47 protein-coding genes (2 of these 47 running past the window's edge) are annotated in these 57,460 nt (G+C 68.2%); 20 read left to right on the top strand and 27 right to left on the bottom strand.

Features of this window, described 5'->3' with window-relative positions; all coding sequences use genetic code 11:
- The 6 genes from KW835_RS14905 to htpG all read left to right on the top strand — a co-directional run.
- Nucleotides 1–522, top strand: partial view of a methylamine utilization protein gene (locus KW835_RS14905; protein WP_218383671.1) — the 3' portion only. It extends 120 nt beyond the left edge of the window; 522 of the gene's 642 nt are visible here — the last part of the coding sequence; its start codon lies off the left edge, out of view; it ends in the stop codon at nt 520–522.
- Nucleotides 519–2,861 carry a bifunctional diguanylate cyclase/phosphodiesterase gene (locus tag KW835_RS14900; protein WP_218383669.1) on the top strand — a complete coding sequence of 781 codons (2,343 nt, stop codon included), beginning with the start codon at nt 519–521 and terminating at the stop codon, nt 2,859–2,861. Before KW835_RS14905 ends, KW835_RS14900 begins: the two co-directional genes overlap by 4 nt.
- A 106-nt stretch (nt 2,862–2,967) precedes the next feature.
- Entirely contained in the window at nt 2,968–3,990 is a 1,023-nt protein-coding gene (locus tag KW835_RS14895) for a pseudouridine synthase (RefSeq protein ID WP_255593545.1), read from the top strand.
- Nucleotides 3,991–4,097: 107 nt separating this feature from the next.
- The gene (locus tag KW835_RS14890; protein ID WP_218383667.1) at nt 4,098–5,390 is read left to right on the top strand and encodes a triacylglycerol lipase; all 1,293 of its coding nucleotides are present in this window, start codon (nt 4,098–4,100) and stop codon (nt 5,388–5,390) included.
- A 96-nt stretch (nt 5,391–5,486) separates the two neighbouring features.
- Entirely contained in the window at nt 5,487–6,422 is a 936-nt protein-coding gene (locus KW835_RS14885) for an exopolyphosphatase (RefSeq protein ID WP_218383665.1), read from the top strand.
- A 231-nt stretch (nt 6,423–6,653) separates the two neighbouring features.
- Nucleotides 6,654–8,627 (top strand): molecular chaperone HtpG, encoded by a 1,974-nt coding sequence (gene htpG / locus KW835_RS14880; protein WP_218383663.1) that lies wholly within the window; start codon nt 6,654–6,656, stop codon nt 8,625–8,627.
- A 126-nt stretch (nt 8,628–8,753) separates the two neighbouring features.
- Here htpG and KW835_RS14875 read toward each other — a convergent pair whose 3' ends face one another.
- The 10 genes from KW835_RS14875 to KW835_RS14830 form a co-directional block, all read right to left on the bottom strand.
- Complete coding sequence (locus KW835_RS14875) at nt 8,754–9,062, bottom strand: hypothetical protein (RefSeq protein ID WP_218383661.1); 309 nt, start codon at nt 9,060–9,062, stop codon at nt 8,754–8,756.
- Between the two features lie 102 nt (nt 9,063–9,164).
- On the bottom strand, nt 9,165–10,238 hold the full coding sequence (locus tag KW835_RS14870; protein ID WP_218383659.1) for a serine/threonine protein kinase: 1,074 nt from the start codon (nt 10,236–10,238) through the stop codon (nt 9,165–9,167).
- A 34-nt stretch (nt 10,239–10,272) separates the two neighbouring features.
- The gene (locus KW835_RS14865) at nt 10,273–11,373 is read right to left on the bottom strand and encodes a DUF2855 family protein (RefSeq protein ID WP_218383655.1); all 1,101 of its coding nucleotides are present in this window, start codon (nt 11,371–11,373) and stop codon (nt 10,273–10,275) included.
- A 99-nt stretch (nt 11,374–11,472) separates the two neighbouring features.
- Nucleotides 11,473–12,915 carry a bifunctional serine/threonine-protein kinase/universal stress protein gene (locus KW835_RS14860; protein ID WP_218383652.1) on the bottom strand — a complete coding sequence of 481 codons (1,443 nt, stop codon included), beginning with the start codon at nt 12,913–12,915 and terminating at the stop codon, nt 11,473–11,475.
- 1 nt (nt 12,916) lies between these two features.
- Nucleotides 12,917–13,675, bottom strand: coding sequence for a metallophosphoesterase (locus KW835_RS14855; protein ID WP_218383651.1), 759 nt, complete (start codon nt 13,673–13,675; stop codon nt 12,917–12,919).
- Nucleotides 13,676–13,828: 153 nt separating this feature from the next.
- On the bottom strand, nt 13,829–14,212 hold the full coding sequence (locus KW835_RS14850) for a DUF1304 domain-containing protein (protein ID WP_218383650.1): 384 nt from the start codon (nt 14,210–14,212) through the stop codon (nt 13,829–13,831).
- A gap of 4 nt (nt 14,213–14,216) precedes the next feature.
- The gene (locus tag KW835_RS14845) at nt 14,217–14,633 is read right to left on the bottom strand and encodes an organic hydroperoxide resistance protein (RefSeq protein ID WP_218383649.1); all 417 of its coding nucleotides are present in this window, start codon (nt 14,631–14,633) and stop codon (nt 14,217–14,219) included.
- A gap of 76 nt (nt 14,634–14,709) precedes the next feature.
- The gene (locus KW835_RS14840) at nt 14,710–15,180 is read right to left on the bottom strand and encodes a MarR family winged helix-turn-helix transcriptional regulator (RefSeq protein WP_218383648.1); all 471 of its coding nucleotides are present in this window, start codon (nt 15,178–15,180) and stop codon (nt 14,710–14,712) included.
- A 159-nt stretch (nt 15,181–15,339) separates the two neighbouring features.
- Nucleotides 15,340–16,179 (bottom strand): crotonase/enoyl-CoA hydratase family protein, encoded by an 840-nt coding sequence (locus tag KW835_RS14835; protein ID WP_218383646.1) that lies wholly within the window; start codon nt 16,177–16,179, stop codon nt 15,340–15,342.
- A gap of 59 nt (nt 16,180–16,238) precedes the next feature.
- Nucleotides 16,239–17,087, bottom strand: a complete 849-nt coding sequence (locus KW835_RS14830; RefSeq protein ID WP_218383645.1) for a 3-hydroxybutyryl-CoA dehydrogenase — start codon at nt 17,085–17,087, stop codon at nt 16,239–16,241.
- A 129-nt stretch (nt 17,088–17,216) separates the two neighbouring features.
- Here KW835_RS14830 and KW835_RS14825 point away from each other — a divergent pair, with 129 nt between their 5' ends.
- On the top strand, nt 17,217–18,806 hold the full coding sequence (locus KW835_RS14825; protein ID WP_218383644.1) for a GMC family oxidoreductase: 1,590 nt from the start codon (nt 17,217–17,219) through the stop codon (nt 18,804–18,806).
- 154 nt (nt 18,807–18,960) lie between these two features.
- Entirely contained in the window at nt 18,961–19,698 is a 738-nt protein-coding gene (locus KW835_RS14820; RefSeq protein ID WP_218383643.1) for a hypothetical protein, read from the top strand.
- A 26-nt stretch (nt 19,699–19,724) separates the two neighbouring features.
- Here the strand turns inward: KW835_RS14820 and KW835_RS14815 are convergent, their stop codons facing one another.
- From KW835_RS14815 to KW835_RS14805, 3 genes are read right to left on the bottom strand one after another with little or no spacing between them, the layout of a single operon-like run.
- Nucleotides 19,725–21,086, bottom strand: a complete 1,362-nt coding sequence (locus KW835_RS14815; RefSeq protein ID WP_218383642.1) for a GAF domain-containing protein — start codon at nt 21,084–21,086, stop codon at nt 19,725–19,727.
- Nucleotides 21,083–21,574 carry a hypothetical protein gene (locus KW835_RS14810; protein ID WP_218383641.1) on the bottom strand — a complete coding sequence of 164 codons (492 nt, stop codon included), beginning with the start codon at nt 21,572–21,574 and terminating at the stop codon, nt 21,083–21,085. Before KW835_RS14810 ends, KW835_RS14815 begins: the two co-directional genes overlap by 4 nt.
- Before the next feature lie 22 nt (nt 21,575–21,596).
- Nucleotides 21,597–22,457 carry an ABC transporter permease gene (locus tag KW835_RS14805; protein ID WP_218383639.1) on the bottom strand — a complete coding sequence of 287 codons (861 nt, stop codon included), beginning with the start codon at nt 22,455–22,457 and terminating at the stop codon, nt 21,597–21,599.
- A gap of 132 nt (nt 22,458–22,589) precedes the next feature.
- On the opposite strand from KW835_RS14805, the gene cynS reads away from it, so the two are divergent.
- Nucleotides 22,590–23,033, top strand: coding sequence for a cyanase (gene cynS, locus KW835_RS14800; RefSeq protein WP_218383637.1), 444 nt, complete (start codon nt 22,590–22,592; stop codon nt 23,031–23,033).
- Between the two features lie 164 nt (nt 23,034–23,197).
- Here cynS and KW835_RS14795 read toward each other — a convergent pair whose 3' ends face one another.
- The 3 genes from KW835_RS14795 to KW835_RS14785 form a co-directional block, all read right to left on the bottom strand.
- On the bottom strand, nt 23,198–23,971 hold the full coding sequence (locus KW835_RS14795; protein WP_218383635.1) for an anti-sigma factor domain-containing protein: 774 nt from the start codon (nt 23,969–23,971) through the stop codon (nt 23,198–23,200).
- Nucleotides 23,968–24,537, bottom strand: a complete 570-nt coding sequence (locus KW835_RS14790) for a sigma-70 family RNA polymerase sigma factor (RefSeq protein ID WP_218383633.1) — start codon at nt 24,535–24,537, stop codon at nt 23,968–23,970. Before KW835_RS14790 ends, KW835_RS14795 begins: the two co-directional genes overlap by 4 nt.
- Before the next feature lie 155 nt (nt 24,538–24,692).
- On the bottom strand, nt 24,693–25,280 hold the full coding sequence (locus tag KW835_RS14785) for a DUF3455 domain-containing protein (protein ID WP_218383632.1): 588 nt from the start codon (nt 25,278–25,280) through the stop codon (nt 24,693–24,695).
- A 324-nt stretch (nt 25,281–25,604) separates the two neighbouring features.
- On the opposite strand from KW835_RS14785, the gene purT reads away from it, so the two are divergent.
- Nucleotides 25,605–26,807: a formate-dependent phosphoribosylglycinamide formyltransferase gene (purT, locus tag KW835_RS14780; protein ID WP_218383631.1), complete on the top strand. Its 1,203-nt coding sequence runs from the start codon at nt 25,605–25,607 to the stop codon at nt 26,805–26,807.
- A gap of 114 nt (nt 26,808–26,921) precedes the next feature.
- Here purT and KW835_RS14775 read toward each other — a convergent pair whose 3' ends face one another.
- Nucleotides 26,922–27,860, bottom strand: a complete 939-nt coding sequence (locus KW835_RS14775; RefSeq protein ID WP_218383630.1) for an ATP-binding cassette domain-containing protein — start codon at nt 27,858–27,860, stop codon at nt 26,922–26,924.
- A 133-nt stretch (nt 27,861–27,993) separates the two neighbouring features.
- On the opposite strand from KW835_RS14775, the gene KW835_RS14770 reads away from it, so the two are divergent.
- Both KW835_RS14770 and KW835_RS14765 read left to right on the top strand, forming a co-directional pair.
- Entirely contained in the window at nt 27,994–28,911 is a 918-nt protein-coding gene (locus KW835_RS14770; protein ID WP_218383626.1) for a helix-turn-helix domain-containing protein, read from the top strand.
- 49 nt (nt 28,912–28,960) lie between these two features.
- The gene (locus tag KW835_RS14765) at nt 28,961–29,599 is read left to right on the top strand and encodes an FMN-binding negative transcriptional regulator (RefSeq protein ID WP_218383624.1); all 639 of its coding nucleotides are present in this window, start codon (nt 28,961–28,963) and stop codon (nt 29,597–29,599) included.
- A gap of 114 nt (nt 29,600–29,713) precedes the next feature.
- On the opposite strand, the gene KW835_RS14760 is transcribed toward KW835_RS14765, so the two are convergent.
- The 3 genes from KW835_RS14760 to KW835_RS14750 all read right to left on the bottom strand — a co-directional run bounded on the left by KW835_RS14760 (nt 29,714) and on the right by KW835_RS14750 (nt 34,532).
- Nucleotides 29,714–30,850 (bottom strand): GGDEF domain-containing protein, encoded by a 1,137-nt coding sequence (locus KW835_RS14760; RefSeq protein ID WP_218383622.1) that lies wholly within the window; start codon nt 30,848–30,850, stop codon nt 29,714–29,716.
- A 32-nt stretch (nt 30,851–30,882) separates the two neighbouring features.
- Nucleotides 30,883–32,364, bottom strand: coding sequence for an AMP nucleosidase (locus KW835_RS14755; RefSeq protein WP_218383620.1), 1,482 nt, complete (start codon nt 32,362–32,364; stop codon nt 30,883–30,885).
- Nucleotides 32,365–32,456: 92 nt separating this feature from the next.
- Nucleotides 32,457–34,532 carry a bifunctional diguanylate cyclase/phosphodiesterase gene (locus tag KW835_RS14750; RefSeq protein ID WP_218383618.1) on the bottom strand — a complete coding sequence of 692 codons (2,076 nt, stop codon included), beginning with the start codon at nt 34,530–34,532 and terminating at the stop codon, nt 32,457–32,459.
- Between the two features lie 144 nt (nt 34,533–34,676).
- On the opposite strand from KW835_RS14750, the gene dbpA reads away from it, so the two are divergent.
- Nucleotides 34,677–36,095, top strand: coding sequence for an ATP-dependent RNA helicase DbpA (gene dbpA / locus KW835_RS14745; protein ID WP_218383616.1), 1,419 nt, complete (start codon nt 34,677–34,679; stop codon nt 36,093–36,095).
- A gap of 80 nt (nt 36,096–36,175) precedes the next feature.
- On the opposite strand, the gene KW835_RS14740 is transcribed toward dbpA, so the two are convergent.
- The 6 genes from KW835_RS14740 to purU form a co-directional block, all read right to left on the bottom strand.
- Entirely contained in the window at nt 36,176–36,886 is a 711-nt protein-coding gene (locus KW835_RS14740; protein WP_218383615.1) for an ankyrin repeat domain-containing protein, read from the bottom strand.
- 114 nt (nt 36,887–37,000) lie between these two features.
- Complete coding sequence (locus tag KW835_RS14735; RefSeq protein ID WP_218383614.1) at nt 37,001–37,498, bottom strand: heme-binding protein; 498 nt, start codon at nt 37,496–37,498, stop codon at nt 37,001–37,003.
- A gap of 2,304 nt (nt 37,499–39,802) precedes the next feature.
- Nucleotides 39,803–41,332: an FAD-linked oxidase C-terminal domain-containing protein gene (locus KW835_RS14730; protein ID WP_218383613.1), complete on the bottom strand. Its 1,530-nt coding sequence runs from the start codon at nt 41,330–41,332 to the stop codon at nt 39,803–39,805.
- A gap of 135 nt (nt 41,333–41,467) precedes the next feature.
- Nucleotides 41,468–42,013 carry a GNAT family N-acetyltransferase gene (locus tag KW835_RS14725; protein WP_218383612.1) on the bottom strand — a complete coding sequence of 182 codons (546 nt, stop codon included), beginning with the start codon at nt 42,011–42,013 and terminating at the stop codon, nt 41,468–41,470.
- Between the two features lie 99 nt (nt 42,014–42,112).
- Nucleotides 42,113–43,018, bottom strand: coding sequence for a LysR substrate-binding domain-containing protein (locus KW835_RS14720; RefSeq protein WP_218383609.1), 906 nt, complete (start codon nt 43,016–43,018; stop codon nt 42,113–42,115).
- Nucleotides 43,019–43,036: 18 nt separating this feature from the next.
- Nucleotides 43,037–43,888, bottom strand: a complete 852-nt coding sequence (gene purU, locus KW835_RS14715) for a formyltetrahydrofolate deformylase (protein ID WP_218383607.1) — start codon at nt 43,886–43,888, stop codon at nt 43,037–43,039.
- Between the two features lie 51 nt (nt 43,889–43,939).
- On the opposite strand from purU, the gene KW835_RS14710 reads away from it, so the two are divergent.
- Complete coding sequence (locus KW835_RS14710) at nt 43,940–46,246, top strand: bifunctional diguanylate cyclase/phosphodiesterase (protein WP_218383605.1); 2,307 nt, start codon at nt 43,940–43,942, stop codon at nt 46,244–46,246.
- Nucleotides 46,247–46,287: 41 nt separating this feature from the next.
- Here KW835_RS14710 and KW835_RS14705 read toward each other — a convergent pair whose 3' ends face one another.
- On the bottom strand, nt 46,288–47,193 hold the full coding sequence (locus tag KW835_RS14705) for a ChaN family lipoprotein (protein WP_218383603.1): 906 nt from the start codon (nt 47,191–47,193) through the stop codon (nt 46,288–46,290).
- A gap of 72 nt (nt 47,194–47,265) precedes the next feature.
- Between KW835_RS14705 and KW835_RS14700 the strand changes: the two genes are divergently transcribed.
- From KW835_RS14700 to narH, 6 genes are all read left to right on the top strand, one after another.
- Entirely contained in the window at nt 47,266–49,257 is a 1,992-nt protein-coding gene (locus tag KW835_RS14700) for a type IV pili methyl-accepting chemotaxis transducer N-terminal domain-containing protein (RefSeq protein WP_255593542.1), read from the top strand.
- A gap of 19 nt (nt 49,258–49,276) precedes the next feature.
- Entirely contained in the window at nt 49,277–50,023 is a 747-nt protein-coding gene (locus tag KW835_RS14695; protein ID WP_218383601.1) for a response regulator, read from the top strand.
- A gap of 344 nt (nt 50,024–50,367) precedes the next feature.
- On the top strand, nt 50,368–51,660 hold the full coding sequence (locus KW835_RS14690; RefSeq protein WP_218383599.1) for a nitrate/nitrite transporter: 1,293 nt from the start codon (nt 50,368–50,370) through the stop codon (nt 51,658–51,660).
- A gap of 21 nt (nt 51,661–51,681) precedes the next feature.
- On the top strand, nt 51,682–53,100 hold the full coding sequence (locus tag KW835_RS14685; protein ID WP_218383597.1) for an MFS transporter: 1,419 nt from the start codon (nt 51,682–51,684) through the stop codon (nt 53,098–53,100).
- 37 nt (nt 53,101–53,137) lie between these two features.
- Nucleotides 53,138–56,935, top strand: coding sequence for a nitrate reductase subunit alpha (locus KW835_RS14680; RefSeq protein ID WP_218383595.1), 3,798 nt, complete (start codon nt 53,138–53,140; stop codon nt 56,933–56,935).
- 23 nt (nt 56,936–56,958) lie between these two features.
- Nucleotides 56,959–57,460: the beginning of a nitrate reductase subunit beta gene (gene narH, locus KW835_RS14675; RefSeq protein WP_218383593.1), read on the top strand. It continues 1,022 nt past the right edge of the window; only the first 502 of its 1,524 coding nucleotides appear in the window; the start codon lies at nt 56,959–56,961; the stop codon falls past the right edge of the window.

Raw genomic sequence — 57,460 nt, 5'->3', positions numbered from 1 at the left:
GCCACGGGCAAGCCCGTGGCCGATGCGGTGGTGTTCCTGGATTCGACCGAGGCTAAGAAGCTGGCCAAGCCGCTGGCCAGCGCGGAGATGGCGCAGGAAAAGCGCCAGTTCGTTCCCGGGGTGCTGGTGGTGCCGGTGGGCTCGGAGGTGCGCTTCCCGAACAACGACTCAGTGCGGCACCACGTGTATTCGTTCTCTCCAACCAAGAAGTTCGAGCTCAAGCTCTATGCCGGCACGCCCGCCAACCCTGTGCTGTTCGACCGCCCGGGCGTGGCGGTGCTCGGCTGCAACATCCATGACCAGATGGTGGGCTGGATCCTGGTGGTGGAGACGCCTTTCTATACCCGCAGCCAGGTGACCAGCGGCCGGGCGCAGATCGACAACGTGCCGCCCGGCAGCTACACGCTGCGCACCTGGCACAGCCGCCTGCCCGTGGGGACACCCGCGCTGGAGCAGGCGATCACCGTGCCCGCCACGGGCACCGGCGCCGCATCGGTGCGCATGACGGGGTTGTTGCCTTGACGCTGCGCTGGCCCCGGCGCAGCCTCATCCTGCGGCTGGTGGGGCTGTCGTTGCTGTTGCTGCTCATCGTGCAGGCCGCAGGCTTCGCGGTCGTGCGCGCCAGCATCGAGCGCAACGCCCGCACCCAGATCGCGCAGGCGCTCGACCTGGACGAGAACGTCTGGCGGCGCCTGCTTGACCAGAACGCCGACAAACTGCGCCAGGGCTCGGCGCTGCTCGCGGCGGACTACGGCTTCCGGTCGGCGGTGAATTCTGGGGACGAGCAGACCATCCAGTCGGTGCTCGAGAACCACGGCAGCCGCATCGGCGCTGCGGTGACCGCGCTGCTGGGCACCGACCTCACGCTGCGCGCGGCCAGCCTGTCGGACAGCATGGAGGAGCTCCCCGCCACGCTGCGCCAGATCGTGCCGCCGCTGGCAGCTCAGCCGCAGGGCAGCCAGATCGCGGTGATGGGCGGCGTGCCCTACCAGTTCGTGATGGTGCCGCTGCGAGCGCCCGTGGTCATCGGCTGGGTGCTCATGGGCTTTCCGATCGACCAGTCTCTGGCGGACGAGATGCGGCGGCTGTTGTCGGTGCACGTGGTGCTGGTGATCAAGGACCAGGCCGGCGCGGTGACCATGCCGGTCGCCACCTTGCCCGCAGAGCCTCTGGCCCAGCTCAAGCGCCAGGGCGCGGGGGCCGGCGAGCTGACCACGGCGGACGGCAGCTTGCTCGCACGGGCCGTCCGCATGGACAGCGTGGGGGGCGGCGTCGAGGCGCTGCTGCTGCGCTCGGTGGACGACGTGCTGGCGCCGTACCGCCAGTTGCAGGTGCTGCTGGCCATCATCACCGTGGCGGGTGTGCTGCTGTTTGCGGTCGGCACGGGCCTGGTGGCCCAGCGCCTGGCCACGCCGCTTCGCTCGCTGCTGGGGGCCACTCAACGGCTGTCGCGCGGCGAGTACGACGTGCCGATGGAGCATACGCGGCGCACCGACGAGATCGGCAACCTGGCGCGCTCGTTCGACCGCATGCGCGTGGACATCGGCACGCAGCAGACGGAGATCCGCCGCCTGGCTTACTGGGACCGCCTGACGGGGCTGCCCAACCGGGAGCGTTTTCGCGACGCCGTCGTGCAGGCCATCGCGAACAGCTCCGGCCAAGGTGCCTCGCCGCGCCCGCTGGCTGTGCTCACGCTCGACCTGGACCGCTTCAAGCACGTGAACGATGTGCTCGGATATGCCTTTGGCGACCGCCTGCTGCAGGGCGTGGCCGAGCGGCTGCGACAGCAGGTGCGCTCACCCGATGACATGGTGGCGCGGCTGGGCGGCAATGAGTTCGCCGTGCTGCTGCCCGACGCCGACGCCGCTGCGGCGCACGACATGGCGCAGCGCATCGCCCGCTCGTTCGAGGAGCCGCTGGCCTTCGAAGACCAGACGGTGGACCTGAGCGCGGGCATGGGCATTGCGTGCTGGCCGGGCGATGCGGACGATGCCGATACGCTGCTCAGCCGCTCCGAGATCGCCATGTACGCCGCCAAGCGCAGGCTCAGCGGGGCGCAGCAGTACGACGCGACATTCGATTCGGCCAGCACGCTCACCTTGTCGCTCCTGAGCGAGCTGCGCCGTGCCGTGGAGAAGGACGAACTGCGCCTGTACCTGCAGCCCAAGGTGGCGCTGCACGGGCAGGGGGGCCTGGCGGCCGAGGCGCTGGTGCGCTGGGCGCACCCGCAGCGGGGCCTGGTGCCGCCCGCCGAGTTCATCCCGTTCGCCGAGCAGACTGGCTTCGTGCGGCAGCTCACGCTGTGGATGTTCGAGGCCGTGGCCCGGCTGCTGGCCGAACCCCGCACGCGGGGCCTGTCCCTGCGGGTGTCGGTGAACCTGTCCACGCGCGACCTGCTCGACCCCGAACTCAGCCAGCGCCTGGCGGCCATCCTGGCACGCTACGGCGTGCAGGCTGCATCGTTCTGCCTGGAGATCACCGAGAGCGCGATCATGGATGACCCGCTGCGCGCCGAGGCCATGCTCAACAAGCTGTCGGAGCAGGGGTTCAAGCTGTCCATCGATGACTTTGGCACGGGCTACTCGTCGCTGGCGTACTTGAAGCGCCTGCCGGTGGACGAGCTCAAGATCGACAAGTCCTTCGTGATGGGCATGGAGGTGGGCGAAGACGACGCCACCATCGTGCGCTCCACCATCGACCTGGCCCACAACCTGGGGCTCACGGTGGTGGCCGAAGGGGTGGAGACGGCCGGCATCCTGGAGCGGCTGCGCGTGCTGGCCTGCGACGAGGCGCAGGGTTACCACATCACCCGCCCGCTGCCGGTGGAGGATTTCCTGGCCTGGCAGGCGCGCCAGGGGTAAGCTTTGCGGTTTTTCACCGGTGGCGGGTGCCGCAGCGGCACCGTTTCCGGTCTTTTTGGCGCCGGGCGCGCAAGGCCCGACCGGCCCACAGGCGAAAATACGCGCAATGTCCTCTTCCAGCTCCCGCCCGCCCGCCGGCCCCACCGCGGCCCCCGTCCCGGATGCCGGCGGCCCGTCCGCACCGCGTCCGGTGCTTCGCCGTCCCGTGATCGCGGGCAAGGCCGCCAAGGCCGCCCCTGCACGGCCCGCGCCGGCGCCCCGGCCCTCCCGTGCGCCTGCACCGTCCGGCTACCGCACCGCGTCCGGCACGGGGTTTGTCGCCCCGGTGCGCCAGCCCCCCGCGCCGGCCGCGCGCACCGTGGCCCCCAACGGCCTGGTCAGCTCGCGCCTGAACAAGCGCATGGCTGAATTGGGCATGTGTTCGCGCCGCGAGGCAGACGAATGGGTGGCGCAGGGCTGGGTCAAGGTCAATGGCCAGGTGGCGGAGATGGGCCAGCAGGTGCTGCCCACCGACCGCATCGAGGTCGACAAGGTCGCCCAGGGCTTCCAGGAACAGCGCGTCACCATCCTGCTGCACAAACCCATGGGCTACGTGAGCGGCCAGGCCGAGGACGGCCACACGCCCGCCGTGGCGCTGATCAACCCCCGTACCCACTGGCGCGACGACCCGAGCCGCAACCGCTTCTCGCCGCCGCAGTTGCGGGGCCTGGCGCCCTGCGGGCGGCTCGACATCGACTCGGTGGGCCTGCTGGTGCTGACCCAGGACGGCCGCGTGGCGCGCCACCTGATCGGCGAGGACTCCACGGTGGACAAGGAGTACCTGGTGCGCGTGCAGTACGGCGACATCGCCACCGACGTGCAGGCAGCCTTCCCGCGCGAGCAGCTCGCGCGGCTGTGCCATGGTCTGTCGCTGGACGGCCAGGCGCTCAAGCCGGCCAAGGTCGAATGGCAGAACCCAGAGCAGTTGCGCTTCGTGCTCACCGAGGGAAAGAAACGCCAGATCCGCCGCATGTGCGAGCAGGTGGGCCTGAAAGTGGTGGGGCTCAAGCGCATCCGCATAGGCCGGGTGACCCTGGGCAACCTGCCGGTGGGGCAGTGGCGCTACCTCTCGCCGCATGAGCAGTTCTGACGCCGCATGAGCGCATGGTCCCGCCTGCCGGGTGGGGGTACGGCAGACCGGGTGCGGGCCGCGGGGTCGGCCATGGCGTCCTTTTGAGCCCGATTGAACACATTGCCATGTCCTCCACGCCTCGCCCCCGTTCACGCCCTCTGTCACGCCCGCCAGCGGCCCCGTCGGCGGCACCGCGCCCGTTGCAGCAACTGCGGGCGTCGGACCTGCGCGGCGTGGCCCGGCTGGCCACCCAGGCCACCACGGGCATCACCCGCGTGGTCGAGGGCGTGCACCAATCGGTGCTCTGCACGCTGGGCCTGCCGGGCGGCGCACAGCCGGGCCAGGCGCGCGGGTTTACCGGGCTGGTCTACCAGAGCATCCGCGGCGTGACCCGCCTGGTGGACGCCGGCCTGCAGGCGGGCCTGCAGCGGCTGGAGCCCCTGGTGCAGGGCCCGGCGGAGGCCGGCGTGCAGTGGGAGCGCCAGGCCGTGCTGGCGGCGCTGAACGGCGTGATGGGCGACCGGCTGCAGGCCGACGGCAACCCGCTGTGTACGCCCATGGGCTTCCATCAGGACGGCCTTCCCCTGGATCCGGTGGCGCTGGGGGCTGCAGGCCGCGCCAGCGGCAAGCTGCTGGTGCTGGTGCATGGCCTGTGCATGAACGACCTGCAGTGGCAGCGCGGCGGCCACGACCACGGCGCCTACCTGGGAGAGGCGCTGGGATACACACCGGTCTACCTGCGCTACAACACGGGCCTGCACACTTCCGCCAACGGCGCTGAACTGTCCCGGATGCTCGACGCACTGGTGGGAGTCTGGCCCGTGCCGGTCACGGACCTGGCAATCCTCGCCCACAGCATGGGCGGTCTGGTGGCCCGCAGCGCCTGCCAGTACGCGGCGGCCGGCGACCAGGCCTCTGCCGCGCGCTGGCGGGGCCTGCTGCGCCACCTGGTGTGCCTGGGCACGCCGCACCACGGTGCGCCGCTGGAGCGGGCGGGCAGCTGGGTGGACGTGCTGCTGGGCAGCTCTGCCTATTCGCGCCCCTTTGCGCGGCTGGCGCAGCTGCGCAGTGCCGGCATCACCGACCTGCGCTACGGCCACGTGTGCGACGCCGACTGGGCCGGGCGCGACCGCTTTCGCAAGAGCCCCGACCAGCGCACCCCCGTGCCGCTGCCACCCGGGGTGGCATGCTGCGCCGTGGCGGCCACGTTGGCGCCGCGGCGCAGCCCGGTAGCCGAGCGCCTGTTGGGAGACGGCCTGGTGCCATTGCGCAGCGCCCTGGGCATCCACGATGATGCGCGGCGTTGCCTGCAGTTCGCGCAAGACCGGCAGGCGGTGTTCCACAACATGGGGCATCTGGCGATGTTGGACGACGTGCGCGTGGCCCGTCAGGTCGAACAATGGCTGAAGACCGCGTGAAAACGACCGGAGGGTGCCTTTTTGATGCCAACGGTGCGGACGGACGTGGAGACGCCGCTACCATGCGGCTGTGAGAACCGAAACAAGGAGAAGCTAGTGAGCGACGTGAAATACCGCCTGGTTACCCGCAGCGACTTTGACGGCCTGGTGTGCGCCGTGCTGCTCAATGAGCTCGACCTCATCGACGACATCACCTTCGTGCACCCCAAGGACATGCAGGACGGCAAGATCGCCATCACCAGCCGCGACATCACCACCAACCTGCCCTACGTGCCCGGCGCCCACCTGGTGTTCGACCACCACGAGTCCGAGACCGTGCGCAACTCCGGCCGCCGCGACGAGAACCACATCATCGAGGCGCACGCCCCCTCGGCCGCGCGCGTGGTCTACAACTACTACGGGGGCAAGGCCGCGTTCCCGCGCGTCACCGAGGAGATGATGGCCGCCGTGGACCAGGCCGACTCCGCCCAGTATTCGCGCGAGGACATCCTGGACCCGCAAGGCTGGGTGCTGCTGAACTACATGATGGACTCGCGCACGGGGCTCGGGCGCTTTCGCGACTTCCGCATCAGCAACTACGCGCTGATGATGGACCTGATCCAGTACTGCCGCGACCACACCATCGACGAAATCCTGGCCCTGCCCGACGTTCAGGAGCGCGTGCAGCTGTACCGCGAGCACGCGCCCAAGGCGAAGGAGCAGCTGCTGCGCTGCGGCATCGACATCGGCAAGCTGGTGGTGCTGGACTTGCGCAGCGAAGACACCATCTGGGCGACCAACCGGTTCATGATCTATGCGCTGTTCCCCGACAGCAACATCTCCATCCACGTGATGTGGGGGCTGCAAAAGCAGAACACCGTGTTCGCCACCGGCAAGTCCATCCTGGACCGCAGCAGCCAGGTGCACGTGGGCAATCTGATGCTGGAGTTCGGCGGCGGCGGCCACGCGGCCGCTGGCACCTGCCAGGTTTCCAACGACCGGGCCGACAAGATCCTGCAGTCGCTGGTGCAGCGCATCACGCTCGAAGGCTGAGGCTTTCGGGCGAGGCCCTCGCCGCGTGCGCGCGGGCCTCTACCCCTTCAGGCCGCATGCCGCTGCGAACGTGCGGCAGCGAGCGCCCTGCCTCGCGGGGGGGGACAGGCGGGCCTTTGCCCTTGAAAAAGCGCCAGTCGGTCCCCATGTCATCGCCTGCCTGGCCCGAGCAGCCCTGACCGGACGCGCCCGGCGCCGCTTTTTTTCACCTTGATCCAGAGCATTCATCCCATGAGCAAGCAAACCCTGTCCTTCCAGGCCGAAGTGGCCCAGCTGCTGCACCTGGTCACGCACTCGCTGTATTCCAACCAGGAAATCTTCCTGCGCGAGCTGATCTCCAACGCCTCGGACGCGTGCGACAAGCTGCGCTTCGAGGCGCTGAACAACAACGCCCTGTACGAGGACGCGCCCAACCTCGAGGTGCGCGTCGCGTTCGACCAGGCCGCCAAGACGCTGACCATCACTGACAACGGCATCGGCATGAGCCAGCAGGAGGCCATCGACCACCTGGGCACCATTGCCAAGAGCGGTACCAAGGACTTCATGGGCAAGCTCTCGGGCGACCAGAAGCAGGACGCACAACTCATCGGCCAGTTCGGCGTGGGCTTCTACTCGGGCTTCATCGTCGCCGACAAGATCACCGTCGAATCGCGCCGCGCCGGCCTGCCGGCCGACCAGGGCGTGCGGTGGGTGAGCGGTGGGACGGGCGACTTCGAGGTGGAAGCCATCAACCGTGCAGCACGCGGCACCAGCATCATCCTGCACCTGCGCGACGACGCCGAGGAATACCTCAACGCCTGGAAGCTCAAGTCCGTCATCGCCAAGTACTCCGACCACATCAGCCTGCCCATCCTGATGGAAAAGGAAGAGTGGAAGGACGGCGAGTTGATCAACCCATCGGACGAGAATGGCGGCCGCCAGCCTGGCGGCATGGTCAAGACCGGTGAGTGGGAGACCATCAACAAGGCCAGCGCCCTGTGGACCCGCCCGAAGAAGGACATCACCGAAGAGCAATACGCCGAGTTCTACAAGGCCATCAGCCACGACCACGAAGCCCCGCTGACCTGGGCGCACAACCGCGTGGAAGGCAACACCGAGTACACCCAGCTGCTGTACATCCCCGCCAAGGCACCGTTCGATTTGTGGAACCGCGACAAGAAGGCGGGCGTGAAGCTGTACGTCAAGCGCGTGTTCATCATGGATGACGCCGAGGCGCTGATGCCCACCTATCTGCGCTTCGTCAAGGGCGTGATCGACTCGGCCGACCTGCCGCTGAACGTGAGCCGTGAGCTGCTGCAGGAAAGCCGCGACGTGCGCGCCATCCGCGAAGGTTCGACCAAGCGCGTGCTCTCCATGCTCGAAGACCTGGCCAAACACGACAAGCACGACACCGCTGCGAATGCCGAGGGCGTGACCGATGTGGTCGATGCCGACGACAAGGCCAAGGAAGGCAAGTACACAGCGTTCTACAGCGAGTTCGGCTCCGTGCTCAAGGAAGGCCTGGGCGAAGACTTCGGCAACCGCGAGCGCCTGGCCAAGCTGCTGCGCTTTGCCAGCACCGCCAGCGACGCCGTGACGGTGGGCTTTGCCGACTACAAGGCGCGCATGAAGGAAGGTCAGGAGGCCATCTACTACATCACCGCCGACACGCTTGCCGCCGCCAAGAACAGCCCACAGCTCGAAGTCTTCAAGAAGAAGGGCATCGAAGTGCTGCTCATGACCGACCGCGTGGACGAGTGGGCGCTGAACTACCTGCAGGATTTCGACGGCACGCCGCTGCAAAGCGTGGCCAAGGGCGCGGTGGACCTGGGCAAGCTGCAGGACGAGGCCGAGAAAAAGGCCGCCGAGGAAGCCGCCGAAGCCTTCAAGCCCGTGCTCGCCAAGCTCAAGGAAGCCCTGAAGGACAAGGCCGAAGACGTGCGCGTGACCACCCGCCTGGTGGATTCGCCCGCCTGCCTGGTGGTGCAGGACGACGGCATGAGCAACCAGCTCGCACGCCTGCTCAAGCAGGCCGGCCAGCAGGCGCCGCAATCCAAGCCCGTGCTGGAGGTGAACGCCGAGCATGCGCTGGTCAAGAAGCTCGACGGCAGCGTGCACTTCCACGACCTGGCGCACATCCTGTTCGACCAGGCCCTGCTGGCCGAAGGCGGCCTGCCCGAGGACCCCGCGGCCTACGTCAAGCGTGTGAACGCGCTGCTGGCCTGAGGCCCCGAACGGCCCCCACCGCTCGACGGTGGGATGCCGTCAGCCATTCAAGATGCAGCAAGCCCGGCGCCCGCGAGGACCCGGGCTTTTTTTGCGTCTGGCACGCGCCACACGCAAGGACGGCCATCACTCCTCGGCCTGCGCCTGCTCCAGGATGCGGCTGTGCGCACGGTTGCGCTCCTGGGGGTCGGCGTCGATCAGTTCCTTGAGCGCGCCCTGTGCAGCGAGCATGCCTTTGCGGCGGTCGTTCTTCACGGGCATGTTGCGCCAGCCCGAGAGCACCAGCCAGTCCCACACCTCGGGAGGCACTTCGTGCGTGATGGCCATCTTGATGGGGCCCCGAATGATGGTGGAGCCCACGGGCGGCAGCGAGCCGACGGGCGCGGCGCGGCGTTTCTGGCGAATCGAAAGGGTGTTGCGGATCCAGTCCTTCATGTTGCGTTGTGCCCTTGGGTGCAATGGTCGGACGCCCAGCATAGTCGAGAGGACCCGAACCACGCCGTGGCAATTGGCAATGGCGATGGCGATGGCGGTCGGCTAGGCTGCCAGCGGGTCTTCCTGCATCGCCTCGCACTGTTCGATGAGCATGTCCACTTGCCCGCGCCAGTAGTCGCTGCTGCCGAACCAGGGGAAGTTGGCCGGGAAGATCGGGTCCTGCCAGCGGCGGGCCAGCCAGGCGCTGTAGTGGATCAGGCGCAGCGTGCGCAGCGGCTCGATGAGCGCCAGCTCGCGCCGGTCAAAGCTGCGGAACTGCTCGTAGCCGTCCAGCAGGGCGCTCAACTGGTGGGTGCGCTGGCGCCGGTCGCCGGACAGCAGCATCCACAGGTCCTGCACCGCGGGGCCCATGCGGGCGTCGTCCAGATCCACGAAGTGCGGGCCGCCCCGACCGTATTCATCCAGCGGGGTCCAGAGGATGTTGCCGGGGTGGCAGTCGCCGTGCAGGCGGATGGCGGTGCCGTCTTTCAGGCCAAAACGGCCGTTGGCGCCCGATGACCAAGCGCTGGTAGCTATCAATTCAATAGCATTGTCGCACTGTGACCGCCACGCGGCCTGCACGTCCAGCGGGATGGTCTCGCTCTGCAGCAGCCAGTCGCGGGATGCGATGGCGAAGGTTTCCAGGTCCAGTGCGGGGCGGTGCACGAAGGGCTTTGCGGCGCCCACGGTATGGATGCGGGCCAGGAAGCGGCCGATCCATTCGAGCACCTCGAAATCATCGAGCTCGGGCTGCCGCCCGCCGCGCCAGGGGCTGACCGAGAACGCGAAGCCGTCGTGCTGGTGCAGCGTGCGGCCGTTCAGCACCATCGGGCCCACGGCGGGCACCTCGGCAGCCATCAGTTCGGCCGCGAGGGCGTGTTCTTCCAGGATCTGGGCTTCGCTCCAGCGGCCGGGCCGGTAGAACTTGGCGACCACGCGCTGGCCGTCTTCCAGCGTGGCCTGGTACACGCGGTTTTCGTAGGACGACAGGGCCATGAGCCGGCCGTCGCCGTACAGGCCCACGCTGGCCAGGGCGTCCAGCACGTGGTCGGGCGTGAGCTGGGCGTAGGGGTGGAGGTCGCAGGTGGCGGGCGTGTCAGGAGTGTCAGGCGTGTTGCCGGAGGGCGGTCGGTTCATGCCCGATTGTCGCTGTCCGCTGCCCGTCTGGGTCTTACCGTTCCCGCAAGGTGGCGATGTGGCCGGTGCGCGGGTCGCCGCTGCGCCCCAGCATGGCCGTGAAAAGCGTCTGCGTGGCGTCGGGGCCGGTGTGGTGCTGCACGGCCAGCCAGGGCGCGCCTGGCGCCTGGACAGCGGTGCTGAAGTGGTTCCACGCGTCCACCAGCCGTTGGCCCAGGCCCTGTGCGCCCCAGTCGGCATTGCGTTTCTTGACCTGCGCGGGCGCGAAGAACATCACCGGGCGCGGTCCGGGCAGCTGGCCCGCGCCGCCCAGGTCCTGCACGTGGCTCGCGCCCACGGCGCAGCTGTAGGCCAGGCCCGTGACATGGGCATGGATGCGCTGGCGCAGGCCCACGCTGCCCGCGAAGTCGATGTAAACGCTGGCTGTGGCGCCGTCGATTGCACCCTCCAGCGCGTCGTAGGAGACCACGCGGTCGTAGCAGCCCAGACTCTCGCAAAACGCCACGTTGCCCGCAGAGGTCAGGCCGATGACCTCGATGCCGCCCTGCTGCGCGAGCTGAAACGCCGTGCCGTAGGCGGTCTTGCTCGACGCGCTGGACAGCAGCATGCGCTTGGCGCCGAAGAACTGCTGATCATGGAGGAAGTCGTCGATGAGCCACGAGGTGATGAACAGGGGCCGCAGCAGCGCCTGCACGTCTTCGTTGTCCTGCCGGTAGAACGGGTCGGCGGCGGTGCGCAGGTACTGGTTGTAGACCGCGTGCAGGCTGGCGCGGTGGGGCGCGCCATCGGCAAAGCCTGCGGGCGTGATGCGGTGCGGCGAGAGCACCGCCTGGTCGGCCATGGGCCAGTAGCCGTACAGGCGCTCGCCCACGGCCACGTCAGAGCACTGCGACTGCACCACGGTGCCAAAGCCCCACACCGGCACGATGCCCCAGCCGGCCTCGCCGCTGGGGTAGAACTGCCAGTACTGCAGCATCTCGCCCATGGCGGCGTAGGTGATGTTGTTGGCGGTCAGCGCGAAGTGGTCGATGCGCACGCGGATCTGGCCATCGGCCAGCGGTGCGTCGTCGGTCACGGTGCGCAGGCGGGTGGTGGCCAGCTGGTCCTGGCGCACGAGGAGGGTGGTGGTGCTCATCCCCACACGCTAGCGCAAACCACTGTGCGGCTCAACCGCGCGGGGGCGCCTGGGTGACAGGCGCGGCGTTTCAGGGCTGCTGCCCGCCAAGCGGCGCAGTCAGGGCGCCTGCTCGCCCAGTTGCGCGAACGGCACGGCTTGCTTCACGAGGATCACGGTGCAGGGCGCGTCGCGCGCCACGCGCATGGGTACGGTGGCGAAGAAGCGCTGGGTCTGCAGGCCGTGTGTGGCCGCGCCCAGGATCATCATGCTGACGTGGTTGCCGGCCGCGTAGCGCACCAGGGCCTGCGCCACGTCGCTGGATTCGAGCACGTGGTAGCTCACCGGGTGCGCGCTCAGGTCCAGCGCCTGGGTCCATTGGCGCAGCCGTGCGATGTGCTGGCGGTGCAGCGTGGTCTCGCTGCGCTCGCTGTCGCTGGCGCTGCTGGCCGAGGGCGACAGCACTGTCACGCAGGCCAGGCGCGCGCCGGGCCTTATGCCCAGCGAGCGCGCCACGGCCTGGCGCAGCGAGTACAGCGTGGCGTCGGTCACGTCCTCGTGCGGCACAGCCACCATGAGGATCGGAGTCTCCTCGATCTGCTGGGCGGGCAGGGGGCTGGGCTGGTAGTGCATGCCGGCCGCACGCAGCCAGCGGCGCAGGTGGGTGAACAGCGGCGTGCGCCGTGTGCGGTGGCCGCGCTCGGTGACGAGCACCTGGTCCGGGTGGGTCAGGTCGAAGGCCAGGTGCGCGGCGGACGGGTAGCGCCGGACCGCCTCGGGCTCCAGGCAGCGCAGGATGATCTCCTGCAGCCAGGGCGGCACATCGGCGCGGTGCTTGCGCGGCGGGGCGGGCGTCATCCACAGGCGCTGGCGCAGGCCGCCGTTGGTGACCGGCGCACCGAAGGGCAGCTCGCCCGTGGCGGCTTCGTAGAGCATGACGCCAATGGCGAAGATGTCGCTGCGCGGGTCGCCCCGCACGCCAACCACCTGCTCGGGCGCGATCCAGGTGGGTGAGCCCACGGCCTGGCGCATTTCCTCGGCCAGCAGGTCGGGGTAGTGCGCGTGGCACGAGAGGCCGAAGTCCAGCAGCACCGCGTTGCCGTCGCCCTGGATGAGCACGTTGGCGGGCTTGAGGTCGAGGTGGCACACGTTCTGCTGGTGCAGGCTGTGCGCGGCGTGGGCCACGGCGGCAAACAGGCGGGCGATGGTCTCGGGCGTGCGCGCGGCGGGGGTGGGCGTGGTGTCCAGCCAGTGCTGCAGCGTCTGCCCGGCCACGTACTCCATCACCAGGTAGGGCAGCCGCACCAGGTCGCCGGCGGCGACGAAGCGCGGGACGTGCGGGCCGGTCAGCACCGAGAGGATCTGCTGCTCGACCTCGAAGCCCACGATGTTCTCCGCGCCGTCGCCCGCCGTCATGCGCGGGATCTTCATGGCCATCGCAAAGCCCGGGTTGCGGCCTTCCTGCGCGTAGTCCACGGCGTAGATGTGCGCCATGCCGCCCGCATGGATGCAATCGCGCACGCGAAAGCCGTCGATCTCGGTGCCGGGCGCGAGCAGCTTCATCTCATTGCCCGTTTTCCAGGCGGTCCGCGTAGAACGCGGGCAGGCCCGCCGCGCGGATGGCGGCGGCGGCGGCCAGGTGGTCGTAGGGCAGGCGGTAGAAGGTGATCTGCCGGGCCGTGTCGTCGAACAGCGCATACATGGCGCGGGCATCGCCGTCGCGCGGCTGGCCCACCGAGCCCGCGATGGCCAGCCACTGGCGGTGCGGCGGCACCGGCACGGGCACGCCGGGCTCGGGTGCAAAGCGCATGAGCTTGGCCGTGGGGGTGAGGAAGTACAGCGCCTGCGCATGCACATGGCCGCCGAACACGTAGCGGATGGCCGGGTCGATGGCCTGCGCGGCCGTCATGCTGCGCTCGGCCGCGTTGGAGTCTTCCACATAGCGCCACTGCGCGGGGGCGTCGGCGCTGGCATGCACCAGCAGCGCGCTTTGCCCTAGGCGCGCGGTGAGCGGCAGCGACTGCAGGAAGGCGCGCTGCGAGGCCGAGAGCTGGTCGTGCGTCCACTGCGCGCCCAGCTCGCTGCGGTTGCGCGGCGATGCGGGGGGCGCGAGCGCCATTGCATCGTGGTTGCCCAGCACGCACAGCGCGCCGCCCTGCACCAGCGCCATGGCCTGGTCCACCACCGCCCCGGGCTCGCCGCCGTAGCCCACCAGGTCGCCCAGCAGGGCCACCTGATCGGCACCCTGGGCGCGGGCATGCTGCAGGCAGGCGTCCATGGCCTGGCGGTTGGCGTGGATGTCGGAGAGAAGTGCGATCTTCATGGTGCGAGGTTATCGCCCCATCATCGCGCCCGTGGCTGAATGCCAGCTTGCAGGCGGCCGTGCAAAGCGTCGCTTCAAGAAAAAATAGCCGCCAGCGCTTGATGGTCAAGCGGTGGCAGCTATTGTTTTTGTAGCTATTGCCGGAGGCGACGCTTACAGGCTGCGCTGGGCGGCCGGCTTGTCGAGCGCCAGCACCAGGGCCAGAGCGATGATGGCCGGCAGCGCCTGGGTGAAGAAGATCTTGGGCACGGCGGTGGCCGCGCCGAACACGCCGGCCACGATCACGCAGGCCAGGAAGAAGATCTTGAACAGCCGGTTGTGGGTGAACAAGCCCCAGAAGAGGCCGGCGGCCAGGAAGCCGTTGTACAGCCCCTGGTTGGCCGCCAGCGTGGTGGTGGCGTCGGCCAGCTCCTGGGTCAGGTTGAAGGTCTTCAGGCCCAGGGGCTTGTTCCAGAAGAACATCTCCAGCACCAGGATGTACGCATGCTCGATGGCCACGAGGGCCACCGCGATGCGGGGGAGCAACTGGCGGCCCATGGGCTTACACCACCGTGATGGTCACGTCGATGTTGCCGCGCGTGGCGTTGGAGTAGGGGCAGACCTGGTGGGCTGCGTCCACCAGCTTCTGGGCCGTGGCCTTGTCCAGGCCGGGCAGGCTGATGTTCAGGCGCGCGGCGATGCCGTAGGCGTTCGGGATGGGGCCCAGGTCGACTTCGGCGTCGATGGACACGTCCTGCGGCACGGGGATGCCGATCTTGCCGCCGACAGCCTTCATCGCGCCGATGAAGCAGGCTGCGTAGCCAGAGGCGAACAGCTGCTCGGGGTTGGTGCCCGTGCCGGACGTGCCGGGCGAGGACAGCTTGACTTCCAGGCGGCCGTCGTCGGTCTTGGCGGCGCCGTCACGGCCACCGGTCACGTGTGCCTTGGCGGTGTAGAGGACTTTTTCGAGTTGCGTCATGGTGTCTTCCTTTGCAGTGGGTCAATGAATGTCCGAAGGTGGACGGGGAATGAAATGGAGGGGGATCAGCAATGGGTCAGCGCGGCGGCGACTGGATCCGGTCGCGGAAGGTCTTGAGCTGCCCGGTCAGCTCCGTGAGCTCGGGCACCGTGCACTGGCTGGCTTCGAGCACGCAGGGCGGAATGGCCTCGGCCTTGTCGCGCAGCGCCCGGCCCGGGGCGGTGAGGCTGATGCGCACGCGGCGCTCGTCCTGTGCATCCCGGATGCGGGCGATGAGGCCCATGCTCTCCAGGCGCTTGAGCAGCGGCGTGAGCGTGCCGGAGTCGAGGAACAGGCGCTCGCCCAGTTCGGAGACGGTGACGCCGTCGCGCTCCCACAGCACCAGCATCACCAGGTACTGGGGGTAGGTCAGGCCCACGGTGTCCAGCAGCGGCTTGTACAGCTTGGTCATGGCCAGCGAGGCCGAATACAGCGCGAAGCACACCTGGTTGTCCAGGCGCAGCAGGGCTGGGCTGGGGGTGTCGGTGGTGGGTTTGCTGCGGGCCATGGAGCGAATTGTGCGGGGAAATTTGATTGTGTGCAATTGAATTGTGTAATCTTTTGTTGCTGGCGCGGTCTTGCGACCGGGCGCTGCGGCCCGGCAGGCAAAGGTGCTATTCACGCACGGCGCGCGTGCGGGTGCAAGCGGCAGATGGCAGGGCGGACCTCAGCGGCCGGTGAATCGGGCGGGGCGCCGCTCCACGAAAGCGCGCACGCCCTCGGCCGCGTCCTCGCTGTTGGCCAGCTGCTTTTGCACCGGGATGAACTCGGCCACGGCCGCCGCCTGGCCTTGTTCGATGGCCTTGAGCACGTTGAGCCGCGTGGCCACCACGGCCTGCGGGGCCTGGGCCTCGATGCGCTGGGCGATGGCAAGGGCCTCGGGCAGCAGCTGCGCGGCGGGAACCACCTTCTGCACGAAGTTCAGGCGAAAGGCCTCGCTGCTGCCGAACTCGTCGGCCGTGAGCAGGTGCAAAAGCGCATTGCCCGTGCCTGCGCGCTCGGCCATGCGCAGCGTGGCGCCGCCCGTGGCCATGATGCCGCGCTGCACCTCCATCTGCGAGAAACGGCAGTCGTCCGCCGCGACGACGATGTCGGCGCCCAGCATCAGCTCGATGCCCACCGTGAAGCAGATGCCTTTGACCGCCGCCACCATGGGCTTGGTGCGGCGCCGATAGCCGGGCAGGCCGTAATCGTGCGGCTCGACGAGGCCCTCAGGGATGGCCTTTTCGCCGCGCTGCATGTAGGCGCTGACGGCCGGCAGATCCAGGCCCGCAGTGAAGTGGTCGCCGAAGGCGTGCAGCACGCCCACGCGCAGTTCCGGGTCATCGTCCAGCCGCGTGTAGGCCTCGGCCAGCTGGCGGAACATGGGCGGCGTCCAGCCATTTCGCTTGGCGGGGCGGTTGATGCCGATGAGCAGCACATGGCCGATCACCTGTGTGTCGATGCAGCCTTCGGGCGGGGGCGTGGTGGGGGTGATGTCGGGCACGGGCAAGTCTCCTTGGCCCATGATTGAAAACCCAACTGCACAGGGGCGCCGTCCCCATCGGGACAGCGCATCGGCGCATGTCAGTAGCTGTAAACCCCGCGGCCCGTCTTGCGGCCCAGGCGGCCGGCCGCCACCATTTCCTTGAGCAGCGGGCAGGGGCGGTACTTGCTGTCGCCGAACTCGGTGAGGTAGACGTCCATCACCGCCAGGCAGACATCCAGGCCGATCATGTCGGCCAGCGCCAGCGGGCCGATGGGCTGGTTGCAGCCGAGCTTCATGCCCGCGTCGATGTCCTCCGGCGTGGCCAGGCCTTCGGCCAGCACGAAGAAGGCTTCATTGATCATGGGCACCAGGATGCGGTTGACCACGAAGCCGGGTGCGTTCTTCACGGTGATGGGGCTCTTGCCCAGGGCTTCGGCCAGCGCCTTCACGGCGTCGTGCGTGGCGTCGCTGGTCTGCAGGCCACGGATGATCTCCACCAGCGCCATCATGGGCACGGGGTTGAAGAAGTGCATGCCGATGAACTTGTCGGCACGGCCGGTCGCTGCAGCCAGCTTGGTGATGGAGATCGAGGACGTGTTCGATGCGATCAGCACCTCGGGGCCCACCAGCGCATCCACCTGCTTGAGGATCTTGAGCTTGAGCTCGTAGTTCTCGGTGGCGGCCTCGATGACGAGCTGCGCGGCCTTGAGGTCGTCGTAGCTGGTGGAGGTCTTGATGCGTGCCAGCGCCGCGTCCTTGTCGGCCGCACTGATCTTTTCCTTCTTGATCAGGCGGTCCAGGCTGCCGGCCACGGTGGCCAGGCCTTTTTGCACTGCAGCATCGGAGATGTCGACCATCACCACGTCAATGCCCGACACCGCGCAGGCCTGCGCGATGCCGTTGCCCATGGTGCCCGCGCCGATGATGCCAACGGTCTGAATCGTCATATAGAGAGCTCTCTTCAAAGTGAAACGGATGGACAGGATGGTAAGCCGAATCGCACGACCGTTCGGTTATCGTGCCTCCACCCCAGGTTCACAAACCGCTGCGCAGCATGGCGGAGGAGACAACACAACATGTTCGACTACATCGTCATCGGCGGCGGCTCGGCGGGCTCGGTGCTGGCAGGCCGGCTGACCGAAGACCCGTCCGTGCGCGTGTGCCTGCTCGAAGCGGGCCCAGCCGACAGCAGCGTGCTCATCCACTGCCCGGCGGGCCTGGCGGTCATGGCCAAGTTCGAACTCAACGGATGGGGCTTGAACACCACGCCACAGCCCGCACTGAACAACCGCCAGGGCTACCAGCCGCGCGGCAAGGTGCTGGGCGGCTCCAGTTCCATCAACGCCATGGTCTATGTGCGCGGCCAGCATGCCGACTACGACCACTGGGCCAGTGAAGGCAACCCAGGCTGGGGGTGGGACGGCGTCAGGCCGTACTTCCTGAAGGCCGAACACAACGAGCGCGGCGCCGATGCCTGGCATGCCCAGGGCGGCCCGCTCAACGTGGCGGACCTGCGCTGCCCCCACCGCTTCAGCCGCCTGTTCACCGAAGCGGGGGTGCAGGCCGGCCATGCGCACAATCCCGACTTCAACGGCGCCACGCAGGAAGGTGTGGGCCTGTACCAGGTCACGCACAAGAACGGAGAGCGCCACAGCGCGGCCAAGGGTTACCTCACGCCGCACCTGGCACGGCCCAACCTGCAGGTCATCACCAGAGCGCACGCCACGCGCATCGTGTTCGACGGTCAGCGTGCCGTGGGCGTGGAATACCGCCAGGGCGGCGCGCTGCACCAGGTCAAGGCCGCGCGTGAAGTGCTGCTGAGCGCCGGCGCGCTGCTGTCGCCCCAGCTGCTCATGCTTTCGGGCGTGGGGCCCGGTGCACAGCTGCAGCGGCACGGCATCCCGGTGTTGCACCACCTGCCCGGCGTGGGCGCGCACCTGCACGACCATCCCGATGTGGTGCAGGTGATGGATGCGCCAGGGCTCAAGGACCTGTTCGGCCTGTCTCTCACGGGCATCGTGAACACGCTGCGCGGCATTGGCGAATGGCGCCGGCACCGCACTGGCATGCTGACCACCAATTTCGCCGAGGCCGGCGGCTTCATCAAGAGCGACCTCACCGAGGCGGTGCCCGACCTGCAACTGCACTTCGTGATCGGCAAGCTGGTGGACCATGGCCGCAAGACGGTGCTGGGCCACGGCTACTCGGCCCACGTGTGCCTGCTGCAGCCCAAGAGCCGCGGGTCGGTCACGCTGGCGAGCAAGGACCCGATGGCGCTGCCCCTGGTGGACCCGCGTTTCCTGTCCGACCCCGACGACATGCAGCGCATGGTGCGGGGCTTCAAACGCCTGCGCGAGATCCTCGCGCAGCCAGCCCTGGCGCAGTACGGCGCGCGGGAGCTGCCCGCATCGGCCGGTGCGCAGACCGACGCGCAGATCGAGCAGTTCATCCGCCAGTACGCGGACACCATCTACCACCCCGTTGGCACCTGCCGCATGGGGCCTGGCGCGATGGATGTGGTGGACAGCGAGCTGCGCGTGCGCGGCCTGTCGGGCCTGCGCGTGGTGGACGCTTCCATCATGCCGCGCATCGTGAGCGGCAACACCAATGCGCCCACGGTGATGATTGCCGAGAAAGCCGTGGATCTGCTGCGCAGCGCTGCGTGACGTATTTCACGGTGCACCGCACGAATGCGTTGGTTAAGGATGGCTGAGGGTTCGTTTAAGGATTTTTTAACAGCCGGCGATACGGGCGATTCATAGACTTGATTTCAAGGAAGCGGGTGCATGGTGCACCCGGCCTGGAAGAGAGAACAACCTCATGAAGATCGACCCCCGTGAAATTGCCGCCCTGGCCAGCGCCCAGCCCGCTGCCCCCCGCATGGACATGTACGCCGGCATCCACAAGGCCCTGCGCGCCTACATGGCCGACACGCTGCTGGGCCTGGGCCGCATGGATGTGGACGACGACCTGGAGTTCGCACACACCTGCGACCGCGTCATGCAGATGCTGGACTTCTGCCGCTCGCACCTGCGCCACGAAAACCAGTTCGTGCACGCCGCCATGGAAGCGCGCGAGCCGGGCGCGTGCGCGGACGTGGAGGCCGAGCATGCCGAACACGAGGAAGCGATATCGGCACTGGCCGAAGGCGTGTCGCACCTGCTGGCTTGCGCCCGCGCCGCCCGTCCTGCCACCGCGCAGGCGCTGTACCGGCAGCTCGCGCTGTTCATCGCGCACAACTTCGAGCACATGCACGAGGAAGAAACCGCGCACAACCGCGTGCTGTGGGCGCACTACAGCGATGAGGAACTGGTGCGCATCCACGATGCGCTCGTGGCCTCCATCCCGCCCGACGAAATGATGGCCACCGCGCGCTGGCTGGTGCCCTTCATGTCCCCGGCCGAGCGCACTGTCATGTTGTCTGACATGCAGCAGCACGCCCCCGCCCCGGTGCTGGCCGCCGTGCTGGCCCACGTGCAGCCCCATCTCACACAGGTCGAGTGGGCCAAGCTCATGCGCAGCCTGGGCCTGCCGCCGCTGCCCGGCCTGGTGCACTGACACGCCGCTGCGGCGAGGGGGCGGCGCTACCGGGTGGCGTCCAGTACCACGGGGCGCTGCAGGTGCAGGCGAAAGCGGCCGCGGCCCGTCTTCTCGATGCGGATGTGCGGGCTGTTCTCCAGCAGCCGCCGCTGCAGCAGCAACAGGCGCGCCTCCAGGTTGTCGGCCACGTCGGGGAGCTTGAGGGCCGGGTCCAGGCGCAGTTCGCGATTGCTGAAGTCCACGCGGCCGCTGGCCAGGTGGTCGCGCAGCAGCTTGCAGAAGATGGCGCCGGCCACGCCTTTGATCAGGTAGTCGTCGTTGATGAACACGCTGTCGTTGGCGGCGAAGTGGCGCACGCGCAGTGCCGCGCCGTGCGGTGCCGGGGGCTGGGCCGCTGCCGGTGGAGGCTCTGCGGGCGCATCGGGCGCGGCCTGCAGCAGGTCGATGGCGGCTGCCAGATGCCCGGCCAGGGCCACCAGCAGGTCCTCTTCCTCGAAGCCGAAGCGCATGTCCTCGGGGCTTTCGGCAAACAGCACGCCCAGCAGGCGTCCTGCCGACACCAGCGGAACGGCGATCTGGCTGTGGGGCTCCGGTAGGCCGGGGTACGGAATGTCCAGGCCGCGCTGCATGGCGGCGCCTGCATCTCCGTGCGTGTCCAGGCTGTGGCGGATCGCATGGCTGTAACGTGCTGCATTGGTCACGTGGCTGATGCGCACCGGCGTGCGCTCCTGCGCGGCCACGCCGATCACGCCCTGGCCCAGCCTGATCTCCGAGCCCACGCCCGAGGTCGCGTATCCGTGGCTTGCCACGGTGTAGAGCTGCTCGGCCGTTGCGTCGAGCATCAGCACCATCGCGTGCGCGATGTCCAGCGGGTCGCGCAGGGTGGCCAGGGTGCAGGCCAGCAAGTCGTCTAGCCCCATGCAGCGGGACATGCGTTCGCTGCCCAGGCGCAGAGCGTGCAGCAGCCCGGGGCTTTGCGGCGGTGGCGGCAGGGTGTCGCCCGACACGGCTTCGATGCGCTCCACCCGGTGGATGTCCGAGCCCTTGAGCTCGAAGACTCCCGCCATGCCCGCATGGGACGCAATGCCTGCCAGCTGTGCGCGCATGCTCTCGAACACTGGCCCGTGGTCTTCGGTGCGTTCGTAGTACAGGTGCAGCCGGTAGAACGCGGCCGTGCGCGGGTCCAGCACCAGCAACGCCGCGCGCGGGTTGCACAGGATATTCTGGCGGGTCTTGTTGAAGAACTGGAAGGAGAGCGCGACATGCGCCTCGTCCACATACACCGCCTGCGAGATGTAGGCCACGTTGGGCGTGCCGTCGGCATCGCAGGTGGCCATGATGGCCGGGATGGCGCCCTCCAGGCAGGGGCGGATCGCTTGCAGCGACAGGCCGTGGGGGTTTGTCATGCGCCCTGCGGTCCGGTCAGCGATGCGCCCGCGCGGGGGCCGGGCGTCTGGTCGAAGGCGGCGTCGGGCGTGAAGGCCACGGCCACCACATCATCCAGCGGAGCGGCCAGCATGGCCCCTACGTAGCGCGGGCCGTAGCCCACCAGACCCACTTCGTGCTCCATCGACTTCAGGTACGCCTGCAGCACGGGCAGGTCGTCGTCGGTGGCCGGGCGCTGCGCCGCGCCGGAGGCCTTGAGCTGCAGCGTTCGATGGGTGGCGGGCTCGCTGAACACCACGGCGATCCGACCGGTCTCGGTGATGTCCTGAAGCAGTTGGCGCGACTGGCTGCGCCGCAGGTAGACCGTGACCTGCTGCCCGTCGGCGCTGATGCGGCTGCCGACCGCGCGCATCACGCTGGGCTGTAGCGCCAGGCTGCAGGATGCGACGATGGCCGAGACACCCTTGGCCACCATCGCGATGCGGTCGGGGTCGAGCTGCAGTGTCATGGGCGGGGCTGCCACACGGTGGTCATGCCTTGAAGCGCTTGCGGGTGAGCGCCAGCGCCACCCAGAAGGCGGCCACGGTGGTCACCACGAGCATCAGGCCGTGGCGCCAGGGGTGGGCAGGCCACTGGTCCATGAAGAGGGGGCGTACCAGCTCCACCGCGTTGGTCAGCGGCAGCCAGTCCGAGATGGCGCGTACCAAGGGTGGCAGCTGCTCGCGCGGGAAGAACACGCCCGAGAGGAACATCATCGGCGTGAGCACCAGCGTGAAGTAGTAGGTGAAGAAGTCGTAACCCTTGGCCAGCGCGTTGAAGATGAGCGCGATGCTGGAGAACATGACACCCACGAACAGCAGGACCGGCCAGGCCACGAGCAGCTTGGGGCTGTGGCTGATGCCCAGCGCCAGCATCACGCACAGGATGGCCGACACGGTGAACAGCGCCTTGAAAGCGGCCCAGAGCATCTCGGCCAGCACCACGTCGTCCAGGCTCACCGGCGCGTTCATGATGCCGTCCCAGGTCTTTTGCACATGCATGCGCGAGAAGGCCGAGTAAAGGGCCTCGAAGCTCGCCGCGTTCATCGCGCTCATGCAGATCGAGCCGCTGGCCAGGAACAGGATGTACGGCACCTGCGTGCTCGTGCCCCCCGCGCCGCCCACGTTCACCTGGCCCACCAGCGCGCCCATGCCGTATCCGAAGGCCACCAGCCACATCAGCGGCTCGGCGATGTTGCCCACCAGGCTGGGGATGGCCAGCTTGCGCCACACCAGCAGGTTGCGCAGGAACACCGGCCACCAGCGCTGCGACAGGTGCGGCGGGCGCCAGGGGGAGGGCTCTCGCGGCGCGTCGGCGATGCCTTGGGCGGGGGACGAAGGTGTGGTCTGCATGCGCCTATTGTGAGGCGTCATCCCGGCGGCCGCCAGCATCTGCGCTGCAGGGCCGTGCGGCGTGCGGGCATGGGCATTGCTTGTGGCTGGGCGTACCCTTTTCAGCCCCTTCATCCCCCCTGAGGAGACCGCATGAACCGCACCGACGTCACCGAAAAGATCATCAGCACCAAGGTCGCCAAAGGCCTGCAGTGGCACGCCATCGCCAAGAAGGTAGGCCAGTCCAAGGAATGGACCACCGCGCTGTGCCTGGGCCAGATGACCGCCACGCCCGAGCAGGCCAAGGTGCTGGGCAAGATCTTCGGGCTCACGGCCGAGGAGCAGAAGTGGCTGCAGGTCGTACCGTACAAAGGTTCGCTGCCCACGCCCGTGCCGACCGACCCGCTGATCTACCGCTGGTACGAGGTGGTGAGCGTGTACGGCACCACGATCAAGGAGCTGATCCACGAGGAGTTCGGCGACGGCATCATGAGTGCCATCGATTTCAGCATGGACATACAGCGCGAGGCCGACCCCAAGGGCGACCGCGTGAACGTGGTGCTGTCAGGGAAATTCTTGCCGTATAAACAGTACTAGCCCCCTGAGCCACTGCGCGGCTTCCCCCAGAGGGGGACGCACCCCGTGGCCTGGCGGAGCCAGTTCCGCGGGTGCTCTGGCGTGGAGCGTGCCTGTGCGGAGGTCGCGGAACGAGCGGTGCTTGTCGCCCCAGTGCCGGGCGACCAGTGACGCCACGCCGAGATTCAGAGCACCTTGACCGCGCGGCCGATGAACTGGATAGGGCCGGTGGGCTTGCCGATGGGCGAGCCTGTGGGGGGCTCCAGGGTCAGCTCGAAGAGCTGGTTGGGCTGCAGCGGCGGGAGTTTGTCGAGCTGCAGCTGCAGCGGCTGGCCGGGCTGCACCAGGCCCAGGGAAACAGGGCCGCTCCAGCCGTCGGCCTTGGTCCAGAATTCGAGCGCCTTGCCGGCAGGCACTTCGGCCACGCCCAGCGGGATGAGGCTGAGGGTGCGCGGCGAGCTGGCCTGCACCACCCAGCCCGGCGCCTTGTCCTGCGGTGCCACCAGCACCACCATGAACTGCGTGGGCGCGACCTGCGGGGCGGTGCGGGTGACGAGCACTGCGGCCAGCACGGCGGCCATCGCAAAGCCCGATCCGGCCAGCGCGCGCCACAGGCCCAGGTGGTTCCACCAGGCCGATGCGGATTGGATGGGTTTCGTGCGCACAGTGCCGGTCGTGGCAGGGGCCGCCACGGTGCCGGGGCGGACGGCCTGCAGGGATGCATCAATGCGTTCCCAGAGGCGAGGCGACGGCGCCACGGGCTCCGCCAGCTGGGTCAAGGGGTGCAGACGCGACTCCCAGGCGAGCACGGCGCGCTGCAGCGCTGGGTCGGCGGGCAGGCGCTGCTCCAGCGCATGGCGCGTGGCGGCGGGCAGGGTGCCCAGCACGTACTCGCCCGCCAGGGCGTCGTCGTCCTGCGGCGGCAGAGGGGGGGCCGCGGTGCGCGTGGGCTCGGTCATGCCATGCACTCCCGCAGCGAGGCGAGGCTGCGCCGTATCCAGGCCTTGACGGTGCCCAGCGGTGCGCCCAGGCGCTCGGCGATCTCGCCGTGGGAGCAGCCGTCCACATAAGCGTGCAGCACGCAGCTGCGGCGTGCGGGGTCCAGCGCTTCCAGGCAATGCTGAAGGCGGCCCAGGCTGGCGTTCAGCTCGAAGGCCTCGGCCACTTCGCGGTGCGCGAGCGCGGCCTGTTCGTCCTGCACGGCTTGGGTGGTGTCATCGTCCACGTCGACATGGCGGCCCGCATCGCGCACGGCGTTGAGCGCCAGGTTGCGCACCACACTGTAGATCCAGCCACGCGCGCTGCCGCGCTGGGCGTCGAAGCTGGCGGCGCGGGTCCAGATGTTCAGGCAGGCGTCGTGCACGATGTCCTCCGCCAGGGCGCGCTGCCGCACGATGCGCAGCGCCACGCCCAGCAGCCGGGCGCCTTCGTGTTCATAGAGCCTGCGCATGGCCTGGCGGTCGCCCGCGGCGCAGGCGGCCAGCGTGGCTTCGTAGTCAAGGTCAACAGGCGGCTCGTGGGGCACGGTGGACAGGTGTTGGTGCGCGTCGGCGGAATGGGCGGGACTGCCGGGGAAGCCCCGGCGGCACACATCGTACCGGGCAACACGCTCCACACCAGCGCAGTCCTGCGGAGCCAAAGGGAATTGGCGGCCCCGCCGGGCTGCAGCGGGGCGCAGGCTTACGCGGCCTTCCAGAAAATGTAGTCGGCCTGGTACTTCACGATCTGGCGCTCGCCCTTGTTGGCGGCGGTGCATGCGGCGGCAGGTGCCACGCCACCCTTGAGGGCCACGCGCTGGATGTAGGTCACGCCCGTCATCGCGCCCGAGCCCATGGCCGGGTTGGCCTTGACCAGCTGGTAGGGCAGATTGCCTGTGCCCGAGGGAGCCACGGCCAGTTGCGTGGCCGTGAGCTTGGAGCCGTCCTGCGACTCCCAGGTGGCGGGCGGGCCGTAGTAGGTGCCCACTTGCTTGCCGCTGCGGTCGTTCAGCACGGCCTTGGGACCCACGAAGAACCATTCGGTCTGGCCGGGGGCGTTGGCCTTGTCGCGGCATTCGTAGGTGATCTCGCCCACACCCACGGTCTCCATGGCGACCTTGTTGCCTGCGGGCACCTTGATGGTGTCGGGCAGGCTGTCCTGTGAGTACATCGGGGCGCGGGAGGACGAGGAAGACGAGGACATCGATCCGCAGGCCGCCAGCAGTGCGGCGGCCGTCACGGCGCCAGCGATGGCCAGGGTGCGCGAGGACAAGGGCAGGGTGTTGTTCATGGCGTTCTCTTTCTTCAGTGGGGTGGAAAGGACAGCGGCCGGTGAAGATCGGCTGCTGCAGGTACTACCCGCGAGAACGCCATTTGGATGCAGGCTGCGCAAAATATTTTTCTCCGAGCCCTTCGCCACCCGGCAGAGTGCATGCGCGCAAATTGCACTTTGGCCCCTGCGCAGGCGCGCAACGGTGCCTGATCGTTTCGAATGTCTTCCATGGCGCACTCCGTCGGGTGCATTAAAGTCGCCTGGACTGACCCGCAGCCCATCCGGCCCAGCGTCTGCGCGCGGCAGCTGCCCCCAACCCCTTCGATTTTCTGAAAGCCTGACATGACCACCCTCGGAACCCCCCTGTCGCCCCATGCCACCAAAGTCATGCTGCTGGGCTCCGGCGAGCTGGGCAAGGAAGTGCTCATCGCCCTGCAGCGCCTGGGCGTGGAGACCATCGCGGTAGACCGCTACGACAATGCGCCCGGCCAGCAGGTGGCGCACCATGCGCGCACCATCACCATGAGCGACCCCGCGCAGCTCAAGGCGCTGATCGAAGCCGAGCGCCCGCACCTCGTGGTGCCCGAGATCGAGGCCATCGCCACCCCCATGCTCGAAGAGCTGGAAGCCGCCGGTACCGTGCGCGTGATCCCCACGGCCCGCGCAGCGCGCCTGACCATGGACCGCGAGGGCATCCGCGTGCTGGCGGCCGAGACGCTGGGCCTGCCCACCAGCCCGTACAAGTTCTGCAACTCGCTGCAAGAGCTGCAGGCGGCCATCGACAGTGGGATCGGCTACCCCTGCATCGTCAAGCCCGTGATGAGCAGCTCCGGCAAGGGCCAGAGCAAGATCGACGGCCCGGCCGATGTGCAAAAGGCCTGGGACTACGCCATGGCCGGCGGCCGGGTGAGCCACGGCCGCGTGATCGTCGAGGGCTTCATCGACTTCGACTACGAGATCACGCAGCTCACGGTGCGCTCGGTGGGGGCGGACGGCCAGATCGCCACCAGCTTCTGCGACCCCATCGGCCATGTGCAGGTCAGCGGCGACTATGTGGAGAGCTGGCAGCCCCACCCCATGCACCCCGCCGCGCTCGAAAAATCGCGCCAGATCGCCAAGGCCGTGACCGACAACCTGGGTGGCCAGGGATTGTTTGGCGTGGAGCTGTTCGTCAAGGGCCAGGACGTCTGGTTCAGCGAAGTGAGCCCCCGCCCGCACGACACGGGCCTGGTGACCCTGTGCACCCAGCACCAGAGCGAGTTCGAACTGCACGCCCGCGCCATCCTGGGCCTGCCGGTGGACACCGGCCTGCGCAACCCCGGCGCCAGCGCCGTGATCTATGGCGGCGTGGAAGCCCAGGGCATCGTCTTCGACGGCGTGGAAGAAGCCCTGCGCGTGCCGGACACCGACCTGCGTTTGTTCGGCAAGCCCGAGAGCTTTGCCAAGCGCCGCATGGGTGTGGCGCTGGCGCGGGCGGCGGATGTGGACACCGCGCGCCGCAACGCCAAGCTGGCGGCCAGCAAGGTCAAGCCGCGCAAGGCGTGATACTGGACTTTCAAGAAAAATTGGCTGCCGGCGCTTTTCCAGTAAGCGTTGGCAGCTATTTTTTCAGGAGCAATTGGCATTCGGTGCGTGGCCATGTCGTGCGCTGCACCGCCGTCACTCGCGAATCTGCCGCCCGGTGAGCTTGAGGAACAGGTCTTCCAGATTGGCGGGCCGGTGCAGGGTGCGCAGGTGGGAGTGCGCATCCAGAGCCTGGAGCAATGGGCGGGTGTTCTGGGTGTAGAAGAACACCGTCTCCCCGCTGATCTCCACGCGCGCCGCCAGGGCGCGCAGCGCGGCATCCTGGGCGAGCGCCACGGCGCCCACGCCGAACACCTCCACCACATCCGGCTCCAGGTGCTGCGCGATCAGCTCGCGCGGGCGGCCTTCGGCGATCTTCCTGCCGTGGTCCAGCACCAGGAGGCGCGAGCACAGGCGCTCGGCCTCGTCCATGAAGTGCGTGGTCAGCAGGATGGACTTGCCCTGCTGCAGCAGCAGTTGCAGGCGCTCCCACATCAGGTGGCGGGCCTGGGGGTCCAGGCCGGTGGTGGGCTCGTCCAGCAGCAGCAGGCGGGGGTCGTTGACCAGCGCGCGGGCCAGGCTCAGGCGCCGCTTCATGCCACCCGACAGCTCCCCGGGCTTGGCGTTCGCCTTGTGCGTGAGCGCGGCGAATTCAAGCAGCTGCGGTACCCGTCCGTCCATCACGGCGCCCTTGAGTCCGAAGTAGCGGCCGAACACGCGCAGGTTCTCGGCGCAGGTGAAGTCCGGGTCGAGGGTGTCGAACTGCGTGACCACGCCCAGCTGCGCCTTGATGGCCAGCGCATCGCGCGGCATGTGCAGGGGCTGCGCGCCGGGGTCGGGAAAGAAGCGCACGGCCCCGCCGTCGGGGGCGGTGAGGCCCAGGCACATGCGGATGGTGGTGGTCTTGCCCGCGCCATTGGGCCCGATGACGCCCAGGCATTCGCCCGGAGCGATGGCAAAGGAGACGTCGTCCACCACGGTCGTCTCGCCGTAGCGTTTGCGCAGTTGCTGGACTTCAAAGAGTGCAGAGGTCATGCACCGATTGTGTGCGATGCCGGCGCCCCGGGCACGGTACGCTGGCGTCGCGCCGGCGACGGTCCCTGGCGCGGGCCTGCGGCATGGTGCGCATGCGCCCTCCCGTCCACCCCCTCGCGCCGTGCGGCATGCCATGAGACACCAACCCGGAGACCCCTGCTACACCGAGCTGCCGCTGCAGGCGCTGGACGCTGCCCGTGTGGAGGCCGTGTGGCGCTACGCCCCGCTGCGCGCGGGCCGGCAGCTCGTGCTGCCCGATGGCCGCATGGACCTGGTCGTCCACTGCGCGGTGCGGCCTGACGGCAACGTGGCCGCGGTGTGGCCAGTGCTTGCCGGCCCTGCCGACCAGCCCACCTGGGCTGCGCTGCGCCCGGGCAGTGTGGTGCTGGGGGTGCGGTTTCGCATAGGCTGGGGCGGTGCCTGCCTGGGTGTGGCCCCCCGGGGCCTGTGCAACCGGGTTCTTGCGGGGGACGCTGTGCTCGGACTTCTGCAGCCGTTGGGCGCGCTCGCAGATGACCTGATGAACGCCACCACGCTGGCCGCCGCGCACGGAGCGCTGTGTTCGATCGCGGGCGCCCTGGCCGCGTGCGTCGAGCCCACGGCGGCCCACGGCAGGGCGTTGGCGGCCCTGGCGCAGCTGCAGGTGCGCTTGCAGGTGGGGGCGTCCCGCCATGCCGCCGGGCCGCCTGTTGCAGCCGTGGCAGAGTCCTGGGCTGGCGGCGGGGACGCCGCCAGCCGCAGGCTGCGACGCGACATCGCCAGCGCCGTGGGGCTGCCGCTGCGCACGCTGGCGGGCATCCTGCGGTTTCAGCAGGCCCTGGCGAGCCTGGAGGCGGGTGCGGCGCTGTCTATCACGGAGGTGGCACTGGCCTGCGGCTATGCCGACCAGGCCCACATGACGCGCGAGTTCCGCCGGTTTGGCGGCTTCACGCCGGCCCTGCCCCAGGCGGCGCCGGTGGTGCGCTGGGCGCCCGAACCAGCGCGCAGCCTGCCATTGTCCGAAACCTTCAAGACGCGGACTGCGGTGGGGCGGCAGACTGCGCGGCACTGACACCAATCACTTCAGACCGGCCCCCACCTCCCCATCCACGCCGAGCCGCATGCACAGCCAACCCCTCTTCCAAACCGACGACCCGAGCGAACTGCACGCTCTGATGCGCGCCCACCCGCTGGCCACCTTGGTCACGCTGTCCACGCTGTCGCGTGAGGCGGGGCTGCAGGCCGACCTTTTGCCGCTGGAGGTGGTGGCGGCGCCAGGCGCCGCCATGTGCCTGCGTGGCCATGTGGCGCGGCCGCACGGCATGGCGCAGTCGGTGCCGGACGGTGCCCAGGTGCTGGCGGTGTTCCAGACCTCCAATGCCTACATCTCCCCGCGCTGGTACGTCAACGGCCAGCGCAGCGGGCGGCTCGCGCCCAGCTGGAACTACGCCGCCGCCGAAGCCCGAGGCCGCCTGCGCTGGGTGGACGATGCCGGCTGGGTGCGCACGCACCTGGGGGCGCTGGCGGCTGCGCAGGAGTGTGGCCGTGATCAGCCCTGGTCCATTGGCGATGCGCAGCCGGCCTTCATCGATGAAGCCGCTGCGCGGCTGGTGGGGTTCGAGATCACGGTGGACCGTCTGGTGGGCAAGCGGTTTCTGTCGCAGCAGCGCACCGAGGCAGACCGGCGCAGCGTGGTCGCGCACCTGCTGCAGGAGCCTGCCGGTGCAGCGCGGGATGTGGCAGGGCTGATAGTTCCGTGAGGCGCAGGTGCGTCCTGTGTTGTCGCGGTACCCTTGGCCATGTTCGTGGAAGGCCTGTGCCGCTTGTTGGCAGAGATTTTTTTGCTATTTAAACTATAGCATTCTGGGGCGATGCTATGACGCCGCCATCAGCCGCCCCCGGCCCGCCGTCTTGGCCTCGTACAGCGCGCTGTCGGCGCGGGCCATCAGCGCGGCCAGGCTGGCCTCGCCGGGCACCAGGGCTGCCATGCCCGCGCTGTAGTCCAGCACGAATCCGAGCTCGGCCGCGCTGGCATCGTGCAGCCGGTGGCGCAGGCGCCGGTCGAAGGCGGCGCCGGCAGCGGCCGTGTTGTGCAGCATCAGCACCGCGAATTCCTCGCCGCCCAGCCGGGCGATCAGGTCGCCGCTGCGGCAGGTGTCGCCCAGCAGGCGCGCGAACAGCTGCAGTGCGCGGTCGCCCGCATCGTGGCCGTGCGTGTCGTTGATCCGCTTGAAGTGGTCCAGATCCAGCATCAGAGCCGTGAGCGGAAGCCGGTGGCGCCATGCGTGGGAGAGCAGGTTGTCGCCTTGGCTGGTGAAACCGCGCCGGTTGAGCAGTCCTGTGAGGCCGTCGGTCATGGCCAATGTGCGCAGCTTCTGCTCGGCCTCGTAGCGCCAGGCCACCAGCACGGCCACCGTGCCCAGCACCAGGCTCACATTGGTAGCCAGTGCCGCGGCCAGGTTGATCGGGTGCGGCGTGCGAAAGCTCGGGTACTGGTCGGTGAACGCGCCCAGCAGCCCGCGCGCCAGGGTGAATGCGGCCGACGTGAGCAGGCAGCCCAGCAGCACGCCGCGCCAGCGCACGTCGGCCAGGATCAGCGGGTACAGCGTGGCGCGCGCGACGATGCACAGGATGCCGGCCATGAGCCCGTTGGCCCAACCCACGCGCCAGGCATAGTGGTCGAAGCCGATCGCGTAGCCCAGTGGCGCGGCGATCACCAGCGCCAGCAGCACCCGGCGCAGCGGGCGCGGGCCCAGCCACTCCTCCAGCGCGCGGTAGAGCATCCACTGCGCGGCTGCATTGCAGGCGATGGACACGGTGGACAGCGCCTGGTCCCACAGCGAACTGGAGGCGATGATCGCCGCCCATGCCACGGCTTGCAGCAACAGGCTGGCCTGCACGTGGCGAGCCGCCCGACTCACGTCGCGGCCCATGATCAGCGGAAGCCCGGCCGAGATCATGAACAGGTTGGCCGCCATGGCGGTCATGAGCGTGAGGAAGTCCAGGGGCATGGAGGCAGGCAGGGCCGGTGGCGGGGCTTGGATTACTGGAAGGCCACTTCGGCGAAGCTGCGCAGCTTGCGGCTGTGCAGGCGGTCCACGCCGCCGTTGCGCAGGATCTCGATGGCGCGCATGCCGATGCGCAGGTGCTGGTCCACCCGCTCGCGGTAGAAGTGGTTGGCCATGCCGGGCAGCTTGATCTCACCGTGCAGGGGCTTGTCGCTCACGCACAGCAGGGTGCCATAGGGCACGCGAAAGCGAAAGCCATTGGCCGCGATGGTGGCGCTCTCCATGTCCAGCGCCACGGCGCGGCTTTGGCTGAAGCGGCGCTGGGGCATGTTGTCGGGCAGCAGCTCCCAGTTGCGGTTGTCGGTGCTGGCCACCGTGCCGGTGCGCATGATGCGCTTGAGCTGGTCTTCGGGCACCTGGGCCACGTCGGCCACGGCCTGCTGCAGCGCCATCTGGATCTCGGCCAGTGCCGGAATGGGCACCCACAGCGGCAGTTCCTCGTCCAGCACATGGTCCTCGCGCACATAGGCGTGGGCCAGCACGTAGTCCCCCAGCTGCTGGCTGTTGCGCAGGCCCGCGCAGTGGCCCAGCATCATCCAGGCGTGCGGGCGCAGCACGGCGATGTGGTCGGTGATGGTCTTGGCATTGGCTGGGCCGACGCCGATGTTGACCATGCTGATGCCGCTCGCGTCCTTGCGCACCAGGTGGTAGCCGGGCATCTGGGGCAGGCGCGGGGGGGCACTGCCCAGCTCGTCGCCAGGTTCGGCCTGCAAGCCCGCCCGGCGCGTGACGACGTTGCCGGGTTCGATGAAGGCGATGTATTCGCTGTCGGGCTTTGCCATCTCGGCATGGCCCAGGCGCACGAACTCGTCGATGTAGAACTGGTAGTTGGTGAACAGCACGAAGTTCTGGAACCATTCGGGCGCCGTGCCCGTGTAGTGGCGCAGGCGGTGCAGCGAGTAGTCCACGCGCGGCGCGGTGAACAGCGACAGAGGCTGCGCTTCGCCCGGGCGTGCCTGCCAGGTGCCGTTGGCGATGCCGTCGTCCATGGCGGCCAGGTCGGGCAGGTCGAACACGTCGCGCATCAGCATGCGGCGCTCGGCCGTGAGCGTGCCTTCGATGTGGTCGTGTTCCGCGAAAGAGAAGTGGATCGGGATGGGATGCGCGCTGGTGCCGACCTCCAGCTCGACGTTGTGGCTGGCCCGCAGCAGGCGGAACTGTTCGGCGTAGTACCGGGCGAACAGGTCGGGCCGGGTCAGTGTGGTCTCGTAGCGCCCCGGGCCTTCCACGAATCCGTAGGCGAGCTTGGAGTCCGCCCGCGCCACGGTGGTGGTGTGCACCCGCACGAAGGGGTAGAAAGCGCGCACCGAGCTGGTGGGTGTCTCGCCCGCCACGAAGCGCTGCATGGCATCGCGCAGGTGGCCGATCTGTTGCTGGTAGATGCGCTGCACCTGGGCCAGCGCTTCGGCCGGATCGGTGTGGCGGGTGGGGGCGAGGAAGTCGGGAATAAGGGGCATGCCTCTATTTTCCACAAGCCGGGGCGGTGTTTCAGCGCCGCCCCCTTCCTTGGCCAGCCAATGCGCCGTCAAAAACAGGCGCAGGCCTCTTGCTACGGCTTGAATTCGAGCAGCCAGCGCTGCGCGTCAGGTATGTCCATGGGCATCGACACCACACGCCCCTGGATCATGTCGCACCCCAGGCCCGCCAGAAAATCCACCTGCGCCGGTGTTTCGACACCCTCCGCCACGGTCATGATCTGCAAGCTGCGCCCCATCTGGACGATGGCGGTGACGATGGCGACGTCGTCGGCACTGCCCGGGGTGTCCACCACAAACGACCGGTCGATCTTGAGCTTGTCGATGGGGTAGCGCTTGAGGTACGCCAGCGATGAATACCCCGTGCCGAAGTCGTCGATGGAGATGCCCACCCCCAGCGACTTGATCGCGTTCAGGGTATTGAGCACGTCGCCGGTCTGGTGCATCAGCACCGACTCCGTGAGCTCGATCTCCAGGAACTCGGGCGCCAGGCCCGTGTCGCGCAGCACGGCGGCGATCTCGCCGGCCACGTCGCGTTGGCGGAACTCCAGCGCCGAGAGGTTGACGGCCACGGGCACCATCGCCAGGCCCTGGTCCTGCCACGTCTTGAGCTGGCGGCAGGCCTCGCGCATCACCCAGCGGCCAATCGGCGTGATGAGGCCGCGCGATTCGGAGAAGGTGATGAATTCGTCGGGACCGACCAGGCCGCGTTCGGGATGCTGCCAGCGCACCAGCGCCTCCAAGCCTTTGAGCGAGCCGTCCGCCAGGCACATCTGCGGCTGGTAGTGCAGCACGAAGGCGTTGGTCTGGATGGCGTCGCGCAGCTGGCGCTCATGGCGCAGCACGTCGATGCCGCCGGCGTCCATGCCAGGGGCGTAGAACTGGCGGTTGCCGCGGCCGCTATCCTTGGCGTGGTGCATGGCGGCGTCGGCACAGCGCAGCAGCGCGTCGCTGGTGGCAGCGTGTTCGGGGAACAGGCTGATGCCGATGGACGGGGAGATGGTGAGCGGCAACTGGTCTACGGTCAGTGCGCCGTGCATGGACGCCAGGAGCTTGTCGGCCACACGGGCGGCGTCGTCCTGGCCCTGTACGTCTGTCAGCACCACCACGAATTCGTCTCCTCCCAGGCGGGCCACCACATCGGCGTCGCGCACGCCCTGGCGCAGCCGCTCGGCCACGTTGCACAGCAGCTGGTCGCCTGCGTGGTGGCCCAGCGAGTCGTTCACTGTCTTGAAGTGGTCGAGGTTCACGAACAGCACTGCCACGCGGCCATGGCGTCGGCGCGCCAGCGAGAGCACCTGCGACAACTGCTCCATCAGGAAGTGGCGGTTGGGCAACTGCGTGAGCGGGTCATGGAGCGCGATGAAGGCTTCGCGCTCCTGTGCCTGCTTGCGCGCGGTGATGTCGCGCACCACAACAATGCGGTAGTCCGCATGGTGCAGCGGCATGGTCTTGCCCACCACCTCGACGGGAATGGCATGGCCATCCTTGTGGCGGATGGTCACCTCGTAGGGGTCTTCGCGGCCGCTGCGGGTGTAGTCAAGCGCGACGGTACGCCACTCGGGGCTGATGAAGTTGAAGATTGACAGGCCGCTGACCTCGGCCAATGCGTAGCCGGTCAGGCGGGTGAGCGCCTCGTTGCCGTCGGTGATGATGCCGTCGCGGTGGAACACGATGGCCTCTTCCGTGGCCTCGGTGAACTTGCGCATGCGCTCTTCGCTCTGGCGCACGGTGCGCTCGGCGCGCCAGCGTTCGGTGATGTCGGTGATCAGCACGAACGAGCCCTGCTGGTGCGCGTTGCCGTCGAAGTGCGGGATCAGGTTGACCTCGATCATGCGCGCTTCGCCATTGGGCAGGGTCTGCTCGCGGGTGTATTTCACGTGCTCGCCCTGCATGGAGCGTTCGACATGCGGTTCAATGGCCGCCCAGGCCTTGTCGCCGATGGCCTCCTGCACCGTGAGGCCCAGGATGGAATCGGTGCTGTGGCCGTTGTACGCGGCATAGCCCTGGTTGGCGAAGCGGCAGCGCAGTTGCGGAACGTCGAAATACGCCATCAGCGCGGGCACCGAATCGGCGATCAGGCGCAGCAGCGCATCGCTCGCGCCCCCCTGGCCTGGTGCATTCGCTGCAGTGTTGTTGGCGTCTGGCATGTCCCACCCGTGCTTTGGTCAATCGTTATAGCCGATACCCCCGTGCCGTGTTCGGGTAGTTGCCCGGATGCGGCATGGCGGCGACGCGGCGGCTGGCGGGCCGTGACAATGCCCCGCCCAGGGCACGGGCCGGATAATCGGGGCATGACCTCCAAAGAAAACCAAGCCGGCACCGATTTCAGCACGCTGGCGCTGAACCCCGCCATGCTGGCCAACCTGCAGCAGCTCGGTTACACGCAGATGACCCCCATCCAGGCGGCCAGCCTGCCCCCTGCGCTGCTGGGCAAGGACCTGATCGCCCAGGCCAGCACGGGCAGCGGCAAGACCGCCGCGTTTGCGCTGGCGCTGCTGGCCAACCTCAACCCCCGCCGTTTTGCGGTGCAGACCCTGGTGCTGTGCCCCACACGCGAGCTGGCCGACCAGGTGACTACGGAGATCCGCCGCCTGGCGCGCGCCGAAGAGAACATCAAGGTCGTGACCCTGTGTGGGGGCGTGCCGCTGCGCGGGCAGATGCTGAGCCTGGAGCACGGTGCGCACATCGTGGTGGGCACACCCGGCCGCGTGATGGACCACCTGGAGCGCCAGCACCTGACGCTGGAAGCGCTCAACACTCTGGTGCTGGACGAAGCCGATCGCATGCTCGACATGGGCTTCTTCGACGACATCGTGACCGTGGCGCGACAGTGTCCCAAAGAGCGCCAGACCCTGCTGTTCTCGGCCACCTACCCCGAAGGCATCGCCAAGCTCAGTGCACAGTTCATGAAGGCGCCGGTGCAGATCACCGTGCAAGCGCAGCATGCCGAGGGCAAGATCGAGCAGCGCTGGTACGAGGTGAAGCACAGCGAACGCCTGCACACCGTCTCGCAGCTGCTCAACCACTTCCGGCCTGATTCGTCCATCGCCTTTTGCAACACCAAGCAGCAGTGCCGCGACCTGGTGGGCGTGCTGCAGGCACAGGGCTTCAGCGCGTTGGCGCTGTTCGGCGAGCTGGAGCAGCGTGAGCGCGACCAGGTGCTGGTGCAGTTCGCCAACAGGAGCTGCTCGGTGCTGGTAGCCACCGACGTGGCCGCGCGTGGTCTGGACATTGCCAACCTGGCCGCCGTGATCAACGTGGACGTGACGCCCGACCCCGAAGTGCACATCCACCGCATCGGCCGCACCGGCCGGGGGGATGCCGAGGGCCTGGCGTTGAACCTGGCCAGCCTGGACGAGATGGGCAGCGTGGGCAAGATCGAGCAACTACAGGGACGCGAGTCGCGCTGGTACCCGCTGGCGGATCTGGCCCCCACCGGCAGCGGCCCGCTGGTGCCCCCCATGGTCACCATCCAGATCATCGGCGGCCGCAAGGAAAAGATCCGCGCCGGCGATGTGCTGGGCGCACTGACCGGCGAGATGGGGTACACCCGCGAGCAGGTGGGCAAGATCAACGTGAACGATTTCTCGACCTATGTGGCGGTGGACCGCGCCATCGGCGCGCAGGCCGCTCAGCGCCTGAACCAGGGTCGGGTGAAAGGCAAGACCGTGAAGGCCCGCCTGGTGACGGGCGAGCAGGAATTTGAATGAAACAGGCCGCTACCGCTTGTGGGTATTGCGGCGGATGCTACTTATTTCATAGCATTGGGTGTGCGAGGCCGCGGCCAACCTCATCGTGAGCGCCCCGCGTCTGCGACCGCCGCTTCCAGCATCTGCGCCATCGCGGTGTAGCCCCGCTGGCGCGCCAGCTGCAGCGGCGTGTTGCCTTGGCGGTCCGTCAGGGCCTGGCTGGCACCGGCCTTCAGCAGCGCCTGCAGCGTGGCCTGGTGACGCGGGCCCCCGTCGCCCAGAACGATGGATTCGATCAGCGCCGTCCAGTGCAGGTTGTTCACATGGTCCAGCGGCGCCCCGGCCGCGATGAGCTGTCGCACCACGCCGTCGTGCCCCAGGTGCGCAGCTGCGATCAGCGCTGTGCCGTCGTAGCGGCTGGTCACCTGCGCCGCACTGGCGCCCAGTTGCAGCAGCAGGCGCAACGTGTCCTCATCGTCCGCCACGGCGGCGATGGTCACGGCGTCGTAGCGGTCGTTCTCCAGCGCATTAATATCGGCCTGGGCCTGCACCAGCTGGCGGACCACGTCGCGCTGGCGGGCGAACGTGGCCACGTGCAGCGGGGTGCGGCCATAGCTGTCGCGCGCATTCACATCGGCGCGGGCTGCCACGAGCTTTTGCACCTTGGCCGAGTCGCCGCGCGCCGCTGCGGCATGCAGACCCTGGTAGGCGGTGGTCTGCGCGGCGGTGGGCGGCACCTGAGCCTGCGCGGGGTGTGCCAGCAGTAGCGCAGCGGCCAGCAGAGCCAGGGGCAAGGTGGTGGTTCGGTTCATGGCGTGTCCCTTTTGCGGCGGATGGAGCTTTGCGGTTGACGGCGCGGCCCACGCGCACCACCCAGTGGGATGCAGCGCCGCAGGCGTTACTTGGCTAACTGCTTACTTGCTGACTTACTTCAGCTGCTCGGCCACCTTGGAGATGCCGGCCAGGGCGCACTGCTCGTCCAGGTGGCCGCCGGGCGCGCCGCCCACGCCCACGGCGCCGATGACTTCATTGCCCACCTTCAGCGGCACGCCACCGCCCAGCAGCAGGTAGCCGGGGATCTGGCCCAGGTTGGCGGCGGCTGGGTTCTTCTGCGAGCCTTCCATGATGGCCAGCGTCGTGTTCTTGGCCGACGCCGAGGTGTAGGCTTTCAGGCGGCTGGCTTCCAGGGTGTGGGGGCCGGCGTTGTCGGCGCGCTGCACGGCGCGCACGGTGCCGGCGCGGTCCACCACGGTGGCTGTCACGTTGTAGCCGTTGGCGGCGCAGGCGGCCACGGTGTGGGCGGCGATCTGGTTGGCCAGGTCCAGCGAGATGTTCCTTTCGGTGCGCACGCCTTCGGCGTTGGCGGCGGTGGCGATCAGGGCCAGGGCGATGGCGGCGGCGGTCTGGGCGATGGTCTTTTGCATGGTGTTTGTTCTCCGGTGTTTTGGGGCCGGTGCCACCCGTTGTGGCGCCGTGGGAGAACTTTAGAAAATGCGCGGGTTGGCGGCCATTCGTGCGGTTACGCGCGGGGCTCCGTAGAACTACGCAGTGAAGGGGCGCTGCATGGCGCTTGGGGAAGCCGCCACCGCGAGGGCTGAGGTTGTGGAACCCGGCGCCTCACCCCTACCCGTTCTGGCTGAGCCTATCGAAGCCTTGGCACAGTCGCAGCCCGTTCGGGCCGGGCTTGTCGAAGTTGGGGCGCCTTGCCCCCGCCCGTTCGGGTTGAGCGTGTCGACAGCGGGCGTATCGCTGCTCCGTCCGTTTGGGCTGGGCCTGTGGAAGCCTTGGCACAGCCACTGCCCGTTCGGGTTGAGCCTGTCGAAACCGGGGCGCCTTGCCTCCCGCCCGGTCGGGTTGAGCGTGTCGAAACCTGGGCGCTGCTCGCGGGCTCTCTGATTGGCGGTTTGCCGAGTTCAAGGGCGGGAGCCGGGAGTTCGCCCCGGCGGGCGAGGTACTTCTTCTTTGCTTCGCCAAAGAAAAGTACCCAAAAGAAAGGCGACCCCCAGTCTGCGGCCCCTGCGCTGCGCTACGGGGCAACCTGCGTCGGGGCGGTTGCGGGGTGCGCCGCAGAACTCACTGCGCGCTACCGCGCTTCGTTCAGACAACTGCGGCGAGTCAGTTCACGAGGCATGGGCGCTAAGGCGCCCATGCCACCCCGCAACCGCCCCGCCGCAGGCGCAGCCAGCAGGGTGTGGACAGCCGAACATCCAAACAGCCACACGGGCCATCGCGTTGCTCGGCCCCCAAGACGCGGGGGCATGCGCCGTGCGCTGCGCAGGCGGGGCTGGGCCTGTCGAAGTTGGGGCGCCTTGCCCCTCGCCCGTTTGGGTTGAGCTTGTCGAAACCTGGGCGCTGCTCGCGGGCTCGCTGATTGGCGGCGCGCCTGGTTCAAGGGCGGAGGCCGGGAGTTCGCCCCGGCGGGCGAGGTACTTCTTCTTTGCTTCGCCAAAGAAAAGTACCCAAAAGAAAGGCGACCCCCAGTCTGCGACCCCTGCGCTGCGCTACGGGGCAACCTGCGTCGGGGCGGTTGCGGGGTGCGCCGCAGAACTCACTGCGCGCCGTTGGCGCTCCGTTCAGACAACTGCGGCGAGTCAGTACACGAAGCATGCGCGCTAGGGCGCCCATGCCACCCCGCAACCGCCCCGCCGCAGGCCCAGCCAGCAGGGGGTGGACAGCCGAACAGCCGAACAGCCACACGGGCCATCGCGTTGCTCGGCCCCCAAGACGCGGGCGCATGCGCCGCGCGCTGCGCAGGCGGGGCTGGGCCTGTCGAAGTTGGGGCGCCTTGACCCTCGCCCGTTTGGGTTGAGCTTGTCGAAACCTGGGTGCTGCTCGCGGGCTCGCTGATTGGGTGGTGTGCTTGTGTGGAGTGCGGGAGCCGGGGTGCGCGCCCGGCGGCGCGGTAACTTTCTTTCGCGTCGCCGAAAGAAAGTCACCAAAGAAAGGGCGACCCCCAGTCTGCGGCCCCTGCGCTGCGCTACGGGGCAACCTGCGTCGGGGCGGTTGCGGGGTGCGCCGCAGAACTCACTGCGCGCTACAGCGCTCCGTTCAGACAACTGCGGCGAGTCAGTTCACGAAGCATGCGCGCTCCGACGCGCATGCTCACCCCGCAACCGCCCCGCCGCAGGCGCAGCCAGCAGGGGGTGGACAGCCGAACAGCCCTACGGGCCATCGCGTTGCTCGGCCCCGCCCGCGCAGCGCGTGGCGCTTGCGCCCGCGAGATGGGGCCGAGCGCAGCAATGGCCCGTGTGGCTGTTTGGCCCCCATCCCTTCTGGATGCGCCTGGGGCGCGCAGGGGGCGGGGTGGGCGTGTGCCGAAGGACACACGCCTTCGTGCTCTGACTTGCCGCAGTTGTCTGAACGGAGCGCTGCAGGCGCGCAGTGAGTTCTGCGGCACACCCCGCGCCCGAGCACCCCGGGTTGCCCCGCAGCGCAGCGAAGGGGTCGCAGACAGCAGGGTCGCCTTTTCTTTGGTGCCTTTCTTTTGGCGAAGCAAAAGAAAGACACTCGCCGCCGGGCGACTCCCGGCCTCCGCCCTTGAACCAGGCATGCTGCCCCTCAGCGAGCCCGCGAGCGCGCCCCGGTTTCGACAAGCTCAACCCGAACGGGCGGGGGTAAGGCGCCCCGGTTTCGACAAGCTCAACCCGAACGGGCGGGGTAAGACGCCCCGGTTTCGACAAGCTCAAACCGAACGGGTGGGGGGCACGTTCACCGACCTGGAACGACGCTCAAAACCGCGGCAGGTCAGGATGCTTGACCTGCCCCCCGCGCACCAACATCTTCCCGTACTCCGCACAGCGGTTCAGTGTGGGCACCGCCTTGCCTGGATTGAGCAAACCCGCTGGATCGAACGCCGCCTTGAGCCCGTGCATCTGGTCAAGCTCCCCGGAGGTGAACTGCACGCACATGCTGCCCAGCTTCTCCACCCCCACGCCATGCTCGCCAGTCACCGTGCCGCCCATGGCCACGCTGGTCTCCAGGATGTCCGCGCCGAACAACTCGCAGCGGTGCAGTTGGTCGGCATCATTCGCGTCGAACAGGATCAACGGATGCAGGTTGCCGTCGCCCGCGTGGAACACGTTGGCGCAGCGCAGCTGGTACTTCTTTTCCATCTCCTGGATGGCCAGCAGGATGTCGGCCAGGCGCTTCCTCGGGATGGTCGAATCCATGCACATGTAGTCGGGGCTGATGCGGCCGCTGGCGGGGAAGGCGTTTTTGCGGCCGCTCCAAAAGCGCAAGCGTTCGGGCTCGTCTTTGCTCACTGAAATGGCGGTGGCGCCAGCGGCGCGCAGCACGTCGCTCATGCGGCCGATTTCTTCTTCCACCTCTTCGGGCGTGCCGTCGCTCTCGCACAGCAGGATGGCCTCGGCGGTGAGGTCGTAGCCGGCTTTGACGAAGTCTTCCACGGCGGCGGTCATGGGCTTGTCCATCATTTCCAGGCCGGCGGGGATGATGCCGGCCGCGATGACCGCCGCCACGGCGTCGCCGGCCTTGCGCACGTCGTCGAAGCTGGCCATGATGCAGCGCGCCAGTTGGGGCTTGGGGATCAGGCGCACCGTCACTTCGGTGATCACCGCCAGCATGCCTTCGCTGCCGATCACGGCGGCCAGCAGGTCGTAGCCGGGGGTATCCAGCGCCTGGCTGCCGAACTCCACGGGCTCGCCATCCACGGTGAAGCCCCTCACGGCCAGCACGTTGTGCACCGTGAGGCCGTATTTCAGGCAGTGCACGCCGCCCGAGTTCTCGGCGACGTTGCCGCCGATGGTGCAGGCGATCTGGCTGCTGGGGTCGGGGGCGTAGTACAGGTGGTAGGGCGCGGCGGCTTCGCTGATGGCGAGGTTGCGCACGCCGCTCTGCACCCGGGCCGTGCGGCTCACCGGGTCCAGGTCCAGGATGCGGTTGAACTTGGCCAGCGAGAGCGTGACGCCCATCGCATGCGGCATGGCGCCGCCCGACAGGCCCGTGCCCGCACCGCGCGCCACCACCGGTACCTGCAGGTGGTGGCAGGCCTGGAGCACGGACTGCACCTGGTCGTACGTCTCGGGCAGGCACACCACCAGCGGACGCTGGCGGTAGGCGGTGAGGCCGTCGCATTCATACGGCGTGGTGTCTTCGGCATTCCACAGCAGGGCGTGGGCGGGCACCACGCGGCCCAGGGCCTGCACGACCTCGGCCTGGCGCGCGGCGCGCTCGGCGGGCGTGGGCTTGGCCGGAGCCTGGGCGACAGGAGAAGAGGCGGGCGGGGTGGGGGTCTGCATGATGCCGCCACTGTAGGCGATGGCGGCGGGTGCGAGCGTGAGATTTTCGGAGGGCGCTCGTGAAAATCCTGGCAAGGGCGGTCGGGCGGGCTGGCTGGCTGTGCACGCGGTCCGGCTCGTGGCAAACCGCGTCAGCTATGTGCGGCTGGGCGGCAGCTGGATCGTGTAGCGCAGCTCCTGCAGCGTAGCGCCCGCCACCGCAATGTTTTTGACGCCGTTGGACTCGGGTGCAAAGCCTTGCCGGGTGTAAAACCCGCGGGCCTGCGCATTGGCCGCCAGTACCCACAGGCTGGCTTCAGATTTCCCGCGCGCCTGCAGGCGCTCGCGGGCATGCTGCCAAAGAGCGTGCCCGAGGCCCCGGCTCCAGCGGGCGGGGTCCACATAGATCGCCCAGACCTCGCCGCGCGCGGCAGGTGCTCCTGGGTCGCGGCAGTCGCCCAGGGCGATCCAGCCGGCCACATCGCCGCGGTTGCCGCCCTGGCCGTCATCCTGCGCGAGCAGGACCTCCGGGTCGCCCTGCGCAATCGCCTTGGCCCAGTACGCCTCGCGCTGCGCTGCGGACAGCGCGGCCAGGTAGGCCTCGTCGATGATGCCGGCATATGCTGCCTGCCAGGCAGCGACGTGGATGCGCGCGATGGCGGCGGCGTCGCCAGGCTGGGCGGGGCGGATGCTGAGGGACATGGGGCTGCGTGGGGTGGTGTCGTGTCGTGGCGTTCGGGGGGGATTGCGCGAGAGGGCCCCGGATGGCGCCGCACGCGCCGGAAAGTGCCAGGGCCGCGCTCAGGCCATTGTCTTGCGCAGCCAGTCGGCAAAGGCTGCGCACTCCCAGCGGTCCATGGTGCCGGTGCGCCAGCACAGGTAGTGCGCGTGGGGGCTGGCCGTGTCGGTGGCGAACAGGCGCACCAGGGTGCCGTTCTCGAGCCAGGGCGCCCCCAGCTTCAGGCGCACCAGGGCCACGCCCATGCCGGCGGCAGCGGCGTCGCACATCAGTCCGATGTCGTTGAACTGCGATCCTTCGCTGGGTTCGGGCCAGTCCAGGGCGGTGGCGGCGAACCACGTGCGCCAAGGCTCCAGCGGGCTGCGCAGCAGGGGCACGCCCTCCAGGTCCTCGGGCTTGTCGAAGGGGCCATGCTCGCGCACGAATGCAGGCGACGCCAGGGGCGTGACCACGTCGCGGGCCAGTTCCACGTGCTCCACGTCGGCGTAATGGCCGGGTCCAAAGCGCACCATCAGGTCGGCGTCTTCGGCCACTACGTCCAGCAGCGGGATGGACACCTGCAGCGCGAGGTCGATCTCGGGGTAGGCCTCGGTGAACTGCCGCAGGCGCGGGATGAGGATGGTGCGCGCGAACGTGGGCGTGACGGCCAGCTTGAGCCGCCGTCGCCCGGGGGCCGATGCCGCCCCCGGAAAGCGCTGCAGCGCCCCGAGCCCCTCGCGCACATGGGCCAGGTAGGCGCTGCCCTCGGTGGTCAGTGAAAAGTCGGCCCGGCCAAACAGCCGCACGCCCAGGATCTGCTCCAGCTGCTTGACCCGGTGGCTCACCGCGCTGGGCGTGACGCACAGCTCCTCGGCCGTCTGCGTCACGCTGCGCAGGCGCGCCAGCGCTTCGAACGTGAGCAGGCACTGGATGGGCGGTATACGCCGCGCCGCGCTGCTGAGAAAGGACGAGGGAGCGGCAGTGGCCATCTGCGGGCGATGCGATGGCTATCGGAAGACGACGGTCTTGTGACCGTTCAGAATCACACGGTGCTCGCTGTGCCACTTCACCGCGCGGGCCAGCACCTGGCTTTCGGTGTCGCGGCCGCGAGCTGTCAGGTCTTCCACCGTGTCGGTGTGGTCGGCGCGGGCCACGTCCTGCTCGATGATGGGGCCTTCGTCCAGGTCGGCCGTCACATAGTGGGCGGTGGCGCCGATGAGCTTCACGCCGCGGTCGTGGGCCTGGTAGTAGGGCTTGGCGCCCTTGAAGCTGGGCAGGAAGCTGTGGTGGATGTTGATCGCCCGTCCGGCCAAAGCTTGACACAGATCAAGAGAAAGGACCTGCATGTAGCGCGCCAGCACCACCAGCTCGGCCCCTTCGGCCTCGATAATCTCCAACTGTTTCGCTTCGGCCTGCGGCTTGGTGGCCGCGGTCACCGGGATGTGGTGAAACGGCACGTTGTAGCTGGCCGCCAGTTGATAGAAGTCGCGGTGGTTGCTGATGATGGCGCGGATGTCGATGGGCAAGAGGCCGCTCTTCCAGCGGAACAGCAGGTCGTTCAGGCAGTGGCCTTCCTTGCTGACCATGAGCACCGTCTTCATCGGCGCCGCCGTGGCGTGCAGGCTCCAGCGCATGGTGTGGGGCTCTGCAAAGCTGGCCAGGCGGGCCTTGAGCGTGGCGTGGTCGTGCTGGTCGCAGGCGAACTGCACCCGCATGAAGAACAGGCCCGTGGCGTGGTCGTTGTACTGCGCGGCTTCTTCGATGTTGCCGCCGTGCTCCAGCAGGAAGCCGGAGACGGCGTGCACCAGCCCCAGGCGGTCGGGGCAGGACAGGGTAAGTATGTAGGCGTTGGTCGTCATAGCTGCGCAATTGTCGCAGCATGCGCAATCGCCCGTAAAACGGGGAAATCGATGGTCAATCCGGGCGATGCCCCGCGTTTTGCCCCCTGGCGGGGGATGCTGCTGTACCTGGTGCTGGGGGTGGCGTGGGTGTTCGTGGGCGACGCACTGCTGGCGCACTGGGTGACCGACGCCACGCAGCTCACCCACTGGCAGACCTGGAAGGGCTGGGGTTACGTGCTGCTGACCAGCGCGCTGGCCTGGTGGATGCTGCGGCGCATGCGCCGCGCCGAGAAGGTGCGCTGGGCGATGGCGCGGGAGCTGTCGCAGGTGGTGCGCCATGCGCCGGCCGGGTTCGCGCGGGTGGCGCCGGACGGCCGCTTCCTGTGGGCCAACGAGCGGCTGTGCGAGCTGCTGGGCGTGACGCTGGCGCAGGTGCGCATCCTCAACTTCCGCGATGTGATGCTGGCGCGCGAGCCGGACGGCGCCACCCTGCAGCTGGCCCGCCTGCTGGCAGGCGAGATCGACCACTATGTGGACGAGCGCGAGTGCCAGCCCCCCGATGGCGGCCGCAGGGTGCCGGTGCTGTGCACCGTGACGCAGATCCCCGAGGCTGGCGACGAGCCTGCGCACCTGGTGTGCGTGGTGCAGGACCTCGACGAAATCACGGCCGCGCGGGCTGCGCTGCAGACCAGCGAGGCCCGCCAGCGCCTGGCCGCCACGGTGGTGGACAACACCATCGAAGGGGTCGTGGTGACCGACGCCAACAGCCGCATCCTGTCGGTCAACGCCGCCGTCACGCGCCTGCTGGGCTACACCGAGGAAGAACTGCTGGGCAAGACGCCGCGCGTGTTCAAGTCCGGCCGGCACGACCGCGCGTTCTACGACGCCATGTGGAGCGCGCTGCGCCAGACGGGCCACTGGCAGGGCGAGATCTGGAACCGGCGCAAGAGCGGCGAGGTTTTTCCCGAGCACATGTCGCTGTCTGCCGTGCGCGACCCGGCGGGAGAGGTCACGCACTACGTGTGCATGTTCACCGATATCTCCGAGGAAAAGGCCCACTTGAGGCAGCTCGAATTCCTGGCCCACAACGACGCGCTCACGGGGCTGTCCAACCGGGCGTGGTTCGGGCAGCAGGTCGAGCAGGTCGTGCAGGAGGCGCGCGCCAGCGGCGAGCACATCGCCGTGCTGCTGCTCAACCTGGACCGCTTCAAGGACGTGAACGACAGCTACGGACACACCACGGGCGACGAAGTGCTCAAGCACATCGCGCGGCAGGTGCAGTCTGCCTTGCGGCCCGGCGACGTGCTGGGGCGGCTGGCGGGCGATGAGCTGGCCGTGGTGGCGCGCCATCTGCGCCATTCCGACGGCGCGGCGGCAGTGGCGCGGCACCTGATCGCCGCCGTGGCCGAGCCCTGGCGCTCGCCCGACGGTTTCGAGGTCGTGGCCGGGGTGAGCGTGGGCATCTGCATGTTCCCGGAGCACGCAGCCACCACCGAGCTGCTGCTGCAGGGCGCCCACGCTGCCGTGTACGGCGCCAAGGCGCGGGGGCGGGGCGCGTGGTGTTTCTTCCACGAGGCCATGACACAGGCCGCGCGCGAGCGCCTCGAACTGGAGTCGCGGCTGCGGCTGGCGCTGGCCCAGGGGCATTTGCAGATGTACTACCAGCCGCAGGTGGACATCCGCACCGGCCGCATCCTGGGCGCCGAGGCGCTGGTGCGCTGGAACGATCCCGAGGAAGGGCTGATCTCGCCCGCCCGCTTCATCCCCGTGGCCGAGACCTCGGGCGTGATCGGCCCGCTGGGCGAATGGGTGCTGCGCGAGGTCTGCCGCCAGGGCCAGCAGTGGCGTGCCGACGGCCTGCCCGACCTGACGCTGGCGGTCAACGTGTCGCCACGCCAGTTCCACCTGACCGACCTGGCGGGCTGCACCTCGGCAGCACTGGCGGACTCGGGATTTCCGAGCGAGCTGCTGGAGCTGGAGATCACCGAGACCGCGCTGGCCGAACGCACCGACGAGGCGCGGCAGGTGCTGCTGCGCTTGCGCAGCCTGGGCGTGCGCATCGCCGTGGACGACTTTGGTACCGGCTACTCTTCGCTCGCGCAGCTCAAGCGCTTTCCGATCGACGTGCTCAAGATCGACCAAGGCTTCATCCGCGACATTCCGCAAAGCGCGGACGACATGGCCATCAGCGCGGCCATCATCGCCATGGGCCACAGCATGGGGCTGTCCGTGCTGGCCGAGGGGGTGGAGGACGAGGGCCAACTGGCCTTCCTCAAGGACCGTGGGTGCGATGCCTACCAGGGCTACCTGTGCAGCCGGCCGGTGCCGGCCGATGCGTTCGCGGCGCTGCTGCGGGAGCGCTCCGGGCCGCGCTGAGTGAGGTGCGCAGGCCCAGCCGCGCCCGCGTTGCCGCCAACTCAGCCTGCTGCGGGGCGGCCCTTGCCCCACTGCTCACGCAGCTGCGCGCAATGGTCCCTGGGGGCAAGGGCCGGGGTGGCAACGATGGTGTCCGCATCGGCGCCTGCCTGTTCTGATGCTTCTTTTTTGATAGCTGAAGGCGCTTCTTCCGCCTGCGCCAGAACCACTTTGGATGTTAAACCTGCGGGAAAGTGCGTGGGCACGCCCAGGCTGCGCAGCACGTGCCCGCCACCGGCGATCAGCAGCACTGTCTGGCCGCTCGCGCGCGCTGCGGTCGCGGTGCGGGCCATGCTGGCGTCCCGGGCGATCTGGATGCGGGCCATCGGGGCGATCTGCGATGCGGGCAGGAGGCCGCAGTGACCCTCCCGCAGCGCCTCGTACTGCCGCTGCAGGGCGGGGGCGGGCAGGTGCCGGTCCCACGCGGTATCGGCCATGGCGTCGCGCATGCGGGCGCGGGGCAGGTTGCCGCCTTGCACCGGCACGCCCGCGCCCACGGCGGCCATCACCACCGGGCCGTAGGCCTTCCAGGGCCAGGCAGCGTCCTTCCACTGCAGGGCAGCCTGCACCTGGGCTTCTGTGGCATCGCGGGGCAGTCCGGTGGTGCTGCGGCCCTCGTCGGCCATCTCCATCACCACGGCCGCCAGCTGGCCCCGGGCGGCCAGCGCCTGCACTGTGTCGCGCTGCAGTCGCTGGTGGTCGGGGGCGTCGTGTTTCTCGCCCAGCAGCAGCACGTCGGTGGGCAGCAGCGCCTGCAGGCGGGCGGGCCATGCAGCGGGCAGGGTGGCCGGTGACGCGGCGGGGGGCGTGGCCAGGCTGGTGCAGCCGCCCAGCACCGCCAGGGCGACCAGGGCGAGCCAGGCAGCGGGTCGGCGGGGGGACGGGAGGGGCGGGAGCGAAGTGTGCATGGCGTGATGCTACGCGGGGCGCAATTGACGCAGGTCAAGACCGGCGCCGCACCCGCTGCCTACACTGCCCGCATGCGGTCCAAGCCCACGCTCACCACCAAGCTCCTGGCCCTGGGCGCGGGCTTTCTGCTGGTGGCGCTGGCGTCCATCAGCCTCACGCTGTGGGTGACCTGGAAGCTCGAAGGTGGCGCCGCCGCCGTGAACGAGGCGGGCCGGCTGCGCATGAACATGCTGCGCATGGTGCTGGTGCTGCAGACCGAGCCGCACGACACGGTGCAGGGTGCGGTGCAGGAGCGCGCGCGGCTGTTTGACGCCAGCCTGGACCTGCTGCGCACGGGCGACCCGTCGCGCCCGCTGTTCGTGCCCTGGAGCGGCGAGACGCGCACCCGCTTTGACGCCGTCCGCGCCCAGTGGGCCGAGGCCCGCAGTGCCTGGGTGGGCCCGTTGCCGCCCGACCGTGCGCACACGCTGGCGCAGGCCGATGCCTTCGTGCAGCAGGTGGACGGCTTCGTCGATGCCATCGAGCTGCAGATCGCGGGCTGGACGGCTGCGCTGCACCTGTTCCAGCTGTTCATGATGGCGCTGGCCATTGTGGCGGCCGTGACCTTCATGGCCGTGAGCTACCTGCTGGTGATCAACCCCGTGGCGCGCCTGCAGCAGGCCCAGGCCCGGCTGCGCCAGGGCGAGCTGGGCACGCGCCTTCCCGTGGAAACAGACGACGAGTTCGGGCAGCTCTCTGCTGGCTTCAACCTCATGGCGCACGCGCTGCAGGCATCGCACGACGATCTTGAGCACAAGGTGCGCGAGAAGACCGCCAGCGTCGAGGTGAAGAACCAGCGCCTGGCCGCCCTCTACGAGGTGAGCGAACTGGCGTCGACCGCCGGGAGCCTGGAGCTGCTGGCCCAGGGCTTCGTGCAGCAGATCCGCCGCGTGGCGGGCGCGGATGCGGCCGCCGTGCGGTGGTCCAACGAGGCCAACGAGCGCTACGTGCTCCTCGCGGGCGACCGCCTGCCCCAGGCACTGTCCGACGGCGAGCACTGCCTGCACACCGGCAGCTGCCTGTGCGGCCAGCCACAGGCCTTGGCGCGCACGCGGGTCATCCCCATCACGCCGTCCACCCCCGTGGCCCTGCCGCACTGCCGCGACGCGGGCTTCGAGACCATGGTGACCATCCCCGTGCAGATGCAGCAGCGGGTACTGGGCGAGGTGGACCTGTTCTTTCGCTCGCCGATCGATCTGAGCGGCGAGGTGCGCGACCTGCTCGAGGCCATGACGCGCCACCTGGCCAGCGCCATGGAGGGACTGCGGGCCACCGCGCTTGAGCGCGAGGCCGCCGTGGCCGAAGAGCGCGGCCTGCTCGCGCGTGAGCTGCACGACTCCATCGCCCAGTCGCTGGCGTTCCTCAAGATCCAGACCCAGCTGCTGCGCGACGCCGTGGCGCGCGGCGACGAGGCCAAGCGCGACCGCAGCATCGGCGAGCTGGATGTGGGCGTGCGCGAGTGCTACTCCGATGTGCGCGAGCTGCTGGTGCACTTTCGCACCCGCACCAGCGAGGAGGACATCGAGTCCGCGCTGCGCGCCACGCTCTCCAAGTTCGAACACCAGACCGGCATGGCCACGGTGCTCAGCATGGAGGGCCACGGCCTGCCGCTCGCGCCCGATGTGCAGATCCAGGTGCTGCACATGGTGCAGGAGGCCCTGTCCAACGTGCGCAAGCACTCGGGCGCCACGCGCGTGGCGCTGCGGGTGCACCGCCATCCGCGCTGGCGCTTCGAGGTGCAGGACAACGGCAAAGGCTTCGATGTGGCCAGCGTCCCGCCTGACTCGCTGCACGTGGGCCTGGGCATCATGCGCGAGCGTGCCCACCGCGTGGGCGCCGTGCTGCAGGTCGAGTCCACCCCGGGCCAGGGCACACGCGTGTGCATCGAGCTGCCCACCGGCGCTGCCGCCCCTGCGGCCGAGCCGCCATCGGCACCACCCGCCGCCTGGATGCCACCGGCCCCGGCCCCGCAGGCCTCCCCGCCGCCGCTGGTGGCCTCCGAGGTGGCCAAGCCCGCCGCCTGAAACTTTCTCCCTTCCGCCCATGACCTTTTCCATCGCCCCCGCGCCCCTGGCCGCGCCCCCGCAGGCCACCGCGCCGCAGCCCCCGGTGACGCTGCTGGTGGTGGACGACCACACCCTGTTCCGCCGGGGCCTGATCGCCCTGCTGGGGCAGGACCCGGGCCTGCTGGTGGTGGGCGAGGCGGGCGATGCCGCCGAGGCCCTGCGCCTGGCGCCGCAGCTGCTGCCGCACGTGATCCTGCTCGACAACCACCTGCCCGGCGTGATGGGTGTGGACGCGATCCGGGGCCTGCGCGAGGTGGCGCCCGCCTCGCGTGTGCTCATGCTCACCGTGAGCGAAGACGGGCAGGACCTGGCCGCCGCGCTGCGCAACGGCGCGCAGGGCTACCTGCTCAAGACCATCGAAGGCGACCTGCTGGCCGAGGCCATCCGCCGCGCCGCTCGGGGCGAGCCCGTGGTCAGCCCCGAACTCATGGGCAAGCTGGTGGCCGCGTTCCAGTCGCAGGGGGCGCCGGAGCCCGCGCTGGCCCCAGTGGCGCAGACGCCGCTTTCGACCGACGCCTCGGCCGCCGTGGCGCAGCTGTCCCCGCGCGAGGAGGACGTGCTGCGCGAGATTGCGCGTGGCGCCAGCAACAAGGAAATCGCCCGCACGCTGGACATCGCCGAGACCACGGTGAAGATCCATGTGCAGCACATCCTGCGCAAGCTCGGCCTCAGCTCGCGCGTGCAGGCGGCGGTCTACGCCTTTGACCGCCAGCGCGCGGAGTAGGGCGGGCGGCGCTGCACGGCAGCGCTCGTCCTGTAATGCTCTTGTGCTATCAAATGCATAGCTATTGAGGCTTGTCCATAGCGCGGCAGGGCCGACTTTTCCATCCAATCCACGCCATCAGCCGGTGTGCAGGCCTGCGTCCGCACCTGCGCACCTGGCTGCGCGTTGCCTTGCTCCTTGTGCGGGCAGGGCGTCCCTAGTTCTTTCGAACGATGCCCCCGCCCCTTGCCGCGCCGGGGGACTACTCCTTCTGCCGTGGCCGGGCTGTGCTTGTGAAGGATGTTCAGCGCGGGGCTGAAAACCGACCATTGCGCCATACCCAAGAGAAGAAGAGGAACCGCGCAATGGCACACACCACATTGCCCCCGGGCGACAGCCCACAGCGCACCCGCCAGGCCTGGTCGGTGCTCATCGTCAGCACCTTTGCCTTCACCGTCTGCTTCATGGTCTGGATGATGTTCGGCGTCATCGGCATCCCCATCAAGAAGATGCTCAACCTGAACTCCACGCAGTTCGGGCTGCTCATGTCCATGCCCGTGCTCACCGGCTCGCTGGTGCGCGTGCCGCTCGGTATCTGGACCGACAGGTTCGGCGGGCGCATCGTGATGGCGGCCGTGATGGCCGCCACCGTGCCTGCCATCTGGATGATGGGCTACGCGACCGAGTACTGGCACTTTCTCACCATCGGCCTGTTCGTGGGGTTGGCGGGGGGCTCGTTCTCTGTCGGCACGCCCTATGTGGCGCGCTGGTTTCCCAAGCACCGCCAGGGCACGGCCATGGGGGTGTATGGCGCGGGCAATTCGGGCGCGGCCGTCAACAAGTTCGTGGCGCCCGTGATCCTGGTGGCCTTTGGCTGGACCATGGTGCCGCAGGTGTACGCCGCCATCATGCTGGGCTCGCTGGTGCTGTTCTGGCTGTTCAGCTACAGCGACCCGGCCCACCTGGTGGCCAGCAACGTCAAGTTCACCGACCAGCTCAAGGCACTGAAGGACCCCAAGGTCCTCAAGTACTGCCAGTACTACAGCATCGTATTCGGTGGCTACGTGGCGCTGTCGCTATGGATGGTGCAGTACTACGTGGGCGAATACGGCCTGGACATCCGTGTGGCCGCATTGTTGGCCGCCTGCTTCTCGCTGCCCGGTGGCGTGCTGCGTGCCATTGGCGGCATGCTCTCTGACAAGTACGGCGCCCACAGCGTGACGTGGTGGGTGATGTGGGTGAGCTGGATCTGCCTGTTCCTTCTGAGCTACCCGCAGACCGACTTCACCATCCTCACCGTCAACGGTGCGCAGACCTTTCACATCGGGCTGAACGTGTATGTGTTCACCGGCCTCATGTTCCTGCTGGGCATTTGCTGGGCCTTCGGCAAGGCCAGCGTCTTCAAGTACATCAGCGACGACTACCCCCAAAACATCGGCGCCATCAGCGGCATCGTGGGCTTGGCCGGCGGCATGGGCGGCTTCATCCTGCCCATCCTGTTCGGTGCGCTGATGGACCTCACCGGCATCCGCTCCAGCGCCTTCATGCTGATGTACGGCGTGGTCTGGGTCTCGCTCATCTGGATGTACTTCACCGAAGTGCGCAACACCCGTCTCATGGGCTCGCAGGACGCCGCCGCTGCGGCGGGCGCCCGCTGATTTTTCTCCAAGGACCTCACCATGTCTGCCACCACCACCAGCGGGCGCCAGGGGCGCCTGCTCACCCTCTGGACGCCAGAGGACAAGAACTTCTGGGAGCGCGAAGGCGAAGCCGTCGCCAAGCTCAACCTGTGGATCTCGGTGCCCGCGCTGTTCCTGGCCTTTGCCATCTGGCAGGTCTGGAGCGTGGTCGCCGTGAGCCTGCCGGGCCTCGGATTCAAGTATTCGACCAACCAGCTGTTCTGGCTGGCGGCGGCGCCCGCGCTCTCGGGTGCCACGCTGCGCATCTTCTATTCATTCATGGTGCCGCTCGTGGGCGGACGCCGCTGGACGGCGATCTCCACCGCCTCGTTGCTGATCCCCGCCATCGGCATCGGCTTTGCCGTGCAGGACAACACCACGACCTATCCCACCATGCTCATCCTGGCGCTGCTGTGCGGCCTGGGCGGCGGCAACTTCAGCTCCAGCATGGCCAACATCAGCTTCTTCTTTCCGAAGGAGCGCAAGGGATCGGCCCTGGGTGTGAACGCGGGTCTGGGCAACCTGGGGGTGTCGGTGGTGCAGTTTCTGAGCCCGCTGGTCGTCACGGCCGGCATCTTCGGCATCTTTGGTGGCGAAGGCCAGACCATCGTCAAAAACGGCCAGACCGTGCAGGTGTGGACGCAGAACGCCGCCTTCATCTGGGTGCCATGGATTGCGCTGACGGCGCTGGCCGCCTGGTTCGGCATGAACGACATTGCCGATGCCAAGGCCTCCTTTGCCGCGCAGGCCGCCATCTTCAAGCGCAAGCACAACTGGCTGATGTGCGTGTTGTACCTCGGCACCTTCGGCTCGTTCATCGGCTATGCAGCGGGCTTTCCTCTGCTCATCAAGAGCCAGTTCCCTGGCATCAACCCGCTGGCCTACGCCTGGCTGGGCCCGCTGGTGGGCGCCGTGATCCGCCCCTTTGGTGGCTGGCTGGCCGACAAGCTCGGTGGTGCGCGCGTCACGCTGTGGAATTTCATCGTCATGGCCGTGGCCGTGATGGGCGTGACGTTCTTCCTGCCCTCTGGTGGCCCTGGCGGCAACGAAGGCCAGTTTGCCGGTTTCTTTGTGTGTTTCCTGGTGCTGTTCCTCACCACCGGCATCGGCAACGGCTCGACCTTCCGCATGATTCCCGTGATCTTCCTGACCGAAGCCATGCGCGGCGTGGACAAGCACAACGCCGCCGCTGTGGCGAGCGCCAACAAGGAGGGCAACACCCTGGGCGCGGCCACACTGGGCTTCACCGCCGCCATGGCCGCCTACGGCGGGTTCTTTATCCCCAAGAGCTATGGCAGCTCCATCGCGCTGACTGGCAGCCCCCACGCTGCACTGTGGACGTTCTTCGCCTTCTATCTCGTTTGCATCGTGATCACCTGGTGGACCTACGCACGCAAGCACGCCGAGATGCCTTGCTAGTCAACCCCAGAAAAGAAATCAGAAAAGGAGCCCTTCGATGAGCCATTTCCTCGATCGCCTTTCGTACTTCTCGCAGCCCCGCGAGACCTTTGCCCAAGGCCATGGCGAAACCAACGGTGAAGACCGCACCTGGGAAGACGCCTACCGCGACCGCTGGGCGCACGACAAGATCGTGCGCAGCACCCACGGCGTGAACTGCACGGGCTCCTGTTCGTGGAAGATCTACGTCAAGGGCGGCATCGTGACCTGGGAAACCCAGCAAACCGACTACCCCCGCACCCGCCCTGATCTGCCCAACCATGAGCCCCGTGGCTGCGCACGCGGCGCCAGCTACAGCTGGTACCTGTACAGCGCCAACCGCGTGAAGTACCCCATGGTGCGTGGCCGCCTGCTCAAGCACTGGCGCGCCGCCATCGCCCTGGCCAAGAGCCCGGTGGACGCCTGGGCCAGCATCGTCGAGAACGATGCCTCCAAGCGCGAATGGCAAAAGCAGCGCGGCCTGGGCGGCTTCGTGCGCAGCACCTGGGAAGAAGTCAACCAGATGATCGCTGCGGCCAACGTGTACACCATCAAGAAGCACGGGCCCGACCGCATCATCGGCTTCTCGCCCATCCCGGCGATGTCGATGATTTCGTACGCTGCAGGCAGCCGCTACCTCAGCCTCATCGGCGGCGTGTGCATGAGTTTTTACGACTGGTACTGCGACCTGCCTCCCAGCAGCCCGCAGACCTGGGGCGAGCAGACCGACGTGCCCGAGTCGGCCGACTGGTACAACAGCTCGTACATCATTGCCTGGGGCTCCAATGTGCCCCAGACGCGCACGCCCGATGCGCACTTTTTGACCGAGGTGCGCTACAAGGGCACCAAGGTGGTGTCCATAACGCCCGACTACTCCGAAGTCGCCAAGCTGGGCGATCTGTGGATGCACCCCAAGCAGGGCACCGACGCCGCCGTAGCCATGGCCATGGGTCATGTGATCCTCAACGAGTTCTACTTCAAGGAAGGTGGCAAGGGCCGCAGTGCGTACTTTGACGACTACGCGCGCCGCTACACCGACCTGCCGCTGCTGGTGGTGCTCAAGGAAAAAACGCTGCCCGATGGCCGCACGGTGATGGTGCCCGACCGTTATGTGCGCGCCAGCGACTTCCCCGGCCAGCTCGACCAGTCCAACAACCCCGACTGGAAGACTGTGGGCTACGACGAGCTGGGCCAGGTCACGCTGCCCAATGGTTCCATCGGCTTTCGCTGGGGGGCGGACGGCCGCCCCGACCAGGGCCTGTGGAACCTGGAGAACAAGGAAGCACGCACCGGCAACACCGTCAAGCTCAAGCTCTCGGTGATCGAGGACGGCGCGCAGGCCCATGAAGTGGCTGATGTGGCCTTCCCGTACTTCGGTGGCGTGGCAACGCCCAACTTCACGGCCAACGAACAAGGCGGCGACGTGATGGTGCGCCGCGTGCCGGTGTCCCACCTGGAGCTGGCCGGGCACGAAGCCCAGGGCCGCGTGATGGTGGCCACCGTGTTCGACCTGCTGGCGGGCAACTACGGCATTGACCGAGGCCTACCGGGCGAAGAGCCCGGTGGCGGTTACGACGCCGACCGCCCCTACACCCCTGCCTGGCAAGAGGCCATCACCGGCGTGCCGCGCGAGCAGATCATCACCGTGGCGCGCCAGTTTGCCGACAACGCCGACAAGACGCATGGCAAGTCCATGGTGATCATCGGCGCGGCCATGAACCACTGGTACCACAGTGACATGAACTACCGGGGCATCATCAACATGCTGATGCTGTGCGGCTGTATTGGCCAAAGCGGTGGCGGCTGGGCGCACTATGTGGGCCAGGAAAAGCTGCGCCCACAGACGGGCTGGACGGCGCTGGCCTTTGCGCTGGACTGGATCCGCCCACCGCGCCAGATGAACAGCACGAGTTTCTTCTACGCCCACACCGACCAGTGGCGCTACGAGAAGCTGGGCATGGAGGAAATCCTCTCGCCCCTGGCTGACAAGAAGGCCTACCACGGCGCGCAGATCGACTACAACGTGCGCGCCGAGCGCATGGGCTGGCTGCCATCAGCGCCCCAGCTCAAGACCAACCCCATGCAGGTGGCCAAGGATGCCGCTGCAGCGGGTATGGATGCGAAGGATTACGTCGTCAAGTCTCTGAAGGACGGCACGCTCACGATGAGCTGCGAGGACCCGGACCATCCGTCCAACTGGCCGCGCAACATGTTCGTGTGGCGCTCCAACATCCTGGGCTCGTCGGGCAAGGGGCATGAATACTTCCTCAAGCACCTGCTGGGCACCACCCACGGCGTGCAGGGCAAGGATCTGGGCAAGGACGAAGCCAAGCCCGAGGAAGTGCAGTGGCACACCAATGCACCCGAAGGCAAGCTGGACCTGCTGGTCACGCTCGACTTCCGCATGAGCACGACCTGCCTGTATTCGGACATCGTGCTGCCCACGGCCACCTGGTATGAGAAGAACGACCTCAACACCAGCGACATGCACCCCTTCATCCACCCGCTGTCCACGGCGGTGGACCCTGCCTGGCAGGCCAAGAGCGACTGGGAGATCTACAAGGGTTTCGCCAAGGCTGTGAGCGAGGTCAGCGTGGGCCACCTGGGCGTGGAAAAGGACGTGGTGCTCACGCCCATCATGCACGACACGGCGGGTGAAATGGCCCAGCCCTACGGCGTGCGCGACTGGAAGCGGGGCGAGTGCGAACTCATCCCCGGCAAGACGGCGCCGCAGGTCACCGTGGTCGAGCGCGACTACCCCAACCTCTACAAGCGCTTCACCGCCCTGGGCCCCTTGATGGACAAGGCAGGCAACGGCGGCAAGGGCATCGGCTGGAACACGCAGACCGAAGTCGGCCAGTTGGGCGATTTGAACGGCCGCGTGAAGGAAGAGGGCGTGACGCAGGGCATGCCCCGCATCGTGAGCGACATCGACGCCACCGAAGTGGTGATGATGCTCGCGCCCGAGACCAACGGCCATGTGGCCTGCAAGGCCTGGGAAGCTCTGGGCAAGCAGACGGGCCGCGACCACGTGCACCTGGCGCTGCACCGCGAAGACGAGAAGATCCGCTTCCGCGACATCCAGGCGCAGCCGCGCAAGATCATCAGCTCGCCCACCTGGTCGGGCCTGGAGAGCGAGAAGGTCAGCTACAACGCGGGCTACACCAACGTGCACGAGCTGATCCCATGGCGCACCCTCACGGGCCGCCAGCAGTTCTACCAGGACCACCCCTGGATGCGTGACTTCGGCGAAGGCTTCGTGAGCTACCGTCCGCCGGTGCACCTGAAGACGCTGCATGAAGTCGAAGGCAAGAAGCCCAACGGCAACAAGGAAATCCAGCTGAACTTCATCACGCCGCACCAGAAGTGGGGCATCCACAGCACGTACAGCGACAACCTGATGATGCTCACGCTGAACCGGGGTGGCTCGGTGGTGTGGCTGAGCGAAGACGACGCGAAGGCCGCGGGCATCGTGGACAACGACTGGGTCGAACTCTTCAACGCCAACGGCGCCATCGCGGCCCGCGCGGTGGTGAGCCAGCGTGTGAACCCCGGCATGGTGATGATGTACCACTCGCAAGAGAAGATCATCAACACCCCCGGCTCCGAGATCACCGGCACGCGCGGTGGCATCCACAACTCGGTCACGCGCATCGTGCTCAAGCCCACCCACATGATCGGTGGCTACGCGCAGTACAGCTACGGCTTCAACTACTACGGAACCATCGGCACCAACCGCGACGAGTTCGTGCTGGTGCGCAAGATGAACCGCATCGACTGGATGGATGGCGAAGCCGCTGCATCCGACCACGCATGAAGCCGAAGACAAGGAGAAACACGATGAAAATTCGCGCACAAATCGGCATGGTGCTGAACCTGGACAAGTGCATCGGCTGCCACACCTGCTCGGTCACCTGCAAGAACGTCTGGACCAGCCGTCCCGGGGTGGAATACGCCTGGTTCAACAACGTCGAGACCAAGCCGGGCATCGGCTACCCCAAGGAATGGGAGAACCAGGACAGGTGGAACGGTGGCTGGGTGCGCAGCCCCGACGGCTCCATCGCGCCCCGCCAGGGCGGCAAGTGGAAGCTGCTCATGCGCATCTTCGCCAACCCCAACCTGCCGCAGATCGACGACTACTACGAGCCCTTCACGTTCGACTACGACCACCTGCAGTCGGCGCCTGAAAGCAAGGCCGCCCCCACGGCCCGGCCGCGCAGCCTGATCACCGGCAAGCGCATGGAGAAGATCGAGTGGGGCCCGAACTGGGAAGAAATCCTGGGCGGCGAGTTCAGCAAGCGCAGCAAGGACAAGAACTTCGACGATGTGCAAAAGGACATCT

Source organism: Acidovorax sp. sic0104, assembly GCF_019219095.1.
Lineage (GTDB): Bacteria > Pseudomonadota > Gammaproteobacteria > Burkholderiales > Burkholderiaceae_C > Acidovorax.
The sequence above is the reverse complement of the archived record's forward strand: the minus strand, read 5'-3'. Positions and strand labels throughout refer to the sequence as shown.

Bases quoted from the DNA above. Each gene is read 5' to 3' on its own strand.
- KW835_RS14895 (WP_255593545.1), top strand. From the start codon at position 2,968: ATGTCCTCTTCCAGCTCCCGCCCGCCCGCCGGCCCCACCGCGGCCCCC.
- KW835_RS14890 (WP_218383667.1), top strand. From the start codon at position 4,098: ATGTCCTCCACGCCTCGCCCCCGTTCACGCCCTCTGTCACGCCCGCCA.
- htpG (WP_218383663.1), top strand. From the start codon at position 6,654: ATGAGCAAGCAAACCCTGTCCTTCCAGGCCGAAGTGGCCCAGCTGCTG.
- KW835_RS14875 (WP_218383661.1), bottom strand. From the start codon at position 9,062: ATGAAGGACTGGATCCGCAACACCCTTTCGATTCGCCAGAAACGCCGC.
- KW835_RS14870 (WP_218383659.1), bottom strand. From the start codon at position 10,238: ATGAACCGACCGCCCTCCGGCAACACGCCTGACACTCCTGACACGCCC.
- KW835_RS14865 (WP_218383655.1), bottom strand. From the start codon at position 11,373: ATGAGCACCACCACCCTCCTCGTGCGCCAGGACCAGCTGGCCACCACC.
- KW835_RS14860 (WP_218383652.1), bottom strand. From the start codon at position 12,915: ATGAAGCTGCTCGCGCCCGGCACCGAGATCGACGGCTTTCGCGTGCGC.
- KW835_RS14855 (WP_218383651.1), bottom strand. From the start codon at position 13,675: ATGAAGATCGCACTTCTCTCCGACATCCACGCCAACCGCCAGGCCATG.
- KW835_RS14850 (WP_218383650.1), bottom strand. From the start codon at position 14,212: ATGGGCCGCCAGTTGCTCCCCCGCATCGCGGTGGCCCTCGTGGCCATC.
- KW835_RS14845 (WP_218383649.1), bottom strand. From the start codon at position 14,633: ATGACGCAACTCGAAAAAGTCCTCTACACCGCCAAGGCACACGTGACC.
- KW835_RS14840 (WP_218383648.1), bottom strand. From the start codon at position 15,180: ATGGCCCGCAGCAAACCCACCACCGACACCCCCAGCCCAGCCCTGCTG.
- KW835_RS14835 (WP_218383646.1), bottom strand. From the start codon at position 16,179: ATGGGCCAAGGAGACTTGCCCGTGCCCGACATCACCCCCACCACGCCC.
- KW835_RS14830 (WP_218383645.1), bottom strand. From the start codon at position 17,087: ATGACGATTCAGACCGTTGGCATCATCGGCGCGGGCACCATGGGCAAC.
- KW835_RS14825 (WP_218383644.1), top strand. From the start codon at position 17,217: ATGTTCGACTACATCGTCATCGGCGGCGGCTCGGCGGGCTCGGTGCTG.
- KW835_RS14820 (WP_218383643.1), top strand. From the start codon at position 18,961: ATGAAGATCGACCCCCGTGAAATTGCCGCCCTGGCCAGCGCCCAGCCC.
- KW835_RS14815 (WP_218383642.1), bottom strand. From the start codon at position 21,086: ATGACAAACCCCCACGGCCTGTCGCTGCAAGCGATCCGCCCCTGCCTG.
- KW835_RS14810 (WP_218383641.1), bottom strand. From the start codon at position 21,574: ATGACACTGCAGCTCGACCCCGACCGCATCGCGATGGTGGCCAAGGGT.
- KW835_RS14805 (WP_218383639.1), bottom strand. From the start codon at position 22,457: ATGCAGACCACACCTTCGTCCCCCGCCCAAGGCATCGCCGACGCGCCG.
- cynS (WP_218383637.1), top strand. From the start codon at position 22,590: ATGAACCGCACCGACGTCACCGAAAAGATCATCAGCACCAAGGTCGCC.
- KW835_RS14795 (WP_218383635.1), bottom strand. From the start codon at position 23,971: ATGACCGAGCCCACGCGCACCGCGGCCCCCCCTCTGCCGCCGCAGGAC.
- KW835_RS14785 (WP_218383632.1), bottom strand. From the start codon at position 25,280: ATGAACAACACCCTGCCCTTGTCCTCGCGCACCCTGGCCATCGCTGGC.
- purT (WP_218383631.1), top strand. From the start codon at position 25,605: ATGACCACCCTCGGAACCCCCCTGTCGCCCCATGCCACCAAAGTCATG.
- KW835_RS14775 (WP_218383630.1), bottom strand. From the start codon at position 27,860: ATGACCTCTGCACTCTTTGAAGTCCAGCAACTGCGCAAACGCTACGGC.
- KW835_RS14770 (WP_218383626.1), top strand. From the start codon at position 27,994: ATGAGACACCAACCCGGAGACCCCTGCTACACCGAGCTGCCGCTGCAG.
- KW835_RS14765 (WP_218383624.1), top strand. From the start codon at position 28,961: ATGCACAGCCAACCCCTCTTCCAAACCGACGACCCGAGCGAACTGCAC.
- KW835_RS14760 (WP_218383622.1), bottom strand. From the start codon at position 30,850: ATGCCCCTGGACTTCCTCACGCTCATGACCGCCATGGCGGCCAACCTG.
- KW835_RS14755 (WP_218383620.1), bottom strand. From the start codon at position 32,364: ATGCCCCTTATTCCCGACTTCCTCGCCCCCACCCGCCACACCGATCCG.
- KW835_RS14750 (WP_218383618.1), bottom strand. From the start codon at position 34,532: ATGCCAGACGCCAACAACACTGCAGCGAATGCACCAGGCCAGGGGGGC.
- dbpA (WP_218383616.1), top strand. From the start codon at position 34,677: ATGACCTCCAAAGAAAACCAAGCCGGCACCGATTTCAGCACGCTGGCG.
- KW835_RS14740 (WP_218383615.1), bottom strand. From the start codon at position 36,886: ATGAACCGAACCACCACCTTGCCCCTGGCTCTGCTGGCCGCTGCGCTA.
- KW835_RS14735 (WP_218383614.1), bottom strand. From the start codon at position 37,498: ATGCAAAAGACCATCGCCCAGACCGCCGCCGCCATCGCCCTGGCCCTG.
- KW835_RS14730 (WP_218383613.1), bottom strand. From the start codon at position 41,332: ATGCAGACCCCCACCCCGCCCGCCTCTTCTCCTGTCGCCCAGGCTCCG.
- KW835_RS14725 (WP_218383612.1), bottom strand. From the start codon at position 42,013: ATGTCCCTCAGCATCCGCCCCGCCCAGCCTGGCGACGCCGCCGCCATC.
- KW835_RS14720 (WP_218383609.1), bottom strand. From the start codon at position 43,018: ATGGCCACTGCCGCTCCCTCGTCCTTTCTCAGCAGCGCGGCGCGGCGT.
- purU (WP_218383607.1), bottom strand. From the start codon at position 43,888: ATGACGACCAACGCCTACATACTTACCCTGTCCTGCCCCGACCGCCTG.
- KW835_RS14710 (WP_218383605.1), top strand. From the start codon at position 43,940: ATGGTCAATCCGGGCGATGCCCCGCGTTTTGCCCCCTGGCGGGGGATG.
- KW835_RS14705 (WP_218383603.1), bottom strand. From the start codon at position 47,193: ATGCACACTTCGCTCCCGCCCCTCCCGTCCCCCCGCCGACCCGCTGCC.
- KW835_RS14700 (WP_255593542.1), top strand. From the start codon at position 47,266: ATGCGGTCCAAGCCCACGCTCACCACCAAGCTCCTGGCCCTGGGCGCG.
- KW835_RS14695 (WP_218383601.1), top strand. From the start codon at position 49,277: ATGACCTTTTCCATCGCCCCCGCGCCCCTGGCCGCGCCCCCGCAGGCC.
- KW835_RS14690 (WP_218383599.1), top strand. From the start codon at position 50,368: ATGGCACACACCACATTGCCCCCGGGCGACAGCCCACAGCGCACCCGC.
- KW835_RS14685 (WP_218383597.1), top strand. From the start codon at position 51,682: ATGTCTGCCACCACCACCAGCGGGCGCCAGGGGCGCCTGCTCACCCTC.
- KW835_RS14680 (WP_218383595.1), top strand. From the start codon at position 53,138: ATGAGCCATTTCCTCGATCGCCTTTCGTACTTCTCGCAGCCCCGCGAG.